The 43,746-nt window shown below is 64.6% G+C and carries 39 protein-coding genes and 1 pseudogene; 20 read left to right on the top strand and 20 right to left on the bottom strand.

The window, feature by feature from the left end:
- The 10 genes and pseudogenes from R6258_RS17775 to tal form a co-directional block, all read left to right on the top strand.
- Window positions 1-198 (top strand): annotated as a pseudogene (locus R6258_RS17775) (ABC transporter); the annotation flags it as partial.
- Window positions 199-209: 11 nt separating this feature from the next.
- A complete protein-coding gene (locus R6258_RS17780) occupies window positions 210-890 on the top strand; it encodes an HAD-IA family hydrolase (RefSeq protein ID WP_318453143.1) in 681 nt (226 codons plus the stop codon).
- 67 nt (window positions 891-957) lie between these two features.
- Entirely contained in the window at window positions 958-1,743 is a 786-nt protein-coding gene (locus tag R6258_RS17785) for an L-iditol 2-dehydrogenase (RefSeq protein ID WP_318453145.1), read from the top strand.
- Window positions 1,744-1,745: 2 nt separating this feature from the next.
- Entirely contained in the window at window positions 1,746-2,711 is a 966-nt protein-coding gene (locus R6258_RS17790; RefSeq protein ID WP_318453147.1) for a sugar kinase, read from the top strand.
- Window positions 2,708-3,991 (top strand): D-tagatose-bisphosphate aldolase, class II, non-catalytic subunit, encoded by a 1,284-nt coding sequence (locus tag R6258_RS17795; RefSeq protein WP_318453149.1) that lies wholly within the window; start codon window positions 2,708-2,710, stop codon window positions 3,989-3,991. Before R6258_RS17790 ends, R6258_RS17795 begins: the two co-directional genes overlap by 4 nt.
- A 17-nt stretch (window positions 3,992-4,008) precedes the next feature.
- Window positions 4,009-4,758 (top strand): GolD/DthD family dehydrogenase, encoded by a 750-nt coding sequence (locus R6258_RS17800; RefSeq protein WP_318453151.1) that lies wholly within the window; start codon window positions 4,009-4,011, stop codon window positions 4,756-4,758.
- Window positions 4,759-4,783: 25 nt separating this feature from the next.
- Window positions 4,784-5,524 carry a nucleoside triphosphate hydrolase gene (locus R6258_RS17805; RefSeq protein ID WP_412176394.1) on the top strand — a complete coding sequence of 247 codons (741 nt, stop codon included), beginning with the start codon at window positions 4,784-4,786 and terminating at the stop codon, window positions 5,522-5,524.
- Complete coding sequence (locus R6258_RS17810; RefSeq protein ID WP_318453152.1) at window positions 5,517-6,995, top strand: mannitol dehydrogenase family protein; 1,479 nt, start codon at window positions 5,517-5,519, stop codon at window positions 6,993-6,995. The genes R6258_RS17805 and R6258_RS17810 overlap by 8 nt, the downstream gene beginning before the upstream one ends.
- A 67-nt stretch (window positions 6,996-7,062) precedes the next feature.
- On the top strand, window positions 7,063-8,559 hold the full coding sequence (gene xylB, locus R6258_RS17815) for a xylulokinase (RefSeq protein ID WP_318453154.1): 1,497 nt from the start codon (window positions 7,063-7,065) through the stop codon (window positions 8,557-8,559).
- 42 nt (window positions 8,560-8,601) lie between these two features.
- Complete coding sequence (gene tal / locus R6258_RS17820) at window positions 8,602-9,555, top strand: transaldolase (protein WP_318453156.1); 954 nt, start codon at window positions 8,602-8,604, stop codon at window positions 9,553-9,555.
- A gap of 72 nt (window positions 9,556-9,627) precedes the next feature.
- On the opposite strand, the gene R6258_RS17825 is transcribed toward tal, so the two are convergent.
- The 7 genes from R6258_RS17825 to R6258_RS17855 all read right to left on the bottom strand — a co-directional run bounded on the left by R6258_RS17825 (window position 9,628) and on the right by R6258_RS17855 (window position 15,767).
- Window positions 9,628-10,623: an LLM class flavin-dependent oxidoreductase gene (locus R6258_RS17825; protein ID WP_318453158.1), complete on the bottom strand. Its 996-nt coding sequence runs from the start codon at window positions 10,621-10,623 to the stop codon at window positions 9,628-9,630.
- 98 nt (window positions 10,624-10,721) lie between these two features.
- On the bottom strand, window positions 10,722-11,396 hold the full coding sequence (locus tag R6258_RS17830) for a tetratricopeptide repeat protein (RefSeq protein WP_318453161.1): 675 nt from the start codon (window positions 11,394-11,396) through the stop codon (window positions 10,722-10,724).
- Between the two features lie 29 nt (window positions 11,397-11,425).
- Window positions 11,426-12,211 (bottom strand): SDR family oxidoreductase, encoded by a 786-nt coding sequence (locus tag R6258_RS17835; protein ID WP_318453163.1) that lies wholly within the window; start codon window positions 12,209-12,211, stop codon window positions 11,426-11,428.
- A complete protein-coding gene (locus tag R6258_RS17840) occupies window positions 12,198-12,887 on the bottom strand; it encodes an iron-containing redox enzyme family protein (RefSeq protein ID WP_318453165.1) in 690 nt (229 codons plus the stop codon). Before R6258_RS17840 ends, R6258_RS17835 begins: the two co-directional genes overlap by 14 nt.
- Window positions 12,884-14,374, bottom strand: coding sequence for an AMP-binding protein (locus tag R6258_RS17845; RefSeq protein ID WP_318453168.1), 1,491 nt, complete (start codon window positions 14,372-14,374; stop codon window positions 12,884-12,886). The genes R6258_RS17840 and R6258_RS17845 overlap by 4 nt, the downstream gene beginning before the upstream one ends.
- On the bottom strand, window positions 14,367-15,071 hold the full coding sequence (locus tag R6258_RS17850; protein WP_318453170.1) for a thermostable hemolysin: 705 nt from the start codon (window positions 15,069-15,071) through the stop codon (window positions 14,367-14,369). The genes R6258_RS17845 and R6258_RS17850 overlap by 8 nt, the downstream gene beginning before the upstream one ends.
- A 96-nt stretch (window positions 15,072-15,167) precedes the next feature.
- Window positions 15,168-15,767, bottom strand: coding sequence for a YqaA family protein (locus R6258_RS17855; protein ID WP_318453172.1), 600 nt, complete (start codon window positions 15,765-15,767; stop codon window positions 15,168-15,170).
- A 118-nt stretch (window positions 15,768-15,885) separates the two neighbouring features.
- On the opposite strand from R6258_RS17855, the gene R6258_RS17860 reads away from it, so the two are divergent.
- Both R6258_RS17860 and R6258_RS17865 read left to right on the top strand, forming a co-directional pair.
- On the top strand, window positions 15,886-17,520 hold the full coding sequence (locus tag R6258_RS17860; protein ID WP_318453174.1) for a BCCT family transporter: 1,635 nt from the start codon (window positions 15,886-15,888) through the stop codon (window positions 17,518-17,520).
- Window positions 17,521-17,710: 190 nt separating this feature from the next.
- Window positions 17,711-17,890, top strand: coding sequence for a hypothetical protein (locus tag R6258_RS17865; protein WP_318453175.1), 180 nt, complete (start codon window positions 17,711-17,713; stop codon window positions 17,888-17,890).
- Here the strand turns inward: R6258_RS17865 and R6258_RS17870 are convergent.
- Entirely contained in the window at window positions 17,887-19,224 is a 1,338-nt protein-coding gene (locus R6258_RS17870) for an MFS transporter (RefSeq protein ID WP_318453177.1), read from the bottom strand. The genes R6258_RS17865 and R6258_RS17870 overlap by 4 nt on opposite strands.
- Before the next feature lie 165 nt (window positions 19,225-19,389).
- Here R6258_RS17870 and R6258_RS17875 point away from each other — a divergent pair, with 165 nt between their 5' ends.
- Window positions 19,390-20,094 (top strand): extensin family protein, encoded by a 705-nt coding sequence (locus R6258_RS17875; protein WP_318453180.1) that lies wholly within the window; start codon window positions 19,390-19,392, stop codon window positions 20,092-20,094.
- 80 nt (window positions 20,095-20,174) lie between these two features.
- Here the strand turns inward: R6258_RS17875 and R6258_RS17880 are convergent, their stop codons facing one another.
- The 9 genes from R6258_RS17880 to R6258_RS17920 all read right to left on the bottom strand — a co-directional run bounded on the left by R6258_RS17880 (window position 20,175) and on the right by R6258_RS17920 (window position 32,042).
- Window positions 20,175-21,908: a hypothetical protein gene (locus tag R6258_RS17880; protein ID WP_318453182.1), complete on the bottom strand. Its 1,734-nt coding sequence runs from the start codon at window positions 21,906-21,908 to the stop codon at window positions 20,175-20,177.
- Between the two features lie 228 nt (window positions 21,909-22,136).
- Window positions 22,137-22,511 (bottom strand): tautomerase family protein, encoded by a 375-nt coding sequence (locus R6258_RS17885; RefSeq protein WP_318453184.1) that lies wholly within the window; start codon window positions 22,509-22,511, stop codon window positions 22,137-22,139.
- A gap of 158 nt (window positions 22,512-22,669) precedes the next feature.
- On the bottom strand, window positions 22,670-24,172 hold the full coding sequence (locus tag R6258_RS17890) for a CoA-acylating methylmalonate-semialdehyde dehydrogenase (protein WP_318453186.1): 1,503 nt from the start codon (window positions 24,170-24,172) through the stop codon (window positions 22,670-22,672).
- A gap of 22 nt (window positions 24,173-24,194) precedes the next feature.
- Window positions 24,195-25,094, bottom strand: coding sequence for a myo-inosose-2 dehydratase (gene iolE, locus R6258_RS17895; protein WP_318453188.1), 900 nt, complete (start codon window positions 25,092-25,094; stop codon window positions 24,195-24,197).
- A 49-nt stretch (window positions 25,095-25,143) separates the two neighbouring features.
- Window positions 25,144-26,994 carry a 3D-(3,5/4)-trihydroxycyclohexane-1,2-dione acylhydrolase (decyclizing) gene (iolD, locus tag R6258_RS17900; RefSeq protein WP_318453190.1) on the bottom strand — a complete coding sequence of 617 codons (1,851 nt, stop codon included), beginning with the start codon at window positions 26,992-26,994 and terminating at the stop codon, window positions 25,144-25,146.
- Complete coding sequence (locus tag R6258_RS17905) at window positions 26,991-28,931, bottom strand: bifunctional 5-dehydro-2-deoxygluconokinase/5-dehydro-2-deoxyphosphogluconate aldolase (RefSeq protein WP_318453192.1); 1,941 nt, start codon at window positions 28,929-28,931, stop codon at window positions 26,991-26,993. Before R6258_RS17905 ends, iolD begins: the two co-directional genes overlap by 4 nt.
- Before the next feature lie 314 nt (window positions 28,932-29,245).
- The gene (locus R6258_RS17910) at window positions 29,246-30,256 is read right to left on the bottom strand and encodes a Gfo/Idh/MocA family oxidoreductase (protein WP_318453194.1); all 1,011 of its coding nucleotides are present in this window, start codon (window positions 30,254-30,256) and stop codon (window positions 29,246-29,248) included.
- A gap of 12 nt (window positions 30,257-30,268) precedes the next feature.
- Window positions 30,269-31,171, bottom strand: coding sequence for a sugar phosphate isomerase/epimerase (locus R6258_RS17915; protein ID WP_318453197.1), 903 nt, complete (start codon window positions 31,169-31,171; stop codon window positions 30,269-30,271).
- A gap of 43 nt (window positions 31,172-31,214) precedes the next feature.
- On the bottom strand, window positions 31,215-32,042 hold the full coding sequence (locus R6258_RS17920; RefSeq protein ID WP_318453199.1) for a TIM barrel protein: 828 nt from the start codon (window positions 32,040-32,042) through the stop codon (window positions 31,215-31,217).
- A gap of 453 nt (window positions 32,043-32,495) precedes the next feature.
- Between R6258_RS17920 and R6258_RS17925 the strand changes: the two genes are divergently transcribed.
- From R6258_RS17925 to R6258_RS17950, 6 genes are all read left to right on the top strand, one after another.
- A complete protein-coding gene (locus tag R6258_RS17925) occupies window positions 32,496-33,356 on the top strand; it encodes a MurR/RpiR family transcriptional regulator (RefSeq protein WP_318453217.1) in 861 nt (286 codons plus the stop codon).
- Between the two features lie 57 nt (window positions 33,357-33,413).
- A complete protein-coding gene (gene iolB, locus R6258_RS17930; protein WP_318453200.1) occupies window positions 33,414-34,220 on the top strand; it encodes a 5-deoxy-glucuronate isomerase in 807 nt (268 codons plus the stop codon).
- Between the two features lie 283 nt (window positions 34,221-34,503).
- Window positions 34,504-35,418, top strand: a complete 915-nt coding sequence (locus R6258_RS17935) for a sugar ABC transporter substrate-binding protein (RefSeq protein ID WP_318453202.1) — start codon at window positions 34,504-34,506, stop codon at window positions 35,416-35,418.
- Between the two features lie 62 nt (window positions 35,419-35,480).
- Window positions 35,481-37,022, top strand: a complete 1,542-nt coding sequence (locus R6258_RS17940; RefSeq protein WP_318453204.1) for a sugar ABC transporter ATP-binding protein — start codon at window positions 35,481-35,483, stop codon at window positions 37,020-37,022.
- A gap of 45 nt (window positions 37,023-37,067) precedes the next feature.
- Window positions 37,068-38,096, top strand: a complete 1,029-nt coding sequence (locus R6258_RS17945) for an ABC transporter permease (protein WP_318453206.1) — start codon at window positions 37,068-37,070, stop codon at window positions 38,094-38,096.
- Between the two features lie 78 nt (window positions 38,097-38,174).
- Window positions 38,175-38,252, top strand: coding sequence for an extensin family protein (locus tag R6258_RS17950; protein WP_318453218.1), 78 nt, complete (start codon window positions 38,175-38,177; stop codon window positions 38,250-38,252).
- A gap of 7 nt (window positions 38,253-38,259) precedes the next feature.
- Here R6258_RS17950 and aguA read toward each other — a convergent pair whose 3' ends face one another.
- From aguA to R6258_RS17965, 3 genes are all read right to left on the bottom strand, one after another.
- Window positions 38,260-39,393, bottom strand: coding sequence for an agmatine deiminase (gene aguA, locus R6258_RS17955; protein WP_318453208.1), 1,134 nt, complete (start codon window positions 39,391-39,393; stop codon window positions 38,260-38,262).
- Window positions 39,394-39,400: 7 nt separating this feature from the next.
- Window positions 39,401-40,747 carry a Na+/H+ antiporter NhaC family protein gene (locus tag R6258_RS17960; RefSeq protein WP_318453210.1) on the bottom strand — a complete coding sequence of 449 codons (1,347 nt, stop codon included), beginning with the start codon at window positions 40,745-40,747 and terminating at the stop codon, window positions 39,401-39,403.
- 65 nt (window positions 40,748-40,812) lie between these two features.
- A complete protein-coding gene (locus R6258_RS17965) occupies window positions 40,813-42,234 on the bottom strand; it encodes an aminotransferase (protein WP_318453212.1) in 1,422 nt (473 codons plus the stop codon).
- A 160-nt stretch (window positions 42,235-42,394) separates the two neighbouring features.
- Here R6258_RS17965 and R6258_RS17970 point away from each other — a divergent pair, with 160 nt between their 5' ends.
- The gene (locus R6258_RS17970) at window positions 42,395-43,645 is read left to right on the top strand and encodes a M20 family metallo-hydrolase (protein ID WP_318453213.1); all 1,251 of its coding nucleotides are present in this window, start codon (window positions 42,395-42,397) and stop codon (window positions 43,643-43,645) included.
- Window positions 43,646-43,746 lie beyond the last annotated feature (101 nt).

The raw sequence follows: 43,746 nt of genomic DNA on the forward strand, positions 1-43,746 counted from the left end.
GGCGACAGCGAGTGGATCCTGGTCGCCGACGGCGACGTCGCCCATCGCGTGCACGACGCGGTGCGCTTCTCCTTCGACCCGACCTGCGCGCATCTCTTCAAGGCCGACGGCGCGGCGCTGGCGCACCGCCACCGTCACCCGCTGGTCGATATCGACCGCAGGGAAAACCGCGCGCCGTCGGTCTCGGACGGCCAGTGATGGAGTCGCCCATGGAGTTGCTGATCTTCGATTGCGACGGCGTGCTGGTCGACAGCGAAGCGATCGCCGAGGCGGTGCTGCGCGAGCGCCTGGCGGCCTGGCTGCCCGACCTGCATACCGGGAATGAGCTGCGCCGGGCGCTGGGCATGACCACCGAGGCGATTCTCGACCATCTCGCCGAACGCAGCGGCCATGCATTGCCCGCCGACGCCCTGGTGCGCATCGACGAGGCGATCGAGACGCGCCTGGCTGCTGAGCTCGAGGCGATGGTCGGCGTGGCAGCGGCGATCGAGGGCCTCGACCTGCCGCTGGCGATCGTTTCCAACAGCAGTCGCCGCCGGGTCGTCGCCTCGCTGGCCAATACCGGGCTCGATACCCAACTGGGCGGGGCGCCGCTGTTCACCGCCGAGCAGGTGGCCCGGCCCAAGCCGGCGCCGGACGTCTATCTATTGGCGGCGGAAAGCCTCGGGATCGCGCCCGAGGCCTGTCTGGTGGTCGAGGACAGCGTCTCGGGGGCCAGCGCGGCGCGTGCGGCCGGCATGACGGTAATCGGCTTCACCGGCGCCAGCCATATCGAACCCGGTCACGACGCCCGCTTGCGCGAGGCCGGCGTCTGGCAGGTGCTCGAGCGCATGGCGGAGCTCGGTGCGCTGGTGCAACGCTGGCGGGGCGAGCGCCGCGCCGTTCACTGAGCCACTGGCATACCGGGCCCGGGCAGGCGGCATTCAAGACAGGCTATCTCGGCACAAGGAATCTCAGATGAAACTCGACAAGCGCACGGCGGTGGTGACGGGCGGGGCCCGCGGCATCGGTCTGGCGATCGTTCGCCGCTACCTGGAAGAGGGCGCACGGGTGGCGATCGCCGATATCGACGTCGCCGCCGCCGAGCAGGCGGTGGTCGACATCCGGGCCGCCTCGCGCGATGCGCCGGTGATGGCGGTGCGTCTCGACGTGGCCGACGCCGCTTCCCGCCAGGCGATGATCGAGGCCGTCGAGGCGCGTTTCGGCGGCATCGATATTCTGGTCAACAATGCCGCGGTGTTCGACATGGCCCCGGTGCTCGAGGTCAGCGAGGCCAGCTACGACCGGCAGTTCGGCATCAACGTCAAGGGCACCTTCTTCACCCTGCAGGCGGTGGCCGCGCACATGGTCGAGCGCGGCCAGGGTGGCAAGATCATCAACATGGCCTCCCAGGCCGGACGCCGCGGCGAGCCGCTGGTCAGCATGTACTGCGCCTCCAAGGCGGCGGTGATCAGCCTTACCCAGTCGTGCGGGCTCAGCCTGATCAAGCAGGGGATCAACGTCAACGGCATCGCGCCGGGGGTGGTCGATACGCCGATGTGGGATGAGGTCGACGCGCTGTTCGCGCGCTACGAGGGGCGCCCGGCCGGCGAGAAGAAGCGCCTGGTCGGCGAGGCGGTGCCCTATGGCCGCATGGGGCTCCCCGAGGACCATACCGGAGCGGCGGTATTCCTGGCCTCCAGCGACAGCGATTACGTGGTGGCGCAGACGCTGAACGTCGACGGCGGCAACTGGATGAGCTGATCATGAGCGACTTCGCGTTCGATATTGTCACCGCCGGCGAACTGCTCGCCGAATTCGTCGCCGAACGGTCCGGCCAGCGCTTCGACGCGCCGGGGCGCTTTCAGGGGCCGTTTCCCAGCGGCGCGCCGGCGATCTTCGCCTCGCAGGCGGCGCGCATGGGCGCGCGTGTCGCCTACGCCGGCTGCGTGGGCAGCGACGGCTTCGGCGATCTGATCCTCGAACGGTTGAATGCCGACGGCATCGACACCACCGCGGTCAGGCGCGACGCCGAGTTTCCCACCGGCACCGCCTTCGTGCGCTATCGCGCCGACGGCGAACGCGACTTCATCTTCAACCTGGCGCACAGCGCGGCGGCGCGCCTCGATGTCGACGACGCACAGCTCGAACGCCTCGCCGGATGCCGCTACCTGCATGTGATGGGCTCGTCGCTCTCCTCATCGGCGACCATCGCACTGATCGACCGGCTGGCCGCGCGGGTCCGCGCGCGTGGCGGCCAGATCAGCTTCGATCCCAATATCCGCGCTGAACTGATGGCCGACCCGGCGGTCCGTGCGGCGGTGCTGGCACGCATCGACGACTGCGACATCTTCCTGCCCAGCGAGGCCGACCTGGCCTGGCTGGGTGGCGACGAGCCGGAAGCCGAGACCGTCGAGCGGCTGTTGATCGAAAAGCGCATGTCGCTGCTGGTGCTCAAGCGCGCCGCGCGCGGCAGCGAGGCCTTCATGCTCGATCACGCGCCACGCCGCGTGGCCGCCTATCCGGTCGACGAGCGTGACCCCACCGGCGCCGGCGACTGTTTCGGCGGGGCGTTGATCGCCGCGCTGGCGGCGGGGAAATCGCTCGAGCGCGCCCTGGCCCTGGCCAGCGCCGCCGGCGCCCACGCGGTGACCCGCGTCGGGCCCATGGAGGGCTGCAGCGACCGCGCCACCCTCGACGCCCTGATCGCATCCCACGGAGGTTCCCGATGAGTGATCACCTGCTCGACGCTGTCGTCGCCGCCAACCGCGAGGGCCGCCGCCGCGGCATCTACTCTGTGTGTTCGGCCCACCCGCTGGTGCTCGAGGCGGCGTTCCTCCAGGCCCGCCAGGACGCCTCGCCGCTGCTGATCGAGGCGACCTGCAATCAGGTCAACCAGGAGGGCGGGTATACCGGCCAGACGCCGGAGGACTTCCGCGACCGGGTGCTGGCGATCGCCGGCGAATGCGGCTTCGATCCGGCGCGGCTGATCCTGGGCGGCGACCATCTGGGCCCCTCGCCGTGGCAGAGCCAGCCCGCCGAGGCGGCGATGGCCAAGGCCGAAGCGCTGGTCGCGGCCTACGCCGCGGCCGGTTTCACCAAGCTGCATCTCGATGCCAGCATGGCCTGTGCCGACGACCCGCCGGCGCTCGACGATGCCCAGGTCGCGGCGCGTGCCGCGCGGCTGTGTCGCGCCGCCGAGCAGGCCGCCGGCGAGCGTCGCGGCGAGTTGCGCTACGTGATCGGCACCGAGGTGCCCACCCCGGGCGGCGCCCACGAGCACCTCGACGGCGTAGCGGTGACCTCGACCCAAGACCTGGAGCGCACGCTCGCCACTCATCGCACGGTCTTCGACGAGCACGACCTGGCCGACGCCTGGTCGCGGGTGCGCGGCGTGGTCGTGCAACCGGGCGTCGAGTTCGGCCACAGCGAGGTGGTCGACTTCGTCCCCGACGCGGCGCGCGAACTCAGCCGTGCCATCGCCGCCTGGCCGAACATCGTCTTCGAGGCGCACTCCACCGACTACCAGACCGCCGCGGCGTATGCCGAGCTGGTCGCCGGCCACTTCGCCATTCTCAAGGTCGGCCCGGCGCTGACCTTCGCCCTGCGCGAGGCGCTGTTCGCGCTCGAGGCGATCGCCATCGAGGCCCCCGGCGTCGAGGCGCCGCCACTCGCCGCGAGCGTCGAGCAGGCAATGCTGGAGAACCCCGGCTACTGGCAGGCTTATTACCAGGGTGACGCCGAGCAGCAGCGCTTCGCGCGGCGCTATAGCCTCAGCGACCGAATTCGCTACTACTGGAACCGCCCCGAGGTGGCGGCGAATCTCGCGGCGCTGTTCACCACCCTGAGCAGCAAGCCGCTGCCGTTGCCGCTGATCAGCCAATACCTGCCCGAGGGCTACCGGGCGATCCGCGAGGGGCGCCTGGCGGCCGAGCCCCGCGCGCTGGTCCAGCATCACGTCCAGCAGGTACTCGCGGCCTACGCCCGGGCCTGTCTGCCCGAAACGCGCTGAGCGACTGGAGCGAGACGATGAGCCAACTGGAGTTCGATTTCAGCGACAGCGTGGTGCTGATCACCGGCGCGGCCAACGGCATCGGCAAGCAGCTCGCCGAGCGTTTCGCCGCGAGTGGCGCGCAGCTGGTGCTGGCCGACAAGAGTGAGGCGGTCGAGGCCCTCGCTCGTGCGCTCGGCGCGGCGCACCTGGCCCTGGTGATCGACATCAGCGACGAGGCGGGAGTCGAGGCGCTGGTCGCGCGGGCCATCGAGCGCTTCGGGCGCATCGACGTGCTGGTCAACAACGCCGGCATCGGCCCGTTGGCCGCGGCCGAGAAAATGGATACCGCGCTGTGGGACGCGACCCAGGCGGTCAACCTGCGTGGCGTCTTCCTGTGTTGCCGCGCGGCGGGTCGCGAGATGCTTGCGCGTGGCTATGGGCGGATCGTCAACCTGGCCTCGCAGGCGGCCAGCGTCGGGCTGGAAGGCCATCTCGCCTACTGCGCCAGCAAGTCCGGCGTGCTGGGGCTGACCCGCACCCTGGCGCTGGAATGGGGGCCGCACGGCATTACCACCAATGCGGTGTCGCCGACGGTGGTCGACACCGAGCTGGGCCGCTACGGCTGGGCCGGCGAGAAGGGCGAGCGCATGAAGGCGCTGATACCCACCCGGCGCTTCGCCACGCCCGCCGAGATCGCCCACAGTATCCTGTTCCTGGCCTCCCGCGATGCGGCGATGATCAACGGCGCCGACCTGCGGGTGGACGGCGGCTATACCGCCTGTTGACGACTGTTCATGACAAGGTGACGCCGTGACTGATAAACACGCCTCGCCGGCCGACGACCTGCCGATGACCCCGACGCTCGATGCCATGGCCGAGCGGCTGCTGGCGAGTGCCTCGCCGCAGCGGCGCACCCTGGTGGCCATCGCCGGACCGCCGGCGGCCGGCAAGTCGACGCTCACCGAGCGGCTCTGCGCACGCATCAACGCACTGGGTGCTGGATCTGGCTCGGCGTTTGCCGCCATCGTCCCGATGGACGGCTATCACTACGACAACGCGGTACTCGAGCCGCAGGGCCGGCTAATGATCAAGGGCGCGCCCGAGACCTTCGACGTCGAGGGCCTGGCGGGCGATCTGCGCCGCCTGCGCCGCGATGAGGGCGGGGTGGCGGTACCGGTGTTCGATCGTCCGCTCGACCTGGCGCGCGCCGGCGGCCGGCTGATCCTGCCCGAGCATCGCCTGGTGCTCATCGAGGGCAACTACCTGCTGCTCGACGTCTCGCCCTGGCGCGAGCTGCATGCGCTGTTCGACCTGACGCTGTTCATCGAGGTGCCCGACGCCGTGCTCATCGAGCGACTGCTCGAACGCTGGCGGGGCATGGGCGCGGACGCGCAGGGCGCCCATCGACGCACCCACGACAAGGACATGCTCAACGCACGGCTGGTCAACGACCGCTCGGTGGCGCCGACTTGGCGCTGGCACTTTCACGCCGAGATTCGACACTCGCTCGGCCCCAACTCGGCCCCCCCAGGAGAGTCCCTAGATGACTGAACTGACCAATGCCACCCTGGCGCAGCTCGACGCCGCCGTTGCCACGCCGGGCTACGACCGCTCGCGGGTCACCCCGGGCATCGTCCACTTCGGCGTGGGCGGCTTCCATCGCGCTCACCAGGCGATGTATCTCGACGAGCTGATGAACCGCGGCGAGGCGCTCGACTGGGGGATCGTCGGGGTCGGCGTGATGCCCGGCGATCAGCGCATGCAGGCCGCGCTGGCCGCCCAGGATCATCTCTACACGCTGGTGGTCAAGCATCCCGACGGGCGTTACGAGCCGCGGGTGATCGGCTCGATCGTCGACTATCTCTACGCCCCCGACGAGCGCGAGGCGGTGATCGAACGCATGGCCGATCCGGCGACGCGGATCGTCTCGCTGACCGTCACCGAGGGCGGCTACAACTTTCACCACGTGACCGGCGAGTACGACCTGGCCAACCCCGACGCCGCCCACGATCTCGCAGAGCCCGACGCGCCGCGCACCACCTTCGGGCTGGTGGTCGCCGCGCTGCGGTTGCGTCGCGCGCGGGGTATCGCGCCGTTCACGGTGATGTCCTGCGACAATATCCAGGGCAACGGCGACGTCGCCCGGCGCATGTTCACCGCCCATGCCGGGGCGCTGGACGGCGAGCTGGGCGCCTGGGTCGAGGCCGAGGTCAGCTTCCCCAATGCGATGGTCGATCGTATCACCCCGGTGACCACGCCGGCCGACATCGCGGCGCTCGCCGAGCGCTTCGGCGTCGAGGACCGCTGGCCGGTGGTCTGCGAGCCGTTCACCCAGTGGGTACTCGAAGACCATTTTCCGCTCGGCCGGCCGGCCTACGAGAAGGTCGGGGTGCAGATGGTCGAGGATGTGATCCCCTATGAACTGATGAAGCTGCGCCTGCTCAACGCCAGCCATCAGGCGCTGACCTACTTCGGCTATCTGGCGGGCTACCGCTATGCCCACGAGGTCTGCCAGGACCCGCTGTTCGTCGACTTCCTGCTCGACTACATGAACATCGAGGCCACGCCGACGCTGTCGCCGGTGCCGGGGGTCGACCTGGCCGACTACAAGCGCACGCTGATCGCGCGCTTCGCCAACCCCGAGATCCGCGATACCCTGGCGCGGCTGTGCGCCGAAAGCTCGGATCGCATCCCCAAGTGGCTGCTGCCGGTGATCCGCGAACAGCTCGAGCGCGGCGGCGAGATCAAGCGCAGCGCAGCGGTGGTGGCCAGCTGGGCGCGCTACGCCGAAGGCCGCGACGAACGGGGCGAGCCGATCGAGGTGGTCGACCGGCTGAAGGAGGCGTTGATGGCGCTGGCCGCCGACAACCGCCAGAACCCCCGTGCGTTCATCGGCAACCGCCAGCTATTCGGCGAATTGGCCGACGACGAACGCTTTTGCGCGGCCTATCTCGATGCGCTCGAGCGGCTGCATCGCGACGGCGCGCGCGCCACCGTCGAGGCGCTGGTGGGCCCGCGCTGATGTTGCTTGCAAGCGTCGGCGGCTATCCTTGTACTGATCGGCGCCAGCACCGGAAGGGGAGTGGGAAATGTACGTAGGCGTGGATTGTGGCACCCAGAGCACCAAGGTGGTGATCGTCGATGCCGAGCGCGCGACGATCGTCGGCGAGGGCAGCCGGGCGCACCAGCTGATCGAGGGCGACGGCGGGCGGCGCGAGCAGTCGGTCGACGACTGGCTGGCCGCGCTGCGCGGCGCGTTCGCCGATGCGCTGGCCGAGGCGGGCATCGACGCCCGCGCGATCCGCGCCATCGGCGTCTCCGGTCAGCAGCACGGCATGGTCGCGCTGGACGCCCGGGGCGAGCCGGTCTACCCGGCCAAGCTGTGGTGCGATACCGAGACCGCGCTGCACAACGAGAACCTGATCGAGGCGCTGGGCGGCCGCCAGGCCTGCCTCGACAAGCTCGGCTTGCTACTGCAGACCGGCTACACCGCGTCCAAGGTCGCCTGGCTGCGCGACACCCACCCCGAGGCCTACCGGCGCATCGACAGTCTGCTGCTGCCCCACGACTACCTCAATTTCTGGCTGACCGGCGAGCGGGTCACCGAATGCGGCGACGCCTCGGGCACCGGCTACTTCGATACCCGTCGGCGCGCGTGGCATCATGAGGTGTTCAAGACCGTCGCCCCGGAACTCGACCCGGCCACGGTACTGCCGCGGCTGATCGATTCGTCCGAGCCGGTCGGCCGGGTGCGCGCGGAGGTGGCGCGCGAGCTGGGCCTGGCCGACGACGTGCTGGTCGCAAGCGGCGGCGGCGACAACATGATGGCGGCGATCGGCACCGGCAACATCGCCCCGGGGCTGGTGACCATGAGCCTGGGAACCTCGGGTACGGTATGCGCCTATGCCGAGGAGCCGGTGGTCGATGCCCAGGGCATGGTCGCCAACTTCTGCGCCAGCAGCGGCGGCTGGCTGCCGCTGGTGTGCACCATGAACGTGACCTCGGCGACCACCCGGGTGCGTGAGCTGTTCGGCTTCGACGTGGCGACCTTCGGCGAGCGCGTCGCCGCCGCGCCGGTCGGCGCCGAGGGGGTGATGGCGCTGCCGTTCTTCAACGGCGAACGGGTGCCGCCGCTGCCCCACGCCAGCGCCAGCTTCGTCGGCCTGACCAGCCTCAACACCAGCGCCGCCAACCTGTGCCGGGCGGTGGTCGAGGGCGCGACCTTCGGCATGCGCTACGGCCTCGAACTGCTCGGCCCGCTGGCCGACCGGGTCAGCGAGATCCGGCTGGTGGGCGGCGGTGCCAAGAGCCCGGTGTGGCGACAGATCGTCGCCGACGTGTTGGGCGTCGAGGTGGTCTGCCCGCGACTCACCGAAGCCGCGGCGCTGGGCGCGGCGATCCAGGCGGCGTGGTGCGACGCCCAGCGCCGCGGCGGCGGCGAATCGCTGGCCACGCTCTGCGAACGTTTGGTGAGCCTCGATGCCGAAACCCGTACGCGGCCCCGCAGCGAGGCCGGTACGCGTTATGATGAACTCTACCTTCGCTATCGTCAGGCGTTGGCCGAACGCTACGACGTGCCGGCCTGAGGCCGGCGCCGAGCCCATTGATCGACAGACAAGGATGATCCCATGAGCCAACTCGACGCTCTCAAGCAGCTCTCTCTGGTAGTCGCCGATACCGGTGACCTGGAAGCCATTCGTCGCTATCAGCCGCACGACGCCACCACCAATCCGTCGCTGATCCTCAAGGCGTTCGATCTGCCCGGTCACCAGGCGCTGATCGACGAGACGCTCGACGTCGTCAAGCGCGAGGTCAGCGATCCCGAAGCGCAGGTCGAGCAGGCGGTGGACCGGCTGTCGGTGGCGATCGGTCGCGAGATATCGCAGCTGGTGCCGGGGCGTGTCTCCACCGAGGTTCCCGCGCGGCTGTCGTTCGACCGCGAGGCGAGCATCAAGAAGGCCCATCAGCTGATCGATCTCTACGAGCGTCACGGCGTCGGCCGCGAGCGCATCCTGATCAAGCTGGCCTCGACCTGGGAAGGCATCCGCGCCGCCGAGACCCTCGAGCGCGAGGGCATCCAGTGCAACCTGACGCTGCTGTTCAGTGACGCCCAGGCGCGGGCCTGCTTCGATGCCGGCGTTCACCTGATCTCGCCGTTCGTCGGCCGGGTCACCGATTGGTTCAAGAAGGAAACCGGCCAGGACTACGCACCGGATCAGGATCCCGGCGTGCAGTTCGTGCAGGGTGTGTGCCGCTACGCCAGCGACTTCGGCTACGACACCGTGGTGATGGGCGCGAGCTTCCGCACCACCGGACAGATCCTGGCGCTGGCCGGCTGCAACCGCCTGACCATCTCGCCGGCGCTGCTCGAGGAGCTGGCCGCCAGCGAAGGCGAGGTCGAGCGCAAGATCACCGACGTCGGCGAGGCCACCGAGCGCCTGCCGGCATTGACCGAGCCGGAGTTCCGCTGGGGCCACAACAAGGACGCCATGGCCAACGACAAGCTGGCCGAGGGCATCCGGCGGTTCGCCGACGATCAGGACAAGCTCGAGAAGCTGCTTGCCGAGCGCCTGCGCGGCTGAATCCGGCGCTATCCGTCAACGAAAAAAGCCGGCGCAAGCCGGCTTTTTTGATGGTCGGATGCCAACCGAACGTCAGTTGCGCCAGACGTCGGCGACGATCTCGAACGAGCGGCGACGATCGGCGGCATCAAAGACGTCGGTGACCAGCATCAGCTCGTCGGCGCCGGTCTGCTCGATAAAGCGCTCGAGCCCCGCGCGCACGCTGTCCGGTCCGCCGACCACCGCCGCGCCCAGGTGCTGGGCGACCGCGGCCTGCTCGTGGGGCGTCCAGTCGAGGCTTTCCACCGGTGGCTGGGCGCGAGTGCTGCGTCCGCGGATCAGGTTGAGGAACTTCTGCTGCGAGGTGGTCGCGAGATAGTCGGCATGGGCGTCGTTGTCGGCGGCGATCAGCGGCATGCCGACCATCGCGTAGGGCGCATCGAGCACCTCGGATGGGCGGAACTGGTCGCGGTACAGGCGCAGCGCCTCGAACAGGTAGCCGGGCGCGAACTGCGCGGCGAAGGCGAACGGCAGGCCGAGCCGCGCGGCGAGCTGGGCGCTGTAGCCGCTCGAACCGAGCAGCCAGATCGGCACATGGGTGCCCTGGCCGGGCACGGCGCGCACGCGCTGGTCGGGCAGGGCATCGCCCAGGTAGCGGCGCAGCTCATCGAGCATGTCGGGAAAGTCGCTGACCCCGGCGCGCGGATCGCGGCGCATCGCCGCCATGGTCGCGCCGTCGGAGCCCGGCGCCCGGCCCAGTCCCAGGTCGATGCGTCCCGGGTAGAGCGTCTCCAGGGTGCCGAACTGCTCGGCGATCACCAGCGGCGGATGGTTGGGCAGCATGATCCCGCCGCTGCCCACGCGAATGCGCGACGTGGCGCCGGCGATATGGCCGATCAGCACCGAGGTCGCCGCGCTGGCGATGCCGTCGATATTGTGATGCTCGGCCAGCCAGTAGCGGTTGAAGCCGAGTTCGTCGACCTGGCGGGCCAGCTCGGTGCTGTCGGCGAACGTCTCGCTGATGCTGCCGCCGTGGCGGATCGGCGCCAGGTCGAGCACGGAAAGCGGGGTGTTGGCGAGTCGGGACATGAAGACCTCGAGGAAGAAAAGAGTGAGTCGTTAGTTGGCTCAATATTTATCCACTCTGAGGGCGCACGACCGTCAACACAACCCTGCTCGTCTCTCGGTCAATCTAATTCATCGAGCAGTTCATGGATCTGCTCGCGGCGGCCCTGATCGGCGACCTCGCGACCCGGGCGTGGCGCGGCCTTCAAGGCTTTCTGCAGGGCGCGGCGGGCCTCGGCGTCGTTGCCCTGATCATGCAGGAAATCACCCCAGAAGTAGAGCGGATCGATGCCGTCGGGGTTTAGCGCCAGGCTCTTCTTGAGCAGCTCCCTGGCCTTGTCGTCGTCGCCGAAACCGATCGGCCAGCCGGGCACCTGATAGTAGAGGGCGCCGAGGCTCGTGTAGGCCGAACCGTCGAGGGCGCCGCTATCCAGCGACAGGGCCTTCTCCAGGTCGTCCTTGGCCTCCTTGACCAGTGACAGTGCGCCGAGCCCACCCTTGGCGCCGGCCTCGCTGCTGCGGATGATGCCGGCCCAGATGTACAGCTCGGCGGAGTCGGGGTGCGCAGCGATCAAGGCCTGCGCGCGCTGGTGGAGCTGATCGAAGCCTTCGACACGCCGGTCTTCCGCCGCCTTGTACTGGATCTGCGCCCAGCGACTCTGCAGCTCATGGACGCCGCTGGCGACGGCGTCGCTCATTGCCAGGGCCCGGGACGAGAAAGTCAATGCCAGGCCGATGAGAGCGGCGATGGCCGCGAAGCGGCGGAGGTAACGGACAGGAAGGGCGATGGCTGCCATGATCGATCTCCAGAAGTTATTGGCGTGGCTCAGGAACGGTTGGCGAAGCGCTGGATGATGGCGAGCTGGCGCCGCAGCGCCCGGTCGACAACCCCGGGAACCACGGCGTTGAGGCTCACGAACAATCGTTCGGGCCAGCCCAGGTGGCGGTCGACGGCGCGCTGCTCGATTGCGCGGATGATCGCCTCGGCGACCTGTTGGGGATCGTCCATGGCATTACCCAGCTCGGCATTGAGGGCGTCGACCGCGGCGTCGTTCATCGCCGTGCGCGTGGCCCGCGGGGCGATGTAGTGGATGTGGATCGCCGTATCGGCAAGTTCGCGGCGCAGGGCCTGCGAGAAGCCGCGCAGCGCGGCCTTGCTGGCGCAGTAGCTGGCGTAGCCCGGGTAGCCGATAGCGCCGAAGGTCGAACCGAGATTGACTATCCACGCCTCGTCGACGGCCTTGAGCAATGGCAGCATGGCCTGAGTGAGCTGCAGCGTGGCGGTGACATTGAGGGAAATTAGCTCGTCTACGCTCTCCGGCGACTGGTGGGCGAACAGGCCGAAGCGGTTGACGCCGGCGGCATTGATCAGCATGTCGACACCCGCCTCGCGCGCCGCCTCGACCAGCCCCTGTCGACCGCTGGCGTCGCGCAGGTCGAGGGCCCGCCACTCGGCAGGTGCCGGCAGTTCGTCGGCCAGGGCCTGTAGCGTCGACGGATTACGGCCTACCAGTAATAGCCGCGCACCGCGACGGGCCAGCTTCAGGGCCAGGGAGCGGCCGATGCCGCCGCTGGCGCCGGTGAGCAAAATGCGCCGATCAGACCAGTGCATGATCGAGTGCCTCAGTGCAGCCACCGCCGGCGGCGTCCAGCCCACGGAACATCGCCCCATAGAGCCGATAGACCATGTTGGCGGTGTCGATGACCGCCTGCCGATCGTCGGCATCATCGAGACGATCGATAAGGCCCTCGAAGAATGCCAGGTGGCCGATGTCGAGATCGCCGTGGGACTCAAGATAGTGGAAGGCTTCCTGGGGTAGGCCGAGCCCCTCGCGAATCGACCCGGCGGCGCGCGTTGCCAGCGCGGTGCTGGTGCCCTCGAGGACGAAGACCATGCCGAAAAAGCCCACCGGGTTGTCATGGGAGATCACGTCGCGCACATAGCGCACCATCAGCTCGGTGGCCGGTGCCGGCCGACTGTCCGCCACGCTATCCGGGTCGCCACCGGCGGCGCGGATGTCATCGAGGATCCAGCGCTGATGGCCATACTCCTCCTCGATGTACTCGACCAGCGCGCCACGCAGCCACTCCAGACGCTCGGGGAGTCGCGCGCCGCAGGCCATCATCAGCGGCACGGTGTACTTGACGTGGTGATAGGCCTGGCCGAGAAACGCCAGGTATTCATCACGGCTGATGCGCCCATCAAGGGCGCGCTGGATAATCGACGTGGCCAGCAGTCCGTCGCGTGAGTCGGCGGTGGCCTGCTGGAGATAGCGATAGTGACTCATGATGCGTTCTCCGCAGAGTGATTGGCCGGGGTGGTGAGCGTCATAGCGTCGAGTGGGGCCTCCAGCCAGTCGCGATAGTGTGCGGCCAGCGCCCCGCGACGTAGCCGCCCGTTGGCGGTGGCCAGGCCCTCGCTCGCGGTGAAGGGCGCGGTGCGTCGCCAGTGGGTGACTCGTGCATAGTCCGGCAGTCGGGCATTGGCCGCGGCGACGGCATCGGCGAGTTGGATGTCGTCAATAGTGGGGTGCGACGGGACCAGTAGCGCGCGATTGGCGGGCAGTGCCTCGCCGTGGACCCAGGCCTGGGCGATCGCCGGCTCGGCGGTGAGTTCGGCCTCGACCCAGGCGGGGTCGACGTTGCGCCCGTAGGCGGTGATGAATAGTTGCTTGCGGCGTCCGACCAGCACTAATCGGCCGTCCTCCCAGCGCCCCAGGTCGCCGGTCGGCCAGAACGGTGGTAAAGGCGTGTCATCACCGAGATAGCCGAGCATCGTGCTGCCGCCGGCCAGCACTTCGCCGTCGTCGGCCAGGCGGACATCGGTATGGGGCAGCGGGCGGCCCACGCTGCCCGGAATATTATCGCCGGGGCGATTGAGGGTAATCACCGAGGCGCATTCGGACAGTCCATAGCCCTCATATACCGGCCAGCCGGCACTGCGGGCGTCCTCGAGCAGGCTCGGCGATACCCGCGCGCCGCCCACGGCTATGAAGCGAGTGCCATTGGCCGCCGGGTGGGGCGAGCCGCCAAGCAACGCCTCGAGCAGTTGCGGAACGAGAATCAGGCTGTGGGGACGGTATCTATCGAACTGGCGGTGGGCGAGCGTGACGTTAAAGCCGCTGGCGCCCTGCCAGCCGAGCGACGCGAGTCCGGGCAGAATGCTGGTCGCGCCCAGCCACAAGGGGGCGTAGAGCCCGCCGATGTTCTCCAGCAGGGTGGCCAGCGGCAGCATGGCGAGGTGACGCTGCACGCCGCAGCCGGCGGCGATCTCGGCCAGGCTCTCGGCGACACGCAGCGGCGCCCCGGCATCCAGGCACACGCCCTTGGGGGCGCCGCTGGTCCCCGAGGTGAAGGTGATCTTGGCGGTGCCCTCGGGCACCGTTGGCGCGGCATCGACCCGGCGTTGATAAAGTGCGGTGTCGCTTGCGGGCGCGAAGCCCAGCGATTCGCCGAGACCGGGCGGGCCGATCAGGGTGTCGAGCCCGGCCTGCTCGGCGACATGGGCGAGTTGCGCGGGTGAAAAGAAGCCCGGCAGGGGGACGTTGACGACGCCGGCGAACAGCAGTGCCAAGTCCCACAGCGCCCAGTCGATGCCGTTGTCCAACGCCAGCCCGACGCGTGCGGCCCCGAAAGCGTGCAGCCGCGCGATGCGGGCGTCGATCTCACCAATCAGCGTGACATAGCTCAGTTGCTGCTGGGCGTCCTCGAGCGCGATATGCTGCGGCCGTGACTGAGCCAGCTCAGTGAGGTGTTGATAGAAGTGCTCAGACATGGCCGAACCCCAGCAGCGGGCCATCGTCGCGCCCGAGCAGGGCATCGGGCGATGTTCGTTCATGAGCGGTGAGCGTGGCCAGCACGGTCGACGTTGGGGTGCGGCATGCCTGCAGGTGCCGCCAGGCACGGCGCATGTCGCCACCCATCACCATCGGGGCATTGGCGTAGTAGCGGCCCCAGTCGGCGCTTTCCCGGCCCAGGCGGGCTGGGTCGGCCTCGGCCAGCGGCCAGGCTTCCAGCCCTAGCCGCTGGAAGGCGTTGCGTACCTGGGTTGTAGCGGTAAACGTTAGCCATTGCATGTCTTCATCGATCAGAGTCTCGATCAACGTGACGATCAGTGGGCGTAGCAGGCCTCGGCGTAGGGTGGCGAGATTACCGACCTCGACGACACGGTCGCGCGCGACCGTGTCGTCGAGCACCTCGGCCAGACGCCGCTCGACCGGTGCATCCAGATAGCGTTCGAGGAACAGCGTTTCACGACCGGCATGGCGTATTCCTAGCGCCGCCTGCAGTTCCTCGCCTCGCCATAGGCCGAACAGGCGCGGCTGGAAGTGGGTCAGGATCGCACCGTGTTCGCGGGCGTAACCGTCGGCGATGAAGGCTTCCAACTCGGCGCGCTCGGCAGCACGGGCCTCGCGCCAGGCCAGGGACGAAAGCGCTGCGGTAATGGAATGGGGACTGCATGGTTCGCACATCGCGCTACCCTCGACGAAGGACCTCGAGGGTAGAGTGCATCGGTCGGCTTAACGATTACTTAACGAAATCGGTGAATCTGGCGGGTCTGGAAAGATTTACGCAGTCACCTGCACATAGGCCCAGAGGGCAAAGATGGCCAGCCCAACCAGGCCGATCGGTTTTGAGTGCCGCTGCCAGAGCCGCGTGGCGCGCTCGCCGACGATGGCGACCAGCAGCGCCAGGCCGAAATAGCGGATGCCGCGGGCGGTCAGTGCGGCCAGCAGGAACAGCGGCAGCGGGTAGTGGCTGGCACCGGCCACCAGCATGGCGATCTGGAAGGGTACCGGCGTGATGCCCACGGCGAGGATCGCCTGGAAACCGTTGGCGTCGAAGCGACTCTCGAAGTCGCTGTAGGCTTGCTGACCGCCGAACAGCGAGACCAGCGTATCCCCCCATTGCGCCATGGCCAGGCCGCCCACTCCGTAGCCGATCAGTGCGGCGGTCAGGTTGCCGGCCAGTGCTACCGCGGCCAGGCGCCATTTGGCGCCGGGCTGGCTGATCATCCACGGGATCAGGATCAGTTCGATGGGAATGGGGATGATCAGCGTCTCGAGCATCGAGGCGAGGAACAGCAGCGCCATGGCATGACGCGACTCCGCCAGGCGGTTGAGCCAGGCGGTGGCGGAAGTCAGTGAGGTGAACGGTGGTAAGGACATGCGCAGCCCGCTGTCATGACGCATCCTCGATAGGGGCGAGTGCGCCGGGTTGATTGCTATAGCGGGAAGGGTAATGGCAAGCTGGCCCTAACGCGACTCTCGGGAAAAGGAATTTCCAATGGCCAACTCTGGAAGGCAACGCGTCTTCACCATTTCCGCCTTGATCATAATCGCCCTGGTGGCGGTGGGCGCCGCCTACCCCAGCCAGTTCGGCGCGGTGGCCGACGCTGCTTTGAAGACGATCGGGCGTTACTTCGGCTGGTTCTACCTGTTTTCGGTGTTCGGCTTCGTGCTGTTCTTGAGCTGCCTGGCGCTGAGCAAGTACGGCAAGATCCGCCTCGGCCCGCAGGACAGCAAGCCGAGCTACAGCTTCTTTTCGTGGGTCGCCATGCTGCTGGCGGCCGGCTTCGGCGTCGGCCTGGTGTTCTACGGCATGGCCGAGCCGATGACTCACTACCTGCATCCGCCGTTCGGCGACGTCGAGCCTGAAAGCACCGCGGCGGCGCGTTACGCCATCCAGTACAGCTTCTTCAACTGGGGCATCCATCAGTGGGCGGCGTTCTCGATCGTCGGCCTGATCATCGCCTACTTCCAGTTTCGCAAGGGCCAGGCCGGCCTGGTGTCGTCGGTGCTGTCGTCGGTGACCGCCAAGCGTCCCAAGTTGCGCAAGTGGACGCCGGCACTGGATATCTTTGCCGTGGTGGCGACCATCATGGGGGTGGCGACCTCGATCGGGCTGGCGGTGCTGCAGATCAACGGCGGTCTGAAGGCGGTATTCGGCGTCGAGGAGAGCGCCTTCTGGAAGTTCGCGATCATGGGCGCGATGTTCGTCTGCTACATGGCGTCGGCCTGGGGTGGGCTGGACAAGGGCATCAAGCGCTTGTCCAACATCAACCTGGTGCTGTGCTTCGCGCTGATGCTCTATGTGCTGGTCACCGGACCGACGCTGGCGATCCTCAAGACGATCACCCTGGGCATCGGCGACTACCTGCAGAACTTCGTCGGCATGAGCCTGCGCACCTCGCCTTACGAGAACAGCAGCTGGGCCAATAACTGGACGATCTTCTACTGGGCCTGGGTGATCGCCTGGTCGCCGTTCGTGGGCACCTTCGTTGCGCGTATCTCGCGTGGACGCACCATCAAGGAGTACGTGTTCGGGGTGCTGATCATGCCGCCGCTGTTGGCCTGCCTGTGGATCGGGGTGTTCGGCGGCGCGGCGCTCAACATGGAGCTTACCGGCGATGTCGGCCTGGCCGCGGCGACCGACGAGAACATCACCTCGGCGCTGTTCCAGATGTTCGACCTGATGCCGTTTTCCAACGCGCTGTCGCTGGTTGGCCTGTTGCTGATCTTCATTTTCCTGGTGACTTCCGCCGACTCGGCGACCTACATCGTCGCCCAGATGACCGATGGCGGTTCGATCGATCCGCCGCTTTACAAGCGCATTGCCTGGGGACTGCTGATCGCCGCCATCTGCCTGACGCTGCTGATCGCCGGCGGGTTGAAGGGCCTGCAATCGGCCTCGGTGCTCTCGGCGCTGCCGTTCACCTTCATCCTCTACGGCATGGTGTTCGTGCTGATCAAGGAGTTGCGCTCCGACCGCAAGGCGATGCTCACCGCGCTCTATCGCCGCCACGGCGAGACCCCGGTCGGCGCCGACGTCTTCGAGGCCGATGAGCTTGCCGAAGCCGATCGCTACCGCCGTGCCCCCGACGTGGTCAATCGGCGCATCAACACCCGTGAGGGCAGCTGATCGCTGCCGCCGGTTCCCAGTGAAGACGCCCGGCCCGGCCGGGCGTCTTGCGTTGACGGGGCGGAGCGAGGAAGCGCCTCGAGGGGCTGGTTAAAAACGCCGGCGGCGCTTATGTTTGAGGGCACACGGTTCGTCACGGACAGTTTGTCACGGACGGTTTGTCGTGGACGGTCAGTCACGGAACCCTGCCATGAACCACACACCGAAACCGCCACCCCGGCGCGGTGCGACCCGCCGCAAACCGCGCATGGCCCGGGCCGTCGGCCGGCCCCTGGACATCGATCGGCTGCTCGATTGGCTGGTGAGCGTCGCCGTGCTCGTCGCGCTGACGGTCGGGCTGGCGGCGCTGGTGGTGAGCCTGTTCGACTAGCGTGCCGTTCCAGCGGGATCGACCTCCTCGAAACGGTCGACCCGGCGCAGCGGGGCGAAGCCCCACAGCCACAGCCCGACCACGGCGAGGGTGCCGACGCCGCCGATGACCGCCGCGGGCACCACGCCGAACCACGCTGCGCTGGTGCCGGCGCGGAACTCGCCGAGCTCGTTGGACGAGCCGATGAACAGCATGTTGACGGCGTTGACCCGGCCGCGCATGTCGTCCGGCGTGGCCAGTTGCAGCAATGTCAGACGGATGTTGACGCTGATCATGTCGGCGGCGCCGGCGATCACCAGCGCCGTCATCGACAGCCAGAACGTCTCGGACAGCGCGAACACCAGATTGGCCACACCGAACACCGCCACGGCGGCGAACATCACCCAGCCGACATGCCGGCGGATCGCCCGCACGCCGAGATACACGCCCATCAGCAGCGCGCCCACGGCGATTGCGCTGCGCAGCGCGCCCAATCCCTGCGGCCCGACATGCAGGATCTCCTGGGCGTAGATCGGCAGCAGGGCAATCACGCCGCCCAGCAGCACGGCGAACAGGTCGAGCGAGATCACGCCGAGGATGATCGGCTTGGAACGGATATAGCCGATGCCGGCGGTAAAGCGCTTCCAGGCCGTGGTCTCCTTGGGGCGGGCTTCCCGCTTGTAGCGCACCGGCACGCGCCACAGCAGCATCAACGCCAGCAGGAAGCAGCCCAGGCAGGCCGCGTAGGCCAGGCTGCCGCCGAAGGCATAGAGCAAGCCGCCGAGCAGCGGCCCGCCGATCACCGCGATCTTCATGATCGCACTGTTCAGGGCGATCGCCTGGGCCAGTTGGGCGCGCGGCACGATCTGCGGCAGCAGGCTCTGCAGGGTCGGGCCGGTGAAGGCGCGGGCGCAGCCGAACAGCGCCAGCACGGCATAGTAGCCGCTCACGTCGCTCGAGGCGGTGTAGGAAAGCCATAGCAGTAGGCCGCTGCATGCCGCCTGCAGCGTCCAGCTGGCCTGCAGGATGCGCTTGCGATCGAAGCGATCGACCAGGTCGCCGGCGGGTAGCAGCAGCACGACCATCGGCAGGAACTGGGCGAGACCGACGTAGGCCAGCGACAGCGGGTCGCGAGTGATGTCGTAGACCTGCCAGGCGACCACCACCGCCTGGATCTGCATGGCGAAAACCGCGGCCAGGCGCGAGAACAGGAAGGCCAGGAAACCGGACTGGCGGTAGACTTTTTCGCTGGCCTCGAGGGCCGAGTCGGTGCTGGGCCGGGTTGCGCGCGGCTGGCTAGGGTGAGACTGGCTCGAATGGGACTGACCTGAATGGGGCGTCGCGTCGCTGGGCATGAGCTTTCCGGGCAGAGACAATCCGAAAATTCTACGCCCCGCGACGGATAAGGTCATTACGGCTAATTGGTAAGCGGCTAACAATAGGGCTGTATGGCCGCTATTGCGATTTGGACCTACGCAATCGAGATGGTAATCATCGAAAGACACGACAGGGACGAGTCGATGAAAGGTTTCTGGAGCACCGCCTTTCCACTACTGCTGATCGTCATAGGCGTCGCCTTCGATAAGGGCATTTGGACGATCCCCCGCGAGTGGAATCCCTTCGCGCCGCTGGTCGTCAGCGATCCGCTCACGCCGGTGACGCAATGGAAGCTAGGCCGTCTAAAAGACGACCGCGAGGCCTGCCGGGCGGTCCTCGATTCCGCGCCGGCCGGCACCCTGGATTACACGCCGCTGGCCGATTACACTCCGGTTGCCGGTTGCCCCCTGGTAAACGTGTTGCGCGTACGCGGCGGCGAGGTCGCCTTCAACGCCAGCTTCGTGGCCAGCTGCCCGCTGGCGGTGGCCTGGGTGCTGTTCGAACGCCATCGCCTGCAACCCGCCGCCGAGGCCCGCTTCGGCGCACGCGTCGCCGCCGTGCAGCATTACGGCAGCTTCGCCTGTCGCAACATCTACCATCGCGAGAACGCCCGACGCAGCGAGCATGCCACGGCCGAGGCGCTGGACGTGGCGGCCTTTCGCCTGGCCGACGGCCGACGCATCAGCGTGCTCGACGACTGGGGCGATGACGATGCCGCCGACGAGTTCCTGCGTGAGGTACAAGCCGGCGCCTGCGGGCTGTTCGGCACCGTGCTCGGCCCGGAGTACAACGCCGCACACGCCAACCACTTCCATCTCGGCATGCGCGGCATGAGCTTCTGCCGCTAGGGCCCCGCGTCCTGGCTGTCCCAGTCGCCGCGGGCGGACTTCCGGGACTATTGCACTCATCGCCAGGTGGCGTCACAGGCTCAATCGGCGCCGCTGGCCAGGGGTGAGGTGGAGCGCCCGAGCCGGGATCGCGGTTTGCGGCGGCCTTTCATCCACATGGTGGCGGCAATGAAGTAGAGCAGCGTTGGCAGGATGATCAGACTCTGGAAGGTCTCCAGGTGGGCAACGGCGTTATCGGTGACCCCGCCCCAGGCGGCGATGCCCAGGATGGCAAGCAGGCAGACCACGGCGATGGCATACCAGGGGTTGCGGCGATTGACCGGCTGGTAGCCTGTAGGCAGTGGCTCCGTTGAACCACGCTTGAGTACCGGGCCATAAGCGGCCTCGTAAGGCTCTCTGGTGTCATTGCCTTTGGCGGCCCCAGCGAGACGGCACAGCAGTGGATAACCGAGAAAGCTGACCAGCCACACGGGAATGAACAGGGTGAACAGGTGGATGACGTGCAGGGACAGCAACATTATCCCTACCGCGACGCCGAGCCCCCACGAAGCAAAGGCGGGCAGGTTGGTGGCGAGCCCGTGTTGCTCACGCCAGAAAGGACGAATGCCCAGGCGCGGCAGCAGGAAATGCTCAGCCGCGATGATGGCACCGACCGGGGCGATCAGCATGATGAAATACGACAGGACGTTCAGCCACTGGGTAAACACGAATGGGAAACAGGCAATTACGGTCGTCGCGGCGCCGGTAGCGACAGTGACTTGCACACGCGAGAAGCGGTCGAACACGGCCTGAAAGGCCAAGCCTGCGCGATACAGGCTGGGAATGGACGTCGTCCAACCAGCCACGACGACGGCGATCAGGCCCATGGCGCCAAGGATGCGGAACGCCACGCCACCCGGGTCCATCTCGATGAGCGAGGATTTCGCCATCAGGGCGGCGGTGGCCCCCATCAGACCGGCGCAGATCCACGCCATGAAGTGACCGATGTACATGCCGGCGGCGGAGAAATAGCCGTAGCTGGACTTACGTGCGAAGCGCAGGATGCTCATGTCGCTCATCCCCAGGTGCATCGGCAGGTTGGCGCCCCAGGCCCAGGCGGCAATGACCCAAACCGAAATCCCTGCGGAGCCGTCAGGCGTAGTGCCGGTCCAGACGAAGGTGTCGAGGACGCCGTTGAGCGAAGTGATGCCATCGAGCTGGCCGGTGTGCAGCAGCACGGGCACGGTAATGACGCCGCTGGCCAGGAACATGGTAGCCATCCATGGGGAGCAGACCGTCGAGAAGTTGGCGATCAGCTTGAAGCCCTTGACCGTCATCCACACGGTGATGGCACCGACGAACAGCGCCAGCATCACGAAGCTGACGCTTTGGGGGTACCAGGCGGTCTGCGGAGGAATATCGGTCATCACGCGAAAGGCCGAGGCCGATACCGTGACCATGGCGCCGGAAACCACTGCGAAGATCAGTCCATTGAGCAGGTTGTAGACGGTCGAGAAGTGCTTGCCGGCTAGCCGCTCCAGATACCAGTAGATGGTCATGCGTGAGCGGGTGGCGATAGGGCTGCAGACCCAGGCCCAGGACAACACGGCGAGCAGGTTGCCGATCAGCAGCCCCCAGATCAAGTCGCTGGTGCTGACGCCGAGAGCGACCAGCGAGGCACCGATGACGAATTCGGTACCAGCCACGTGCTCACCGGCATAGGCGCCGAGGAAATAGGTGCCGCTCAATTGCTTGTCGGCGGGAATGCGCTGGCGTTCGAATTCGCCACTATCGCCGGAGTCGGCAACTTTCCTTGTGCTTGAAGTCGATGTCATTGTGTTTTCCTCCCAGGGGCGTTGGACACGGACCACGATGGGGATGATGTCTTGAAAGGGTGTCTCTTGAATCTATATGCCGGGAAAGGAGCGTTCAAACTATTTATTCTATACTTTGGTATAAATAGAATTTTTGTTCCAAGTGTGGGCAGTCCCGCCCGAACACGGACAGACCGGTCTCGGCGGGGCTGGGAAGGAAAAGCGCGAAAGGAGGAGGTGTTAGCTGGCTTACTGCCGGGCGACGAGGAACTGCGCTTCACCGTGCCCGAACGACCAGTCGGCATCGGCATTTTCGGTGATGACGATCATCACGCTGTCGGGGTCGACGTCGGCACGCTTGACCAGATCATCGACGACCCGCCGATAAAAGGCCTGCTTGGCATGGCTGGGGCGACCGGCACGCATGGTCAGTTGCAACACGATGGCATCCCGGCTGCGATCCTGCAGTTCGATCTGCTCCGCCGGTAGCGTCTGGATCAACTGGTAGCGATCGTCCGGCGGAAAGTCCAGCGTCTCGATCACTGCCGCATTGACGATATCGGCAACTTTCTTGCGCCATAGAGCCGGGTGGTGGTCGGGAACGGAAATGGTCACGAGTGGCATGAGGTATTCTCCTGGGTAAAAGCGCTGCATAAATCGCCGAGCGAAGCAGGGCGCCAGGAGCACGGCGCGCAAAAACCACAGCATAGTGGGACTCTGTGAGGGTTTTGAGCACCGTGCGACAACGCGACCTGCCCGCGTAGGCATTTAGGCTGTGTTTTTTAGTGGGTAGGCATCGTAAAGTGGTTCGTCTCTTCCCGAATGCCGCTCGGCCAACGCTGGGTGATGGTCTTCATGCGAGTGTTGAAGCGTACCCCATCGGGGCCGTGCATGTGCAGCGGGCCGAACAACGAACGCTTCCAGCCGCCGAAGCTGTGGAAGGCCATGGGTACCGGGATCGGCACGTTGACACCGACCATGCCTACTTGGATCTGCTCGCAATACTGGCGTGCCGCGTCGCCGTCGCGGGTGAAGATTGTCGTGCCGTTACCGAACTCATGGGCGTTGATCATGGACACGGCTTCATCGAAGCTTGCGGCACGAGCGATGGCCAGCACCGGCCCGAAGATCTCCTCGGAATGGATGCGCATGCCTGGCTTGACGTGGTCGAACAGCGTGCCACCGATGAAGTAGCCATTATCGGCGCCATCGACGGCAGTTTCCCGGCCGTCGACGACCAGTTCCGCACCTTCCTCGACACCGGTAGCGATATAGCTCTTGACCTTTTCCAAATGATCGCCGGTGATCAGCGGACCCATGTCGTTGTCGGGACCGTCGACCAGACTGGGGCCGACACGCAGGGTCTCAAGCTTCTCGACCAGCTTTTCGCGCAGTCGATTGGCGGTCTCCTCGCCGACAGGCACGGCTACCGAGATGGCCATGCAGCGCTCGCCCGCCGAACCGTAGGCTGCCCCCATCAGGGCGTCCACGGCTTGGTCTAGGTCGGCATCGGGCATGATCACCATATGGTTCTTGGCGCCGCCCAGCGCCTGGACACGCTTGCCATGGCTCGAGGCAGTGGCATAGATGTATTCGGCGATCGGGGTGGAACCGACGAAGCTGACCGCCTGCACACGCTCGTCACTGAGCAGTACGTCGACGGCTTCCTTGTCGCCATTGACCACGTTGAATACGCCGTCGGGCAGGCCCGCTTCGGTCAACAGTTCGGCGAGACGCAGCGGCGTGGAGGGATCCTTCTCGGAAGGCTTCATGACGAAGGTATTGCCGCAGGCCAGGGCGATGGGGAACATCCACATCGGCACCATCGCCGGGAAGTTGAACGGTGAGATGCCTGCGCATACGCCCAACGGCTGCATCATCGAGTAACTGTCCACGCCGGTACCGACGTTCATGGAGTGTTCGCCCTTCTGCAGATGCGGGATGCCGCAGGCGAATTCCACAACCTCCAGCCCTCGGGTCAATTCGCCCTTGGCATCGGAGAACACCTTGCCATGCTCGCTGGAAATCAGGCGCGCAATCTCGTCGGCATGCGCTTCCACCAAGGCCTTGAACTTGAACAGAATGCGCGAGCGCTTGAGGGCAGACATCTTCGACCATTTGGCAAATGCCTGCTCGGCGCTGGCAATGGCCTCGCGGGTTTCGTCAGCCGAGGCCAGCGCGACCTGTGCGCTCTGCTCGCCGGTAGCGGGATTATAGACCGGAGTGAAGCGCTCGCTATGGCCAGGCACGGTCGTGCCGTTGAGGTAGTGATGGATCTGATTCATGAGAGAGCCCTTTGACTTGTGGTTACTTTTCGACAGTGAAGCCCGCCTGCTCGGCCAGCGAACGTAGATTCTGATAGCCCATGCGCGCATAGGTCAGTGGATGAGCGACCTGTGGGTCCTGTTCAGCCTCGACGACCAGCCAGCCCTCATAGCCCGCTTCGCTGAGGTGCTGGAGAGTGGGCAGAAACTCGACGTTACCGTCGCCGGGAACGGTAAACAGGCCATCGAGCACTCCGTTGAGAAAGCTCTTGTCGCGATTGCGCACGTCCTCGAGAACCGGGAAGCGAATATCCTTGCAGTGCACATGCTTGATACGCGAGGTGTAGCGCTTGGCGATAGCCAGCGGATCGCCGCCGGCGCCCACCAGATGGCCCAGATCGAGTAGCAGGCCCACCGAGTCGCGGGTGTCGTCCATCAGGCGTTCCACATCAGCCTGGCTCTCCACCACTGTGCCGAGGTGATGGTGGTAGGCCATGTGCACACCCTGCTTCTTGAGGTAGTCGCCGACGATGTTCAGCCCTTCTGTGAGGCGCTGCCATTCGGCCTCGCTGAGGTGTGGTCGCTGCGACAGCGGTTGCGACTGGTTGCCGTGCACGCAATGAGCGACTTCGCAGAACACCATGACTTTGGCGCCGCATTCCTTGAGCAGCGTCAGGTGATCCTGCACGGCCTCGATCTCCTCCTCGGGGCTGCGCTCCAGTAATTGGCTGGAATACCAGCCGGACACCAGTGACAGGTCGTGCTCGTCGAGGGCCTTCGACAGGGCCACGGGCGTGCGCGGAAACTTGTGTCCCAGTTCGAAGCCGCTGAAGCCGGCCTCGCGGCCCTCGGACAGGCAGGTCTCCAGCGGTGTATCGCCGCCCAGGCTGGGCAGGTCGTCGTTGGTCCAGGTCAGGGGGTTGATACCCAGTCTTACGCTCATGGCGAACTCCCGAAAGTGGCTGTTGTTAATAATGTCTTGATGAGAGCCGTTACTGATTCGTCCATTGACGTGCCTTGTAGGACTCGTAGCGACGACGGGCTTCCTCGACCTCGGCGCGCTCGGAAATCTCTGGCACCGCCACGTCCCACCACGAACCGCCGTCCTCGGTATCGACCAGCGGGTCGGTATCCAGGGTGATCACGTAGCTGATGCTCGATGCCTTGGCACGTTCCAGCGCCGCTTCCAGTTCGCCGATGTTGCCGACCTTCTCGGAACGTGCCCCCAACGCTGCGGCGTGGGCGGCGAAATCGGTCTTGGGCGCGCCGCCCTCGGCGGTGAGGCAATCGTCGAGCAGGTTGTTGAAGCCGGGTCCGCCGCAGAATTGCTGCAGGCGATGGATACAGCCGTAGCCGCGGTTGTCGAGCACCACGGCGACGATCTTGTGGCCGAGCATCACCGAGGTGGCGATTTCGGAGTTGAGCATCAGGTAGGAGCCGTCGCCGACCATCACGAAGACTTCCGAGTCGGGCTTGGCCATCTTGGTGCCCAAACCGCCGGCCAGCTCGTAGCCCATGCACGAATAGCCGTATTCCATGTGATAGCCGCGCGCGTAGCGGGTACGCCAAAGCTTCTGCAGCTCGCCGGGCAGGCCGCCAGCGGCGCACACCACGATATCGCGCTCACCGGCGGCGCGATTGACGGCGCCCACCACCTCAGCATCGGTAGGCAAGGTGGTCCCGCGGTCCGTGGTTGCGATATCGACCGCCTTGTTCCAGTCGTTACGCAGCTTGGCGGCCTGTTCGATCCACTCGCCGTCGGGTTGCCAGCCGGCCAGGCCGTTGGCCAGTTCAGGCAGGGTTAGAAGGGCGTCGCCGACCAAGGGCTGGGCCTTGTGCTTGACGGCATCGAACGAGGCGACGTTGAGACACAATAGCCTGGCTTCGGGGTTGATCATGGCCCGCGAGCCGGAGGCGAAGTCGCCCAGCCGGGTCCCCACGGCAATGATCAGGTCGGCCTCGGCAGCCAGGGTGTTGGTGGAAGCAGCCCCGGTAACGCCGATGGTGCCCATGTTCTGCTCATGATCCCAGGGCAGGGCACCCTTGCCGGCCTGGGTTTCGCCCACCGGTAGGTGGTAGGTGGACACCAGTGCATCGAGCGCCTCGCGAGCCTCGGCGTAGTGCACGCCACCACCGGCGATCACCAGCGGCCGTTTGGCCTGCTTGATCAGCTCGATGGCGCGGGCCAGCTCACCACGGTCGGCGTTCTGACGGCGCGGGCGATGGATCTTCTCGGCGAAGAAGTGGCTTGGGTAGTCGTAGGCCATGGTCTGCACGTCCTGCGGCATGGCCAGGGTGACCGGACCGCACTCGACGGGGTCGGTCAGCACGCGGATTGCCTGGGGCAGCGAGGTGAGCAACTGCTCGGGACGAGTGATGCGATCGAAGAAACGACTGACCGGCTTGAAGCAATCGTTGGTGGTCAGGGTGTGGTCGTGAAAGTTCTCGATCTGTTGCAGCACCGGATCCGGCATGCGCGTGGCGAAGGTATCACCGGGCAGGAACAGCACCGGCAAACGGTTGACGTGGGCCACTGCGGCGGCGGTGACCATGTTGGTCGAACCAGGGCCGGCCGAGGCGGTACAGGCCATCATCTGGCGCCGGTCGAGTGTCTTGGTGTAGGCGATGGCGGCATGGGCCATGCCCTGCTCGTTGTGAGCGCGGTAGGTCGGCAACTGGTCGCGGGCGTGATAGAGCGCCTCGCCCAGCCCGGCGACGTTGCCGTGGCCGAAGATCGCCCAGCACCCGGCAAACAGCGGCTTGATCTCGCCATCGATCTCGACTTTCTGTGCCGTCAGGTAGCGAACGACGGCCTGGGCCATTGTCAGACGAACGGTATTCATGACAGGACTTCCTCTGCGTTGGGCTGGGCGGTACGCAGCCGCTGCCATTCCTCGATCAGCTCGGCGTAGTTGCCGGCGACCCGCTCGATCAGCTGCGCATCGTCGATTTCACCGGCCAGCCACTCGCGGCTGGGGGCGGCGAACAGGGTGCGGCCGACAGTAAAGCCCTTGCATTGACCGTGGCGTGCGGCGACGGCGAAGCCGCGTTTCATCTCCGCCATGGGGGCATCGAGGCCTAGCAGCACCACGCCGCGGCAGTGCGGGTCCTGATCGCCGATGGCCTGGCTGACCGCTTCCCAGGCGGCATCGGACATCGACGGCAGCTTCCACCAGTCAGGGCGGATGCCCAGGTTGTAGAGACGCGTAAGCGAGCGGGCCAAAGTCCGGTCGTCGACCTCGGCCTGGTGGGGCGGAATCACCTCGATCAGCAGCTCCAGGTTATTGGTACAGGCCGCCTGGTAGAGCTGGCGCAACCGGGCTTCCTGCTCGAGACGCAGTGCCAGTTCATCATCCGGATGATAGAACACCAGGCACTTGATGATGTGCTCGCTTGGCCAATGGCGGAATTCGCTTCCCAGGTCGTCGCCATGCTGAAAGCTCAGCGGTCGCGAGCCGGGCAGCTCGACCGGCCGGCCGATCCACCAATGCTTGCCACTGGCGTCGTTGAGGGCATCCTGGCCGAACACGTCATCGACCAGAATGGCCGGGTTCTCCAGACCGGTACGTCGCGCGCCTTCCTCGGCGGCCTTCACCAGCAGCTGCTTGAGTGTGGGAATGCGTGCCGGGTCGGCCTTCACCTCGCGCGCCATGTCGGTTAGCTGGCGGCGGTGATCGAAGGCCAGTCCGCACACCTGCGGCCAATCGGCGGGTACACGGGTGGTCACCCGATGCAGGTGATTGAGGCGCTTGTCCTGATCGGGGCGTTTCACCGCGGTGCGGCGGCTCAGGTAGTCGAATAGCTCTTCCTCGGTGGGCATGGCCGGTGCGCAGCCATGGCGCGATACGACCAGTGCACCGCAGGCGTTGGCGTAGGTGGCGCTGGTTTCCCAACTCTCGCCCTTGAGCCAGCCTCGGAGTAAGCCGCTCATGAAGGCGTCGCCGGCGCCGAGCACATTGAGAACTTCGACCTTGACCCCCTCGACCAGGATGCCGTCCTCGATACGTTCGGGAATGTCGCCTTCGAAGACCACGCAGCCCAGCGCGCCGAGCTTGCAGACCAGCGTGGCGTCACTGATCTTGCGGACGTTACGCAGCGACTCGAGGGTATCGATGCTGCCGCCGGCGATGTGGAACTCCTCCTCGGTGCCCACGATCAGGTCGAAATCGCCAAGCCAGTGCTGAAGATGCTGGGTGACCTGATCATCGGCAATGAAACGCGTCTCGCCATCGCCGGGATTGGTGAGTCCCCAAAGTACCGGGCGATAGTCGATATCCAGGACCCGTTTCACGGCATGTCGTGCCGCCGCGTCGAGTGACTTGCGACAGGCGTTTTGAGTGGTCTGGGTGGAAAGGTGAGTGCCGGTAATGGCCAGCGCTTGAGCCTGGGCAATGAAGTCGGGGTCGATGGCCTCGGCGTCGATGGCCATGTCGGCGCAGTCGCGCCGGTAGAATAGCAGGGGAAAGCTAGCGCGATCCTTCAGAGCCAGGAGCACCAGTCCGGTATGCCGCTCGGGGTCGGTCTGAAGTGCACTGGTATCCACGCCAGCACGTCCGAGCTCTTCGCGTACGAAGTTGCCCATCTGTTCGTTGCCGACGCGTGACAGCATGGCCGATTTGAGTCCCAGACGAGCGGTGCCGTAGGCCATATTGCCGGAACTACCGCCCAGATATTTGGCGAAGCTGGAAACGTCTTCCAGGCGGCTGCCGATCTGTTCGGAGTAGAGGTCAACGGCGACTCTGCCCAGGCAAATCAGGTCCAATGACTTGGTATTGTTCATAGCGTTTTCCTACGTTAGACCGCCACCACATGCCTGCTCGAACGTGTCTAGTGTCAGGCACTGCCGGCCAGTGGAGGTGTAGTCACGTCAGCGTTTGGTTAATGGAAATATAGAATTTAAATTTCAATATTTCAATGAATAGAATAAAAGTTCCTTTTCGCTTCGAGCGTCACCCACGAGCCGCTAAACGGCCTGTCACAATCTGCGTGGCAGTAGGTGTCGGGGAGTCGAGTAGAGGCATGTTTGAGCATGCCTGCCTCGCTCCGACCCGCCTTGCGATCAGCAAGACGGGCCGCTATTGCTCCCGGTCCGGGTCAGGCGTAGAAGGCGGGTCGCTCGGGCATGTCGATCTTTTCGATCTGCCCGCTTTCCTGCGCCTTGACGCAGGCGTCGCTGGCAATGGCCGCGGCATAGCCATCCCAGGACGATGGACCGCTGACCGTGCCGCTGGCGGCCCCGTCGATGAAGGCTTGCAACTCGACATCGAAGGCCTCGCCGAAGCGTTTCTTCCAGTCCTGAAGGATCTCGTTGCTGCGTTGCCCGGCTTGACGGTAGGTCAGGCTCTGCGGTTCCGGCAGGTGCGCGATTCCTTCCTCACCGACCACGTCGCACTGAATGTCATAGCCGTACTGGCAGTTGACGAAGACCTCGACGTCGATGCGTACGCCCTGGGTCGTCTCTAGCAGTACGATCTGGGGGTCCTCGACCTTGCCGTGAGCGTGCCGGGTCTTGCGCGGAAAGATAACTTGAGCGGTGGCATAGTCGTCGTTGAGCAGCCAGCGGAAGGTATCCAGTTCGTGGATCAGAGTGTCGTGGATCGCCATCGGCGTGACATAGCGTTCGGGCACCGTGGGGTTGCGGTGGGCCGCATGAATCATCAGCGGCTCACCGAGGCGGTTGGCGTCGATGGCTTCCTTCATGAGCTGATAGCCACTGTCGTAGCGACGCATGAAGCCGACCTGAACCCGACGTTTACCGGCCTCGATCTCGGCATCGATGATGTCGCGACAGCCTTGTGCGGTCGTGGCCAGCGGCTTTTCGCAGAAAACGTATTTGCCTGCCTGGATCGCGGCGAGGACATACTCTTCGTGAGTCGGCCCCCAGGACGTCACCATGACGGCGTCGACGTGTTCAGCTTGGATCAACTCCAGGCCGCTGTCATAGACCTTGGCGTCCAGGCCGAGGCGGTCGACGACCGCGCATGCCTGATCGGCATTGACGTCGCTGACGGCAACGATGCGTCCGCCGGTAAGAGATTGGGTGATGCGCCGCGCATGCTCTTCGCCGATCATGCCGGTGCCAATGATGCCAATACTGACAGTCATGATGATTCCTCGTTATTTCCAGTATTTGTCGACGTAGCGCTGGATTTCCTCACGCATGAAGCGGGAGGACTGCTCGGCACGTTCTTCCCAGGCGAAGACGCAGGCGGTCATGATGCCGTCGAAGCCGACGTCAGCGAGTGTCTTGAAGAACAGCTCCCAGTTCACTTCGCCTTCACCGATGTTGAGATGCTGGTGAACGCGAGCGGTGGAGCCCGGCGGATTGATGATGTAGCGCAGTCCTGAGGAGGCCTTGTGGTTGAAGGTGTCGGCGATATGCACATGGGCCAGCACCGGTGCGCAGTCGCGGATCATCTGTTCCATGTCGTCACCGAAGTGGAAGGTATGCGGCGCGCAATAGAGGAACTTGACGTTGTTCGAGTTGACCGTTCGGATCATATCCACGGCCGGGTGCAACGTTTCGACGAAGTCGTCGGGGTGGGGCTCGATATTGAGCTGGATGCCTTCACGCTCGAAGATCGGCACCAGTTCTTCCATGGATCGCCACCAGGATGCCTCGCTGGACTCGGTGGTCGCCCCGCCCTGGCAGCAGTTGGAGCAGCTACCCCGTTCCGGGTGCGGACCGCGCCCCATTTCGGAGTTCATGGTGTCGACGCCCAATTCCACGGCGATCTCGATGGCCTTTTTCCAGTATTTTACCGCCGCCTGACGCTCGTCCTCGTGCGGGCTGGCCCAGCGGTACATGGGCAGCAGCGAAGAGAGCTGCACGCCGTGGTCCTTGAGCGACTTCTTGAAGGCATTCAGGCGCTCGGGGTAGACCCGGGGATGCACAAACCAGTCGAGGAAATCGGCACGTGGCGATAGTTCGATGTGCTCGTAGCCCAACTCGGCCGCCAGACGCGGCAGCTCGTTGAGCGGGACATGGCGGTGCATGAACGGATCCAGGGCGATTTTCATGCGGAGCTCCTCAAAATCGGTAGTTATTCGTTGATGTCGTGGCCTAGGCGGTCAGCTTGTGGCGAATCTCGTCCATGCTTCCCTGAATGGCAGTGAATGGGTCGTCCAGGTTGCAGACCGCTGGTGCAAAGGGCTCGAAGGAAATGTACCGGTCATAGCCCGCCGACAGCAGTTGCTGTACTTGACCGATGCTATCCAGACGATCGTTAGGGCCAACCAGCAGACGGTGCTCATCGAGCATGGTCTCGAAGTCGACCGATTGGTCCTCGACGCCGGAGACGTGTACCAGGCCGGTATGCTCGGGGAAGAGCGCCTGCTCTCCGGCGCCGGCATGGTGGAAGGTGTCATGAACCAGACTGAAACGATGCGACAGCTCGAGCTCGCGGATCGCGTCGACGGCGGCCTGCTTGCTACGCAGAGAGGATATCGAGAACCCCAGCGGCTCGACGAAGCCCTGCAGGTCGTAGCGGCCAAGAATACGATCCAACGCTGTCAGTGCTTCCTTGAGGCCGGCCTGTTTTTCAGGTTCGGAAGCGTTGTGGTTGGCGTCGACCAAGGGACACAGGACCAGACCGCGACCACCACACGCATCGACCAGTTGGGCCATGTTCTCGGCCTGCGCGGCGCGTTCGTCGTTCCAGATATTGAATGGATAAAGGGCATTGATGCTCAGAATATCGATGCCATGCTCTCGTGCCAGGCGACCGGCCTCCCGGGCCTGGTCGAGTGTCTTGATGCTGTTGTCGCCGACGTCGTTGCGCAACTCGATCGCGCTCAGGCCCAATTGGGTAGCGCCGTCGATCAGCTCTCTCACGCTCAGGCGCGGACAGATCATGTGGTTCAAGGCAAAACGTGGAGCTTGTTGAGACATGGTGCTTCTCTCTTGACTGGCGAGCTAAGACGCAGGCTCCGGCCATGCCGGCGCGGAACCGTTCGATTGGAATGAGGCTAGAATAAGCATTCCATCAAATCAATATTTGGAAAATTCGATCTCGGGTGTGCATGCTTGTTCTGACTGGTTAATAAAAACCGTTTTAAAACAGTCATATATATAAATTTTTACTGCCTTGGGAAACGGCCTTCGGGAATAACTCGGCATGGCTCTGCGACCAAAGATGTAGGAGAGGACTGAAATTAAGTGGGGAAGGCCCACGGGTGCGAACGCTCGACCCTATTAGGGTGAGTGCTGCGCAGGAGCGGCATTCATGCATCTGGGGGCTGGTGTATTCTATACTTTGGTATGTATGGAATTTTTGTTCCATTTCGCCTAGGCTGTCATCCAGCAGGCCATGCCCGGCGCATCGAACTCGGAGAACAGGCTTCAATGAATCAGTTACCACAAGACTTTGCCGAACTCGAAGCGCGCATCACTGCCGAGTACGCGACCTTGAGCCGGCGTTTGCAGCAGACGGCGCGCTTTTTGCTCGATCATCCCCAGGAAGTGGCCTTTGCCACGGTTGCCAAGCTGGCCGAACGCGCCGGTGTAACACCTTCGACATTGATCCGCTTTGCCAACAGCTTCGGCTTCAAGGGCTTCTCGGACATGCAGCAGCTATTCCGGACCCGGTTGGTCGACGAATTGCCCAACTACGCCGAGAGGATCCGTGCGGTGCGCACGGCGACTGGCGAAACCCCCGACAGCACCCAGCTTCTCTGGGAATTCTCCGAGGCCAACCGCGAGGTGCTCGAGGCATTGCCCAGCCGTATCGATCCGCACGAACTCGAACGGGCCCTGGATGTGCTCGAGCGCGCGGAGATCGTCCATGTACTGGGTGCACGGCGCAGCTTCGTGGTGGCCAGCTACTTCGCTTATGCCCTGCATCACATCGACAAACGGGCTTTCCTGATCGATGGCCTGGGTGGCATGCATGGCGAGCAGACGAAGGCTATCGGGAGCCGGGATGCCATGCTTGTGGTGAGTTACTCGCCATACGCCCAGGAAACGCGGGATGCCGCAGCCGAGGCCAAGGAGCGAGGGATTCCCATGGTGGTAATCACCGATTCCAGCCTTAGCCCTTTGGCGCGACTGGCCGATGTCAGCCTGGTGGTGCATGAAGCGGAAGTAAAAAGCTTTCGTGGCCTGACGGCATCGCTATGCTTGGCGCAAACTCTCGCGATTGCCCTGGGGGTGCGTCAGGACAAGGCGAATGAGCCTACCCAGGATGAGCCGCAGGCCAAAGGATGAACAGCAACGTTCAATGACCAAGTAACGCTCTGATCGAATGATAGGAGGGCAGCGCTAATGACTTCGCTTCTGGTACGCCCCCAGCAGCCCGACGACCAAGGTAAGATACTTGAGGTAACGCCGGAATCGGCAGGTTGGGAGCATGTCGGTTTTCGGGTACACAAGCTCGAGAAGGGGCAGAGTTTCGAGGCCGATACCGGGGGGCGAGAACACTGTCTGGTCCTGCTCTCTGGCAAGGCCAGCGTCACCAGCGGTAGCCATCGCTGGGAAAATATTGGCGAGCGCATGGATATCTTCGAGAAGATTCCACCCTATTCTGTCTATCTACCCGATGGCGTGAGCTTCAGCGTCGAGGCGCTGACCGACCTTGAGGTAGCGGTATGCAGTGCGCCAGGAAATGGCAATCATGAGGCGCGGTTGATCGGGCCAGATGACGTCAAGCGGGCGACACGAGGCACGGGCAGCAATACCCGTCACATTCAGGATATTCTGCCGGAAACCGAACCAGCAGACAGCTTGCTTGTCGTCGAGGTTTACACCCCCGCCGGCAACTGGTCGAGCTACCCGCCCCATAAGCATGATGTCGACAATCTACCGTACGAGTCGCTCCTCGAAGAGACCTATTATCACCGTCTGAATCCGTCACAGGGGTTCGCATTTCAGCGTGTCTATACCGATGACCGCTCCTTGAATGAAACCATGGCGGTGGAAAATGGTAACTGTGTCATGGTCCCGCGCGGCTACCATCCTGCCGGTGTTCCCCATGGTTATGAACTGTATTACTTGAATGTCATGGCTGGGCCGAAGCGAGAGTGGAAATTCCAGAATGACCCCGATCATGAATGGATCGTAAAACAGCAATGACTACATAAGACTGAATCGGCCTAACTCGATCGACTCTACCCAACGTATTGAATGGTGCCTATTTCCCCGCTTCGGCGGGGTTTTTGTGAGTGAGGTATCAATTTTTTGGAATAAAAATTTCATATATACCAAAGTATAGAATTTTTACTTTGAAAAATTTCAAAATAGAATCTAAATTCTAACAAGCGCGTCTTGCTCTGGACCAGTCGCGTATGACCAACAGGCCCGCCGTGTTGGTCACGACTTTGAACAAACAAAACAAGATCATTACAGGAGTGCCACCATGAAACGCCTACTGCTTGGATTCGCCCTATCTATCGCCTGCTCAACGTCCGCCATGGCCGCGAATATTGGCGTATCGGTAGCTTGGTTCGATGACAATTTCCTGACCACGATGCGTAATGCCATGCAGGAGGAAGCCGATTCGCAAGGGCATGATATCCAGTTCCTCGATGCCCAGGGCGACATCGGTCGCCAACTGAGCCAGGTACAAAGCCTCGCGGCACAAGGGGTCGATGCCATCATCATCAACCCGGTCGATACGGCGGCGACGCAGATGATGACAGCGGCGGCTATCACATCTGGTATTCCGCTGGTCTATGTAAACCGTCAACCCGAAGGCAAGGATCTCGAGAGAGAAGGGGTTGTCTTTGTGGGTTCCGACCAGAAGTTGGCCGGGAAACTGCAAATGGAAGAACTGGCCAAGCAGCTTGGGGGCAAGGGAAATGTGGCCATCATGCTGGGTGAACTGGCCTCGGGCGCGACCCACAAGCGCACCGAAGGCGTCGAGGAAGTGGCCGCCAATTATCCCGACATCAAGATCATCGAAAGACAACCGGCGGACTATCAACGCACCAAGGCTATCAACCTGATGAACAATTGGATCGTGGGCGGCCAGGACATCGATGCCATCGCGGCGAATAACGATGAGATGGCCTTGGGGGCCCTGATCGCGATGCAGCAGTCAGGCATCGCCGCGGATTCCATTCTGGTCGGCGGTATCGATGCGACACGCGATGCGCTTGAGGCCATGCAGCGTGGGGGGCTCGACGTCACCGTGTTCCAGGACGCCCAAGGCCAGGGCGGCGGGGCGGTCAAGGCGGCTACCCGTATGATCAATGGTGAACAGGTAGACAAGATCACCATGGTGCCCTTCCAACTGGTAACCAAGGAAAACCTCGACGATTTCCTCAACTGATAACACTGGGCCTGGTGAGTTGTCGCCAGGCCAGGATGATGAGCGAATAGAGGGTTTTGGCTATGGCTACTCAGACCACATCAATATTGGATACTCGGACTTCCCCGCGTTTCCTGCTCGAAGTCGTCAATGCTCGCAAGACCTTTCCCGGTGTCGTTGCCTTGGATAATGTTCAACTGCGTATCCGCCCTGGAACGGTACATGCCCTGATGGGTGAGAACGGCGCCGGCAAGTCGACGTTGATGAAGATTATTGCCGGCGTTTACATCCCCGATGAAGGCGAGGTGCGTCTACATGGGCAAAAGCTACTGCTGAACGGCCCGCTGGATGCCTTGGAAGCCGGTATCGCCATGATCCATCAGGAGCTCAACTTGATGCCGTTCATGACGGTTGCCGAGAATATATGGATTCGACGCGAACCGCTGAATGCCTTGGGTTTCGTCAACCATGGGATTCTGGCAAGCAAGACCCAGACATTGTTCGATCGCCTGGGTATCGCCTTGGATCCCGAGATGGAAGTGCGACACCTGTCGATCGCCGGGCGCCAGATGGTCGAGATTGCCAAGGCTGTCTCCTACGAGTCTGAAGTGCTGATCATGGATGAGCCGACATCGGCGCTGACCGGACGTGAAGTCGAGCACCTATTCCGCATCATCAATGACCTGCGTGCCCAAGGAAAGGGCATTATCTACATCACCCACAAGATGGATGAGGTGTTCGAGATTGCCGATGATATCTCGGTATTTCGCGATGGCCAGTTCATTCATGAAGCCCCGGCCAGTGAGCTGGACTCAAACGAGATCATCCGCTTGATGGTCGGCCGAGAAGTGACCCAATTATTCCCCAAGGAAACGGTGCCGATCGGTGACGTCGTCCTTTCGGTAAGGCAACTGGGACTTGAAGGGGTCTTCGAGGATGTCAGCTTCGACGTGCACGCCGGAGAGATCCTGGGTATCGCCGGCCTGGTGGGCTCGGGGCGGACCAATGTGGCTGAAACGCTGTTTGGAGTGACGCCCGCCACGGCCGGAACCATTGCCATTGATGGTGAAACCACCATCATCAAGTCACCTCACCAGGCCATGCTCCGGGGCCTGGCCCTGTTGACCGAGGATCGCAAGGAAACCGGCCTGTTCCTGAGTCTCTCCGTACTGGAAAACATGGAGATAGCCGTGCTACGTGACGGCTATACCCATGGCAGTTTCGTGGCCCAGGGCCAGCTCGACCAGCAGTGCGAACACATGAAACAGGCGCTGCACGTCAAGACACCCGACCTGGAAGAGCGAATCGGCAATCTTTCCGGTGGCAATCAGCAAAAAGTCCTCATCGGACGTTGGTTGATGACCAACCCCCGTATTCTGATCCTCGACGAGCCCACGCGTGGCATCGATGTCGGTGCCAAGGCCGAGATTCATCGGCTGATTTCCAAGCTCGCCGGCGAGGGGGTCGCGGTCATTATGATCTCTTCCGAGTTGCCCGAAGTCCTCGGTATGAGCGATCGCATCATGGTCATGCACCAGGGGCAGGTCACCGGCTTTCTCGATCGTGGTGACGCCAATCAGGTCAGCGTCATGGAACTTGCTTCCACCCCGGCAGCCCATGCCTGAGGTCTGCGTGGCTCTGGCCACGCATAGCGACAAAGGACGAACAACATGACTACTGCAACTGACAACAACCAGCAAGCGGCGGCCGCCCCCAAGCTGCGCAAGAAAAAAGTACCGACCGAAGTCAGCATCCTGGCTGTACTGATCGGAATCGCATTGCTTTTCGAGCTGGTCGGCTGGATCGTGCGTGGCGACTCGTTCCTGATGAATCCGCAGCGCTTGCTGATCATGATCCTGCAGATGTCGATCATTGGCATCATCGCCATCGGCGTCACCCAGGTCATCATCACCGGCGGCATCGATCTGTCGTCGGGGTCGGTATTGGCGTTGACCGCCATGGTGACGGCCAGTCTCGCCCAGTCCTCCGATTACGCTCGGGCCGTCTACCCTGCGCTGACCGACATGCCCTGGGTCGTACCGCTAGTGGCAGGATTGCTGGTGGGAGCCTTGGCGGGAATAATCAATGGTTCGCTGATTGCCTTCGCGATGATACCGCCTTTCATCGCGACGCTGGGGATGATGGTTACCGCTCGCGGTTTCGCGCGTGCCTACACGGAAGGACAACCGGTCAGCATGCTGACCGAGGATTTCACCTGGATCGGCTCCGGCGCCAACCCTGTGATCATCTTCCTCGGTGTCGCTGCCATTTTCCACATTGCCCTGAAGTACACCCGCTACGGCAAGTACACCTATGCCATCGGCGCCAACCCGCAGGCTGCCCGCGTCTCGGGTATCAATGTACGCCGTCACCTGGTCATGGTTTATGCCATCGCTGGCCTGTTGGCCGGACTTGCCGGGGTCGTCGCTTCCGCCCGAGCCGGCACCGGCCAGGCGGGGATGGGCCTGATGTATGAACTCGATGCCATCGCTGCGGCAGTCATTGGCGGCACCAGCCTGGCGGGTGGCGTTGGGCGTGTTACCGGGACGGTCATAGGGGCCCTGATACTTGGCGTCATGCTCAGCGGCTTCACATTCCTGGGGGTAGATGCTTACTACCAGGATATCGTTAAGGGCGTCATCATCGTGACTGCCGTCATCGTCGATCAATATCGCCAGCGTAGGCGCAAGTTGTCCTGAAACTTGAATGCTCTCTCATGGAGCTGCCTCGCCTGGTGCGGGGCTTTTTTACGCCCATTTTTCTACCGCCATGGCACGGTGCTGGGGCCCGAATACAACGCCGCACACGCCAACCACTTCCATCTCGGCGTGCGCGGCATGAGCTTCTGTCGTTAAGGCTTGGCTATATGGTCTGCTTCGGCACGTCGCGGGCGGGCTGCTGCTGGGTGATGCAATGGATGTTGCCGCCACCGAGCAGGATCTCGCGGGCGTCGACGGCGATCACCCGGCGGCTGGGGAACAGGCCCTCGAGAATCGCCTGGGCCGCGTCGTCGTGGTCGGGGTCGAGCTTGGGCATCACCACCACCGAGTTGCCGATATAGAAGTTGACGTAGGAACCGGCCATGCGATCGCCGGGCTGGCGCGGGCGCGAACTGCTCAGCCGGTCGACGCCGCTGGCCTCGGCCTCGGCGATGGTCAACGGCCCGGGCATCGGCAGCTTGTGCACGGTGAGCCGTCGTCCCTTGGCGTCGCGGGCGGCCGCGAGGATCGCCAGCGCCTCGCGGGAGATGGCATGCTGCGGGTCGCTCTCGTCGTCGGTCCAGGTCAGCGCCACCTCGCCGGGGGCGACGAAGCAGCACAGGTTGTCGACGTGGCCGTCGGTCTCGTCGAGATAGCAGCCGCGCGGCAGCCAGATCACCCGGGTCACTCCCAGATAGTCGCCCAGCAGGCGCTCGAGCTCGGCCTTGGTGAAGTCCGGGTTGCGGTTGGGGTTGAGCAGGCACTCCTCGGTGGTGATCAGCGTGCCTTCACCGTCGACGTGGATCGCCCCGCCCTCGACCACCAGCGGGGCGATGAAACGCTCGGCGCCGAGCATCTCGGCGATCTTCAGACGGATACGACGATCCTTGTCCCACGGAAAATACAGACCGCCGTTGAGCCCGCCCCAGGCGTTGAATTCCCAGTCGACCATCGCCAGCCGGCCCTCGGGGTGGGTGAGAAAGGTCGGGCCGACGTCGCGCATCCAGGCGTCGTTGCTCGACAGCTCGACCACCCGGATGTGGGCCGGCAGTTGATGGCGGGCGTTCTCGTACTGATCGTCGTTGACGCCGACGAACACCGTCTCGCTCTCGGCGATCGCCCGGGCGACGGCAACGAACGCCGCCTGGGCCGGTTTGGCGCCGTAGCGCCAATTGTCGGGACGCTGGGGCCAGAGCATCCAGCAGGCCTCGTGCGCGGCGAACTCGGCGGGCATCGAAAAGCCCAGCTCGGCGGGCGTGGCGGAGCGACTCGCGGTCGTTGTGCATGTGTCGGTCATACGAACCTCAAAGATAGCCTGCCGCCAGGAATACCAGGGTTGCCAGGAAGGCGGCAATAAGCGCGTAGGGTAGCTGGGTCAGGGCATGGGCCATCGGCGTGCAACCGCTGCCCTGGGCCGAGAGCACGGTGGAGTCGCCGTAGAAGCAGGCGTGGCTGCCGAAGGCGCTGGCCGAGATCAGCGCGCCGATCACCAGTGGCATCTCCGCGTGGACGCTACTCGCCAGCGGCAGCACGATGGGCATCGCCACGGCGAACAGGCCCCAGAACGAGCCGGTGGCGAAGGCCAGAAAGGCCATGGTCACAAAGCACACCGCCGGCAGCAGTTGGGCGGTCATCAATGGCTGCAGGGTCTGGATCACGTATTGGGTCAACCCCAGGCCATCGTTGACCTCCTTGAGCGTGAAGCCCGCGACCAGCGTGCCCAGCGGCATCAGCATCGACTTGAAGCCATCGAGTGCGGTGTCAAAGGTGGCGTGAAAGCTCAGCAGGCGTTGGCCGAGGATCAGCACCAGGGTCACCGCCAGCGCCACGATCACCCCGCGCAGGATATCGATGTCGAAGTACCAGGTGAAGAAGATCAGGCTGGCGATGGGCAACAGAAAGTTGAGCAGATGCGGACGACGCTGGCCTTCGTCCTCGACCTCCAGCGCGTTCTCCTCGGCGCCGTCGGGCATCAGCTGACCGCCTGCGGCGCGCGCCTCGGCGGTCTTCATCGGGCCGATGGCGGGAATCCAGCCCAGCGCGACCATGGGCACCACCGCGGCGGCGATCCAGGCGTAGAACATGTAGGGGATCGATTCGATATACAGGCCCATGCCGTTGCCGGCGGCACCGTTGTCCTCGAGCAGGCCGGCGAAGAACACCGCCCAGGTCGAGAACGGCACCAGGATGCAAATCGGCGCGGCGGTGGAGTCGACGATATAGGCGAGCATCTCGCGCGAGACGCGGAAGCGGTCGGTGATCTTCTTCATCGAGGCGCTGATCGCCAGGGCGTTGAGGTAGTCGTCGACGAAGATCACCAGGCCCAGCACCCAGGTAGTGAGCAGGCCCTGACGACGGCCGTGGATGCGCCGGGTCATCATATCGCCGAAGGTCAGCACGCCGCCGGTGCGTACCAGCAGGGCGATCAGGCTGCCGAACAGTCCGCAGACCAGGATGATCCAGGTCACGGTATCGTTGCCGAGCACCGTGAGCAGCGTATCGGAGGCCTGGCTGACCACGCTCGTCGGGTCGAGCATCAGCATACCGACCAGCGCGCCGGTCATCAGCGACTCGATGGTGCGGCGGGTGACGATCGCCATGACCAGCACGATCAGCGTGGGAAACAGGCTCCAGAGTCCGTAAGTGTCCATGATTGGCTCGTTTTGTGGTTGTTGAGGAAAAGCGGGACATGCCGGGACGTGAGACCCGGCGAGGATTACAGGTAGCCGTCGGCCTTCAAGGTTTCAGTCGCGGCGCTCAACGCCGCGTCGAGGATCGCCACCACCTCGTCGACCACCTCGCGGGTCCAGATCAGCGGCGGCGAGACGATGTTCAGATGGCCCACCGGGCGGATGATCAGGCCGCGCTGCTGGGCCTCGAAGGCGATGCGGTCGCCGACCCGCGCCTCCACCGGGAATAGCGCCTTGGTGGTCTTATCGGCGACATTCTCGAGACACATCATGAAATGGCTGCCGCGCACGTCGCCCACCGTGGCGTGATGCGACAGCGATTCCAGGCGCTCCTCCAGGTAGGGGCCCACCGCACGGACATTCTCGCAGATCGCCTCGCGTTCGATGATCTCGATGTTCTTGAGCGCCGCCGCGCAGCTCACCGGATGGCCGGAGTAGGTGAAGCCGGTGCTCAGCACGCCGCCCGGTCCCTGCGGGGTGGACAGCACCGCGTAGAGTTCGTCGGAGATCAGCGTCGCGCCCAGCGGCGCGTAGCCGGACGACAGTCCCTTGGCGCAGTTGATGATGTCCGGCTGAGTGTCGAACAGCGCCTCGGAGGCGAAGAAGTGTCCCAGGCGACCGAAGCCGGTGACCACCTCGTCGGCGATATACAGGATGTCGTTGGCGCGACATACCGCCTGCATGCGCTTGTGATAGCCCTTCGGCGCGACCAGCACGCCCCCGGCGCCCATGATCGGCTCGGCGATGAAGGCGGCGATGTTATCGGCGCCGATCTCGGCGATGCTGGCCTCGAGCTCCTCGACCAACTGATCGCAGTACCCGGCCTCGCTCATCCCCTCCGGGCGGCGGTAGCAGTTGGCCTCGCTCAGGTGGGTGACCAGGTGATCGAGGGTGTCGAATCCCCAGTTGTTAGGGGCGATGCCGGTCAGCGTGGCGGCGAGATAGGTCGTGCCGTGATAGGCGTTGTTGCGCGACAGGATGCGCTTCTTCGCTGGCTTGCCGAGGCGATTGAAGTAGTAGTGCACCAGGCGGATGGTGGCGTCGTTGGCCGCCGAGCCGCCGCAGCTGTAGAAGACGTGATTGAGGTGCGCGGGCGCCAGGTCGGCGAGCTTGTCGGCGAGCAGCGTGGCCGGCACATTGGAAAGATTGTTGAAGGTCGAGAAGTAGGCCATGCGGGTGGCCTGCTCGGCCATTGCGGCACCGATCTCGGCCCGGCCGTGACCGACGTTGACGCACCACAGCCCGGCGATGCCGTCGATGAAACGGTTGCCGTGGGCGTCCTGCACGTGAATGCCGTCGCTGTCGGTGATCAGGTCGCAGCCCTGCTCACCGAACATGCTGAAGTCGGTGAACGGATGGACGAAGTGGTCCTTGTCCTTCTGCCATAGCTCGCGGGCGCTGTGACCGGCAAGGCGTGGGCGAGCGTTGTCGAGCGTCGGGTTGGTCATGACGATGGCCTCTTGTTGTCGTGCGGGCTGTGTCCAGCCGGGTCATGAGCGAGACTAGCCACTCCCCGGATGGCGGCGACATATCCCGATTGGGGTATGTCGCCGCCGGGGCGACTCGCCTATCGTCGGTTCGAGACCAGCGACAATTGCGGAGACCACGATGCACGTGACCATCGATGCCGAGCGGCTATGGGAGTCACTCATGGCCATGGCCGAGATCGGCCCGACCCAGCACGGCGGCAGTTGCCGCCTGGCCCTGACCGACGAGGACGCCGCCGGGCGGCGCCGGCTGATCGAGTGGTGCGAGGCGCTCGGCTGCACCTGGCGCGTCGACCGGGTCGGCAACCTGTTCATCCGGCGCGCCGGACGCCGCGACGATCTCGACCCGGTGGCCACCGGCAGTCACCTCGACACCCAGCCCAGGGGCGGTCGCTTCGACGGCGTCCTCGGTGTGCTGGCCGGGCTCGAGGTGTTCCGCACCCTGGATGAGCGGGGCATCGTCACCGAGCGGCCGCTGGAACTGGTGGTGTGGACCAACGAGGAGGGCAGCCGCTTCGCCCCGGCGATGGTCGCTTCCGGCACCTACGCCGGCGAGTTCAGCGTCGAGTCGACCCTGGCGCGCGAGGATCGTGACGGAGTGACTCTCGGCGCGGCGCTCGAGGCGAGCGGGTTCGCCGGCGGCATGGCGGTGGGGGAGCCGCGCCTCGACAGCTTCTTCGAGCTGCATATCGAGCAGGGCCCGGTGCTCGAGGCGGCGGGCGAGAGCATCGGCGTGGTCGCCGGCGTGCAGGGCATGCGCTGGTACGACGTCTCGCTCGACGGCCAGGCCGCCCATGCCGGGCCCACGCCGATGCGGCTGCGCCGCGACGCGCTGGCCGCCGCCGCGCGGCTGATCGATCGCCTGCAGAGTCATGCCCTGGGCGATGCCCGTGGCGACACCAAGGTCACCTTTGGTTGCCTCGACATCGTCCAGGGTTCACGCAACGTCATCCCCGGCGAGACTCGGCTAACCGTCGATCTGCGCCACGTCGACGAGACCGAGCTGGATGCTCTCGAACAGCGCTTCGAGCGCGAACTGGCCGCCTGCGGCGAAGTCTTCGGCGTGACCACCCGCTTCGAGCGGATCTGGAAATCGCCGGTGGTCCACTTCGATGCCGCCTGCGTCGAGGCCGTCGAGGCGGCGACCCGCACCCGCGGCTTCAGCTACCGGCGCCTGCTCAGCGGCGCCGGTCACGATTCGGTGTACGTCTCGCGCGTCGCGCCCACGGCGATGATCTTCGTGCCCTGCCGCGACGGCATCAGCCACAACGAGGCCGAGTACGCCAGCCCCGAGCACTGCGCCCGGGGGTGTCAGGTGCTGGCCGACACGCTGCTGGCCAGGGCCAACGGCTATGCCACCGAGGCTCTATAGGAGAGGAAGATGAACGACATGCAGCATGCCGACTGGCAGCGCCTCGCCGGCGAGCTGACCTTCGAAACCCGCGCGCTGATCGGCGATGCCTTCGTCGAGGC

Origin of the sequence: Halomonas sp. HP20-15 (assembly GCF_033446685.1) — a bacterium.
Lineage (GTDB): Bacteria > Pseudomonadota > Gammaproteobacteria > Pseudomonadales > Halomonadaceae > Modicisalibacter.

What these genes read in the sequence shown, in the direction of transcription:
- R6258_RS17780 (WP_318453143.1), top strand. Translation starts at nt 210, where the DNA reads ATGGAGTTGCTGATCTTCGATTGCGACGGCGTGCTGGTCGACAGCGAA.
- R6258_RS17785 (WP_318453145.1), top strand. Translation starts at nt 958, where the DNA reads ATGAAACTCGACAAGCGCACGGCGGTGGTGACGGGCGGGGCCCGCGGC.
- R6258_RS17790 (WP_318453147.1), top strand. Translation starts at nt 1,746, where the DNA reads ATGAGCGACTTCGCGTTCGATATTGTCACCGCCGGCGAACTGCTCGCC.
- R6258_RS17795 (WP_318453149.1), top strand. Translation starts at nt 2,708, where the DNA reads ATGAGTGATCACCTGCTCGACGCTGTCGTCGCCGCCAACCGCGAGGGC.
- R6258_RS17800 (WP_318453151.1), top strand. Translation starts at nt 4,009, where the DNA reads ATGAGCCAACTGGAGTTCGATTTCAGCGACAGCGTGGTGCTGATCACC.
- R6258_RS17810 (WP_318453152.1), top strand. Translation starts at nt 5,517, where the DNA reads ATGACTGAACTGACCAATGCCACCCTGGCGCAGCTCGACGCCGCCGTT.
- xylB (WP_318453154.1), top strand. Translation starts at nt 7,063, where the DNA reads ATGTACGTAGGCGTGGATTGTGGCACCCAGAGCACCAAGGTGGTGATC.
- tal (WP_318453156.1), top strand. Translation starts at nt 8,602, where the DNA reads ATGAGCCAACTCGACGCTCTCAAGCAGCTCTCTCTGGTAGTCGCCGAT.
- R6258_RS17825 (WP_318453158.1), bottom strand. Translation starts at nt 10,623, where the DNA reads ATGTCCCGACTCGCCAACACCCCGCTTTCCGTGCTCGACCTGGCGCCG.
- R6258_RS17830 (WP_318453161.1), bottom strand. Translation starts at nt 11,396, where the DNA reads ATGGCAGCCATCGCCCTTCCTGTCCGTTACCTCCGCCGCTTCGCGGCC.
- R6258_RS17835 (WP_318453163.1), bottom strand. Translation starts at nt 12,211, where the DNA reads ATGCACTGGTCTGATCGGCGCATTTTGCTCACCGGCGCCAGCGGCGGC.
- R6258_RS17840 (WP_318453165.1), bottom strand. Translation starts at nt 12,887, where the DNA reads ATGAGTCACTATCGCTATCTCCAGCAGGCCACCGCCGACTCACGCGAC.
- R6258_RS17845 (WP_318453168.1), bottom strand. Translation starts at nt 14,374, where the DNA reads ATGTCTGAGCACTTCTATCAACACCTCACTGAGCTGGCTCAGTCACGG.
- R6258_RS17850 (WP_318453170.1), bottom strand. Translation starts at nt 15,071, where the DNA reads ATGTGCGAACCATGCAGTCCCCATTCCATTACCGCAGCGCTTTCGTCC.
- R6258_RS17855 (WP_318453172.1), bottom strand. Translation starts at nt 15,767, where the DNA reads ATGTCCTTACCACCGTTCACCTCACTGACTTCCGCCACCGCCTGGCTC.
- R6258_RS17860 (WP_318453174.1), top strand. Translation starts at nt 15,886, where the DNA reads ATGGCCAACTCTGGAAGGCAACGCGTCTTCACCATTTCCGCCTTGATC.
- R6258_RS17865 (WP_318453175.1), top strand. Translation starts at nt 17,711, where the DNA reads ATGAACCACACACCGAAACCGCCACCCCGGCGCGGTGCGACCCGCCGC.
- R6258_RS17870 (WP_318453177.1), bottom strand. Translation starts at nt 19,224, where the DNA reads ATGCCCAGCGACGCGACGCCCCATTCAGGTCAGTCCCATTCGAGCCAG.
- R6258_RS17875 (WP_318453180.1), top strand. Translation starts at nt 19,390, where the DNA reads ATGAAAGGTTTCTGGAGCACCGCCTTTCCACTACTGCTGATCGTCATA.
- R6258_RS17880 (WP_318453182.1), bottom strand. Translation starts at nt 21,908, where the DNA reads ATGACATCGACTTCAAGCACAAGGAAAGTTGCCGACTCCGGCGATAGT.
- R6258_RS17885 (WP_318453184.1), bottom strand. Translation starts at nt 22,511, where the DNA reads ATGCCACTCGTGACCATTTCCGTTCCCGACCACCACCCGGCTCTATGG.
- R6258_RS17890 (WP_318453186.1), bottom strand. Translation starts at nt 24,172, where the DNA reads ATGAATCAGATCCATCACTACCTCAACGGCACGACCGTGCCTGGCCAT.
- iolE (WP_318453188.1), bottom strand. Translation starts at nt 25,094, where the DNA reads ATGAGCGTAAGACTGGGTATCAACCCCCTGACCTGGACCAACGACGAC.
- iolD (WP_318453190.1), bottom strand. Translation starts at nt 26,994, where the DNA reads ATGAATACCGTTCGTCTGACAATGGCCCAGGCCGTCGTTCGCTACCTG.
- R6258_RS17905 (WP_318453192.1), bottom strand. Translation starts at nt 28,931, where the DNA reads ATGAACAATACCAAGTCATTGGACCTGATTTGCCTGGGCAGAGTCGCC.
- R6258_RS17910 (WP_318453194.1), bottom strand. Translation starts at nt 30,256, where the DNA reads ATGACTGTCAGTATTGGCATCATTGGCACCGGCATGATCGGCGAAGAG.
- R6258_RS17915 (WP_318453197.1), bottom strand. Translation starts at nt 31,171, where the DNA reads ATGAAAATCGCCCTGGATCCGTTCATGCACCGCCATGTCCCGCTCAAC.
- R6258_RS17920 (WP_318453199.1), bottom strand. Translation starts at nt 32,042, where the DNA reads ATGTCTCAACAAGCTCCACGTTTTGCCTTGAACCACATGATCTGTCCG.
- R6258_RS17925 (WP_318453217.1), top strand. Translation starts at nt 32,496, where the DNA reads ATGAATCAGTTACCACAAGACTTTGCCGAACTCGAAGCGCGCATCACT.
- iolB (WP_318453200.1), top strand. Translation starts at nt 33,414, where the DNA reads ATGACTTCGCTTCTGGTACGCCCCCAGCAGCCCGACGACCAAGGTAAG.
- R6258_RS17935 (WP_318453202.1), top strand. Translation starts at nt 34,504, where the DNA reads ATGAAACGCCTACTGCTTGGATTCGCCCTATCTATCGCCTGCTCAACG.
- R6258_RS17940 (WP_318453204.1), top strand. Translation starts at nt 35,481, where the DNA reads ATGGCTACTCAGACCACATCAATATTGGATACTCGGACTTCCCCGCGT.
- R6258_RS17945 (WP_318453206.1), top strand. Translation starts at nt 37,068, where the DNA reads ATGACTACTGCAACTGACAACAACCAGCAAGCGGCGGCCGCCCCCAAG.
- aguA (WP_318453208.1), bottom strand. Translation starts at nt 39,393, where the DNA reads ATGACCGACACATGCACAACGACCGCGAGTCGCTCCGCCACGCCCGCC.
- R6258_RS17960 (WP_318453210.1), bottom strand. Translation starts at nt 40,747, where the DNA reads ATGGACACTTACGGACTCTGGAGCCTGTTTCCCACGCTGATCGTGCTG.
- R6258_RS17965 (WP_318453212.1), bottom strand. Translation starts at nt 42,234, where the DNA reads ATGACCAACCCGACGCTCGACAACGCTCGCCCACGCCTTGCCGGTCAC.
- R6258_RS17970 (WP_318453213.1), top strand. Translation starts at nt 42,395, where the DNA reads ATGCACGTGACCATCGATGCCGAGCGGCTATGGGAGTCACTCATGGCC.